We start from the raw sequence: 57,671 nt of genomic DNA on the forward strand, positions 1-57,671 counted from the left end.
GACGACGGCGACGCGATTGGCATTCGGGTAGCGTTGGATATGCGCCAATCGGGTCAATACGACAGCATGAACTACGAGCAGGTGTTGGCCCCTCTGAAACGGCATCGGGCTGAGGCTGACGCAGCCGACTAAGCCACATGGCCGATCGCAGGGGGTAGAGTGCGATTGCACCCTACCATTAGGGGCACCATAGGCCCAACAGCGGGCGCGATGCCATGTCTAGATGCAATAAACCCCCACAGACACCGCTGGTCTGTGGGGGTTTTGTTTTGGCGCGATTAGCTATTTAGCCCGCTCAAGTCGTAGGCCTGAATCAACTTGGAGCCATGGGCAGCGATCTACCTCTCTATTTCTCCTCCAAGCATCTCGGCTTTTTCTTCGTCTGTGGCTTGGAGTACCAGTGCCTCTAGTTTTTCCAGTTCACTGCAATCGCCCGTGCTGGTCTTGGAAACATCAACAGCCTGCTGGTGCAGCGGCCCTAGATATTTGCGTGGATCGTCAGGTTGTGTGGACCCTTTAGTAATCATGGTGATGATTTGTGACGGTACCACTTGCCCATTATTGCGAAGCTCGGGTTTGGACACCATAGGCTAACAACGAGCAGGATTCCTGAATCGTAGATGCACCCTAAAAACTAACCCCCATAGGTACCGCTAGCCCGTGGGGGTTTTGTTTGGGTACCTGTGACGCCATCCCTGTTAGGGTTAAATGCTCTCAAATTCAGCGGCTTTAAGCAAGTTAAGGGCAGGGTGGATTGAGTAGTTGTCTGCGCGCAATTAGCCGGTCTGACCTACCCCATATCTGTACCCAAATGTCTTGGACATAGCTGAGTTGGAATTGTCCAGCGCTGCGCTAGACAAACTTTGGTACGTTTCACGAAAGAGCCGCTGAGAGAGATTGTGATGCGGCTTTAAAGCGTGGGCCAATTCGCCGGTGCTTAATTTAACAGGTTTATAGCTCTTCTGGGTTAATTTTCAGCACGCCAGTCTCACCCCTTACGCGGGTCGAGGCAAGCTTAGTTCAGTGACGTAATAGCTCCCAAAATGCCTGAAGGCCATGACACAACACGATCCCTTTGCTCCCCCGGGCTGGTTCGGTAGACAAGCGATGTCGCGGTGGAGTGAATGGGTGCCGGGGCTGGCGGCGAGCCTGAGCGTGGGGCTGGGGCTGCTGGTACTGAGCGCTTGGCATACTCACACTACAGCGATTATTCAGTGGCCAGCGGGGTCACCGCCCACTCGCTACAATGCGGCGATTTTGATGGTCTTGCTAGGACTGGCGCTGCTGAGCTGGATACGGCGGTGGCGCAGCTGGGCGCTGGGCCTAAGTGGGGCGGTGGTGGTCCTTAGCGGGCTGACCCTGGTGCAGTACCTGGCGGGGATCAACCTGGGTATTGACCAACTGCTGATGCACGACTACATCACCACCGAACTTTACGCCCCCAGCCAGATCGATCCTCGGGCCATTCAGACACCCATCCATCAGCTGTTTATTCAAGTCGAGCAGCCCTTGCCAGGGCGCCCGTCCCCCAACGCGACTTTGAGCTTCTTATGCTTGGGTCTGGCGGTACTGGGGTTGGCGATTGCCGATCACAAGCCATCATCCCAATTTCCCCCGGCCCGTCTACCTTGGATTCCCGCCGTGGCTGCCACCCTGGCCACTGGGGTGGTTGGCTCCAACCTGATCGTGCTGCTGGGCTACCTGACCCAGCTGGGCACCGCCTACACCTGGCGCTTTTTGACCGGCGTGGCGCTTCCCACTGCCGTGGTGCTGCTAGGGCTGGGGCTAGGCATCGTGGTTGCAGTGCTGCACCGTCAGCCCCACCCCGGCCAGCCGCGCTGGCTGGCCGGGAGCGTAGGGTTTGGGGTGGCCACCGCTAGTCTGCTACTGTGGGAGGCACTGATCAGCTGGAGCTCCACTCTGCGAAGTGAGCTCTCAGCGCAATTGGCCCAGCAGGTGACTAACCTGCTGCTGCCAGCAGCCAATATCGTGCTGACGGCAGGTCTGATATCGGCGCTGCTGGTAGCAGGAGTACTCCATTTGTACCGACGCTCCCAGGCTCAGGCTCAGAAGCTCCACCGGCTGAACGATGCCTTGACCCAGACTCGATCGCTGCTCGACACCATCCTTGAATCTACCGGCGACGGCATTTTAGTCCTTGATGCCGACTGGCATATCCGCTACTTCAACAGCCGCTTTCTGCGGCAGTGGGCGATTCCTCTCGCTTTGGCGGATGAGGTCGTCCGCAGCGGTGCCACCACCAACTTCTATCCCTTTATTCTCAGCCAAACCAAAGACCCCCAAGCGTTTGATGCTGCCTTCCAACGCATGATGGCGGATTTGAACCAGAAGACCTTTGACCGGGTCGAGCTAATCGATGGCCGCGTTCTGGAGCGTCACGGACGCCCCCATCGAGTGGGCGATCGTACCGTGGGCAAAGTCCTCACCTACCACGACGTCACCGAGCGCCACCGGGCCGAAATGGCCCTGCGCGACAGCGAAGACCGCTATCGGTCGGTCGTAACCGCCCTGGCGGAGGGGGTAGTACTTCAAGATGCTAACGGGGTTATTCAGACCTGCAACAGCCGCGCCGAAGAAATTTTGGGCCTGACGCTGGATCAGATGCAAGGTCGCACCTCCATCGACCCGCGCTGGCGCAGCATCTATGAAGACGGTCGTCCCTTCCCCAACGACAAACACCCCGCCATGGTCACCCTGCGCACCGGGCAGCCCAACCGCAACGTCATCATAGGTATCCACAAGCCCAACGGTACCCTTACCTGGATCTCCGTTAATGCCGAGCCCATGGTGCGCTCCGGTGAAACCCAGCCCTATGCCGTAGTTTGCTCCTTTGCCGATATCACTCAACGGCGGCAGATGGAAGAGGCCCTGTTTCACGAAAAAGAGCTGGCTCAGGTCACTCTCCACTCTATTGGCGACGCCGTGATCACCACTGACGTGGCCGGTCGCGTCGAATACTGCAACCCCGTCGCCCAATCCCTCACTGGTTGGAGCCAGGCGGAGGCCCAAGGGCGCCCCCTGGACACTGTATTCACCATCATTCACGAAGAGACCCGCGAGCCTGCCCCCAACCCAGTGGAAATAGCCCTGCGGGAGAACCGCGTGGTCGCGCTGGCAAAAGATACCGTGCTGCTGTCCCGCGATGGACGCGAAATTGGTGTAGACGATTCTGCCGCCCCCATCTGCGATCGCCAGGGCCAAACCGTGGGTGCCGTAATGGTGTTCCACGATGTCACTCAGTCCCGGCAGCTTACCCGGCAGGTTACCTGGCAAGCTATCCATGACCCTCTAACTGGGCTGGTCAACCGTCGCGAGTTTGAACGCCGCCTGCACCAGGCGATCGCCCGAGCCCAGGCCCATGAGGGCAGCTATGTGTTGTGCTACCTCGATCTCGACCAGTTCAAAATTGTCAACGATACCTGTGGCCACAACGCTGGCGACGAACTGCTGCGCCAGATCACTAACCTGTTGCAGAGCCACATTCGCAAAACCGACACACTAGCCCGCCTAGGGGGTGACGAGTTTGGCGTGTTGCTGTATCAGTGCGCTCTTGAGCAGGCTCTGCGGGTGGCTCATAGCCTAAAAGATGCGGTACAAGATTTCCGTTTTGCTTGGGCAGGCAACACCTTCGCTATCGGCGTCAGCATTGGTGTGGTGCCTATCAACCACCACAGCGACACGTTGGAGAACGTGCTAATAGCCGCCGACACCGCCTGCTATACCGCCAAAAATAACGGACGTAACCGCGTCCATACTGTACACCTCGATGATCAGGCTCTGCTTCAACAGCAGGAAGAATTTCGCTGGGTGGCCCGCCTTACCCAAGCCTTAACCGACCATCGGTTTTGCCTCTTTGCCCAGCTCATCGTGCCGACTGCGCCGGGGCCAGCAAAAGAATATCACTACGAGGTGCTGCTACGCCTACGGGACGACACCAGGCAAATGATCCCGCCCCTGGCCTTTTTGCCAGCAGCGGAGCGCTACGGCCTGATGGCCAAGATCGATCGCTGGGTGGTCAGCACCCTGTTTCAGCACTGGCCCACCCTGCATAACCAGTTAGACTCAGACCCAACAGTGCCCACGGTCTATGCGATCAATCTTTCTGGAGCCAGCCTCAATGACGACGCCATGGTGGATTTTCTGCGCCAGCAGTTTGCCCTATACCCCGTGCCGCCCCAGCAAGTGTGCTTTGAAATTACCGAAACGGTGGCGATTGCTAACCTCTCCAAAGCCAGCGACTTTGTCCGCCAGTTAAGGGCGTTGGGTTGTCGCTTCGCCCTGGACGACTTTGGCAGCGGCGTGTCGTCCTTTGCCTACCTTAAAACCCTGCCTGTGGATTACCTCAAAATCGACGGTGGCTTCGTCAAAAACATTCTCGATGACCGTGTTGACTACGCTATGGTCGATGCTATTAGTACCATTGGCCGCGTTATGGGCCTCAAAACCATTGCCGAATACGTTGAAAACAGCGCCATTCTGGATTGCATCACAGCTATCGGCGTAGACTTTGCCCAGGGCTATGGCATTGGCCACCCCCAACCGCTGGTCTGCACCTACGACCTAGAGTGAAGCCTAATCTTCCACTCCCTAAAAAACTAGGGTTACCGCAACTGCAAGAAACTTAGCGTTGATCCGGAGCTGGGCATAGACTTTTGGTTGCTTTGAACAGTTGCCTGCGCGCGCAACTGGCGAATCTGGCTTCGCCGATGCAGCTGGAGGATAATTGTCCAGCACAGTGTTGGACAAATTTCGAAACGTTTGACGAAAGAGTTGTTGAAAAAGATTGTGATGTTGCTTTGAGGCGCGGGGCAGCTAAACCATGACTCAGATTTATTTCACTAGGCGTCTCCCTTTGCAACCGACTCATAGTTCTGCCACAGGCGTTTCACTGAACGTAGGACTGCTTCGTCCGGTAAGAATAATGTTTCAGCAAAATCGCATCGCGCACCCAGTCAAGAAGCGCCTTGGTGGAGTTGAACCATGCATAAATAACTCCGTACTAGCCATAAGGAAATCTTAAGTTGTATGTCTCCCATTCATCAAGAATTTATACTGAATCTGTCCATCTAAGATTCTATATTCGGCATTTAGTCTGAAGTTATTCCACTCAAGCTCCCCGTGGGGGTGTTTATGCAGACAGATTTCCATTTAAGATTCCGCATGGAGGTATTATGCAAAAATTTCCCCTCTAATTATGAGTTATCCCTTGTTTATTTTGATAAGCTATTTGACTACTAAAACTGCAGACAAATGTTTTGAGCTGTTTGGGGGGAACGTTCAACCTAAGAATTTGAATGGCAAAAAGCTGATCTTGATCCATGCAATACTTCAATTGTAATTATTTAGGCGTTATCAAAAAAACATGATCCAGCCTGACCAATCTATCTTGAATGCTCGGAATCGATTAATCGCTATGTTTCTAGTGCTTTGTATTTTGGATACTACCTTGGTAATCATTGCGCGGGATAAATGGGCTATTGGCCGCATCTTACTCACAATTGTAGTAATGTATTTTGTTCTACAAGGGCGACAATGGGCAAAATGGCTCCTGATATGTATCTGTAGTTTTTTGGTGATCATTTTGATGGCAATGGTTCTTTTACTGAGTTCAAAACTCTCTGTCATTCTCATAGTAGGAAGTTTGATGATGGCAATTCTCAGTTCCATTATTCCTATTTATATGATCGGTAGCAGGGATTTAGCTCATTACTTCTCCTGGAAAAGGCAAAATTATTCTCAATAACTTCATGTATAAATTTTATCTAACCAAAATCACTGCCTAACAACACCCATGCACACCGACCGCCGAGAGATTATTGGTTGAAGTTCAAGGTATCTACGGCAGGTGATGAGCATCGTTAGACCGCATACATTCAGCTAATTTCATGAAATATCGACTTTGAATGGGCAGAGTGACACTATGGGGAGGTCGCTGAAGTAATTAATAAGAAAACTGAGTGCTCAATGGTCTTAACTTGCTGAAAGCTTGTGGGTTGAGTAGTTGCCTGCGCACCCAATTGGCCAATCTGGCTTAACCCCGTACCTGTACCCAAATGCTTTGGGCATAGCTGAGTGGGAATTGTTTGGTACAGTGTTAGACAAATTTTGGAACGTTTCACGAAAGAGCTGCCAAAAGAGATTGTAATGCTGCTCTGGGGCGCGGGATAACTAGCCTGGGCTACTAATCAGCCTAATCAGGAGCTACTTCCATGTGCCAGAGCTTCAGCCTTCCCTGGAGAATGAACATTCCACCGTGCTCTTGAGATTCGCATCAGCCGAGCCCCTCGGAATATTGCAGGCCCTAGATTTCAACCAGCCCTCGACCGACTGCCCTTTACCCCGCTAGAACTGTTCCCAGAGGCAGCCCCAGCGCATGCCCTAGTAGAAACGGCTGGCTTACTTATCGGCACCGGCTGGCTGCTTTCTATAGAAGGCAGCCGCGATGAACCAGAGGATCGATACTGCTGCGAGTAATTAGGAGATGAGCAGCCACGCGTTGCTGACGTCGCTGCAGCGGTATTTGGAGGTGAGGCCAGAGCAAGTGTCGGAGACGATCGCCACATTAAACTACTAAACCTTATAGAAAGACGGTCACAACCTGTTGAAAGAGGTCAATTTATACCTCACAGCAAAGCCTCTATCCGTACTAAGAATACGATGTGTGTATTTTCTGATACATTTGAGCATAAGCTAGGCACCCTGTGATCCGGACGACGCTACGAGATGGTTGATTTACCAGAACGTTAACGGGGAGCAAGGATGCCAAATATCCAGGGTGATTATGAAGCGGCTCGATTAGCTGCGTTAGCTCGATATGAGCTCTTGGATACGGCCCCAGAAGCGGCTTTTGATGATTTAGTTCAACTTGCCACCCAGATCGGCCAAACCCCGATTGCTTTAATGAGTCTGATTGATGACCACCGCCAGTGGTTTAAGGCAAAGGTTGGCCTAACGGCAACGGAAACTCCCCGCCAGTGGGCCTTTTGCGCCCATGCGATTCTACAATCACAGCCTCTCATCATCGAAAATGCTCTGCTCGACGAGCGCTTCGCGCAGAATCCGCTCGTTGTCGGGGAACCCCACATTCGTTTCTACGCCGGCTTCCCCCTCATTACTGCCCAGGGTTATCGGCTAGGGACGCTGTGCGTCATTGACCAACAACCGCGGCAACTAGATTCAGCGCAACTTGAAGCGTTGGGCATCCTGAGCCGTCAGGTCGTGGCACAACTGGAACTAAGATACGGGCACCGGGTGCTGAAGCAAACCCTAAAAGACCGTACAGACATTGAGTTTACGTTGGATCAGTCGTCCATTGTGGCGATCGCAGATGCCCAAGGGTTGATTACTTACGCCAATGATAAGTTCTGCGAAATCTCTCATTATTCAGCGGTAGAACTGATTGGCAACAAGCATCGTTTGCTGGAGGAAGGCGACCATTCTCCGACTGATTTAGAAGCCATCTGGCAAATCCTCAATCGTGGGCAGGTATGGCGAGGAGAAATCCAAAAACGCGCTCAAGACGGTAGCTTGTATTGGGCTAATACGACTGTTGTCCCTTTTCTAGACGGTGATAACAGGCCCTATCAGTACGTCGCCATCTGTCACGATATTACGGCGCAAAAGCGGCTAGAGGCAAAACTGCGGCGACAATCCGCTCAGGAATGCCTAGTTAGGCAAATGGCTGAGCGCATTCATGTTCAAGGTTCGCTCGATCTGACCGCGATTTTGCAGACCACCGTCGCTGAGGTGCATCATCTATTGGCATCTGACCGAGTCCTGATTTACCAACTTAACACTGACCATAGTGGCTATGTCGTAGTGGAATCGACAGATGCTCAGTGGCGCAAAATTACAGGCACTCAGATTTACGACGCCCAGTTTGCTCGACATTACTTACAGCTCTATGCACAGGGGCGGGTGCAGGCGATCTCAGATATTGAGACCGCCGATTTGACCCCCTGCCATCGTGACTTACTAGCCGATTTTCAGGTACGGGCCAATCTAATCGTGCCCATTGTCGATGCAGGTAAGCTCTGGGGCTTGCTGGTGGTGCAACAATGTTCTGGCGCGAGGGTATGGCAAACGGATGAGATTGATTTGCTTAAGCAACTCACCACCCAAACGGCGATCGCGATTCATCAGTCAGAGCTGTATCAGCAGTCTCAAGCCGAACTGAAGCAACGCCAACAGGCTGAGAATTTGTTGCGGCAGCAATTTGAGCGAGAGCGTTTAATTACAGCAGTAGCGCACCGCATTCGGGAGTCGTTAGACCTCAGTCAGATTTTGAACACGACGGTGGCTGAGGTCAGGCAATTGTTGCAGGCTGATCGGGTACTGACCTATCGCATCAATCCTGACGGTACGGGTTGGGTGACGAATGAGGCTGTTGCTTCAGGATGTTTTTCGCTAATAGGTCAACCGCTATTAGAGGAGGTTTTTCCGGTTGAAAGTTATTGCTTTTACCAACAGGGCCGGGTCCGCGCCATTACTGATATTGAGCAAGACGGTCTCTCAGCCTGTTTAGTCGAAACCCTCCATCAACTGGGCGTGAAGTCCAAGCTAGTGGTCCCAATTCTCCACAATCAAGAGCTTTGGGGGCTGTTAATTGCTCACCAGTGCCATCGCTATCGTGAATGGCAAGCTTGGGAACTGGATTTTCTTAAAGAACTTTCGACCCATGTCGGCATTGCAATCGCTCAAGCAACCCTGTTAAAACAAGCGTCTCAGCAAGCCCAGGCGGAAGCCACCATCAATCGCCTCACCCGCCTGTTGCATACGCCTAGAGATGCCATCCGGGTGATGCAGCAAGTCATTGATGCTACCGTTACCACCTTTGGTTGTATTGGTGGACAGCTTTATATCTCCGCCGATACCGAAGAGCAGAGTGATCAGCTTTACCGTTCAGGCGTGCAACCAGCTTTAACCCTGGAGGGTGAAAGCTATCTTTGGCGTCATTTGGCCCAGAGCGCGAATGGTGGAAGGCATCGGACAAAGAGTAGTGGAGAAGCGCCAACTTACCATCTCTATACCCTGCAAGATTTTGGGCAAGATCCACACCTGCGGACGTTAGGAGCGGCCTTCGAAGCGGTCACCATTGATTCCGTACTGATTGTGCCCCTGCAATATCAGCAACAAGCCATTGGGTGGTTCAGCCTGTTTCGTCGCGAACTGGGTGCGAGTCTGTTGGCGACCGGTGGATTTTCAAACCCCCAACAGACTACTGCCGACACGAATCCATCCTCTCAAGACTTAGCGGATATGCCATTTGCTTCAGGTTGGAACGCAGAAGACATCAAACTGTCGCAAACCCTGGCCACCCATTTATACATCACCGTGATGCAGCGGCGGATTGAGGCAACGATTCGCCATCAAGCTTGTCATGACCGGCTCACTGGATTACCCAACCGGCTGCTGTTTGAAGAAGAACTGGTCAGGGCTTTAGAACAACTCAAACCCGCCAACAACAGACTAAATAGTAGGATGCTCGCGGTCTGCTTTGTGGATCTCGACCATTTCAAGGCGATTAATGACACCCTGGGCCATGCCATAGGGGATCAGCTCCTGCAGCAAGTGGCACAGCGAATTTCAGGCTGTTTAAAGAAGGGCGATATTGTGGCGCGTTGGGGTGGGGATGAATTTACCCTGATGCTTCAAAATATTCAGTCCACCAAAGATGTTACGAAAGTGGCTCAACGGGTTCTTCATAACCTGCGTGAGCCATTTGTGTTCAATCGCCAGACCTTTCGAGTGACGACGAGCATTGGTATTGCTCTTGCCCCCAGCCATGGTCAAGATGTTGAGACCCTGCTGAAAAATGCGGATGCCGCCATGTATGATGCCAAGCATCAAGGACGCAATAACTACAAACTCCACTCGTCTATCACGATAGGGAGATCCCTGGATCAACTGATTTTGACCCATGATCTGCATAGGGCTGTGGAGCAAACTGAGTTTGTGCTGCACTATCAGCCCCAGTTAGACTTGCAAACAGGCCAGGTGACTGCCGCTGAGGCCTTAATTCGTTGGCAGCATCCTCAAAAAGGGTTGCTGATGCCGGGAGAGTTTATAGTAACAGCCGAAGTGATGGGGCAAATTAGCGCAATCGATGAGTGGGTTATTCGTGCCGCCTGTGCTCAGATTCGCTCATGGCAAACCCTCGGAAACCCACCACTGCGTATTGCTGTTAATCTCTCTGCTCAAACGATTCAGCAAAAAAACTTGCCCAAAAAGATTGCTCAAATCTTGCTAGATCATCGACTTGAGCCCAGCCAGATAGAGGTCGAAATTACCGAAAGAGTAGTGATGCAGGATATTCCTGCTGCGATCTCTACCTTGCAAGAACTGAAAGATATGGGGATCTACATCTCAATGGATGACTTTGGCACAGGGCACTCGTCCCTAGCTGCTTTGAAACAATTTCCGCTCCATTCCCTCAAAATTGCCCGCGAGTTTATTCAAGATCTGTCTTTTGAATCGAGGGAAATTGCTGTAGTGCAGGCAGTGATCGCTCTGGGCCACGGCCTAAGCCTGGAAACGGTTGCTGAAGGGGTCGAAAAAGTAGAACAGTTGCAGATATTGCGAGCTCTAGGCTGCAGTAGTGTTCAAGGTTACTTATTGAGTAAACCGCTGGCGACCGAACAATTTCAGCAATTTATTCAGACTCACAATACCGAGAGGAGTGGTGTAAGGCGGTTACAGAATTTTAGTGAGCCACCGCAATCGTTAGAGAGCCGGTCAGTCATACCCAGAGAAACCTAAAGGCACGGCGTCAATTGGCAGAAAGGGACTGAAACCCTTGATACACCGTTCTATTTTTCTGTACCAATTAGGGCACTGTTCAACTGGTACAAGAGCGTCTGCCAAAGAACGTAAAAAACACGATTTGAAAAGCTCTTCCCGCAAGACTTTCAGCCTTAACGTAGGTTTCTGTTCCATTACTACTCAAACCCCGTAATGGTCTCTGCGCTTACTGACGGTCGCCTTCAACCGGGTGCGTCGCGGCAGGCGAACGGTGAACGTCGTGCCTGCCTGCGCCGTCGAGGCGACCTCTCCCGTTCCCCCGTGGGCGACGACGATCTCGCACACGATATACAGCCCCAGATCAATGCTGCCTTGCCTCGGCTAGCTGAATCGCGGTCGTGCAGGCGATCGAGGGTTTGCCAACGCCCTCTTTGCCAGAAAGGTGCAAGATTCCGTGCTAGAGCGAGAGCACAGTCAGCCACGGCAAGCCTTACGTTAAAGGCCTTTACACCTTTTGGTGGATGAGAATCGTCACATCACATAGCACGTTCGGGTAGAATGCTTGCCTAGGCGTCGGGTTCGCCTTCATGTTCGCAACTAGCGCTACACGCAGCTCTGAAAAAGTTGAACACTCCCAGTTATCAGATTCTGTGCAAAAAGTGCGACAGTGTTTTAATCTTTCACAGGCGAAGTTGGCAGCAAAAATAAGGGTGTCATTGCCAAGCATCAACCGATGGGAGCATGGGCGAGCAACGCTTCTACCCATGGCGGTCATGCCATTTGAGCACTTGCTTCATTCGACGGGCGAGGCCGATAAGAAGTTGCTCGTCAGATACTTTTTGGAGTGAAACGAAGATTTTATGGTCAAGCCTCTCCATCACTCTACGTCGCCAAGCCATTCTTTCTCTCAGAATTGTACTCAGGTAAGCAGCAGCGTCAATGGTCAGGTTGCAGCAGACGGAGCTGGCTCAGCCCAGCCGTCTAATTTGATATTGGATATCCAGACCCTGCAAATCTTAGATAGTAGCGATGACTGCATCCAACTCTTGGATTTAGGCGGGCGCATTCTGTTCGTAAATCGGGGAGGGCAGGCGCTACTGGGCATTGACGATGTCACGCCCTTTCTCAATACATACTGGGCTGAGCTGTGGCAGGAAGCCGAGCAGCAGGCCGCCAGCGATGCGATCGCCCGTGCAGCGGCAGGCGAGGTATGTTCCATGGAAGGCCACCGTCCAACGCTTCAGGGTGAACCCCAGTGGTGGGCCAATAAAATTAGCCCTATTCGAAGCGCAGATGGAAACGTTGAACAGCTTGTGTGCGTCTCGCGGGACATTACCGCACACAAGCAGATTCAAGACACCGGTAAACAAACCGAGGAAAGATTACGGGAGTCAGAAGGTCGGTATCAAGCCATTGTTAACCAAGCCGTAACCGGCGTCGCCTGTGTGGATTTGGAGGGCAGGCTGACGCTGGTTAATCAGAAGTATTGCGACATCACTGGCTACTCAGCCGATGAACTTTACCAGCGGCGCATGCAGGACATCACCCATCCTGAAGACCTGCCCCGCAATGTCGAACTGTTTAAGCGAATGCTGATCGAGGGCACGCCGTTTGAGATTGAGAAACGCTATATCCGCAAGGATGGCTCGATCGTCTGGGTCAACAACAGTGTGTATGCGGTCTGCGATCGCGGAGGGCAACCGCAATCGGTAGTCGCGATCGCCCTAGACATCACCGAGCGCAAACGCCGGGAAGCCCATGGGGTATTCCTTGCAGAAATTGGTGAAGCCTTCTCGCGGTTTTCGACGGCCGACGAAATTATGCAAGCGGTTGGGGCGAAGATGGGGGCCTATTTGCAGATTACGACCTGCGCTTTCGCCGATGTCGATGAAGCCCACGATCGAGTGACCGCCCATCACGGCTGGAGCAGTCCAGAGGTGCCCAGTATAGTGGGCACGTTTTGCATCTCTCAATACTTAAGCAACGAATTTGTGCGGGCCAGCCGAGCTGGAGAAACCGTTGTAGTCTGCAATACCCAAACAGACCCGCGCACCGATGCCGCTGGCTATGCGGCACTCGATATGTATTCCTTTGTCACCGTTCCATTTCATCGCCAGGGCCAATGGACCCATTACATTGCCATCTGTCACTCGCAACCCCGGCAGTGGCGTGAAGACGAGATTCAACTGATTGAAGAAATCTCAAACCGCATCTTCCCGCGTCTGGAACGAGCCCGTGCCGAGGCAGCTCTGCGCCAAAGCGAGGAGCGGTTTCGCACCGTCACCGCTACCGTTCCCCAACTGATTTGGACGGCAATGCCTGACGGTCGGGTGGACTACATGAGTGACCAATGGGCAGACTACGTAGGACTTACGCCACAGCAACTGCATGGTTGGAACTGGCAACAAGTTACGCACCCGGAGGATCTGCCCAATACTGAACGAGACTGGCAGCACTGTCTTCAATCGGGCGAGCCGCTCGAAATTCAGCATCGCTTTCGCCATCACACCGGGGAATGGCGCTGGCAGTTGGTACGGGGTGTGCCGATTAAAGATGCAGATGGAATCATTAGGCAATGGGTTGGCACCTGCACCGACATTCAGGGTGAGGTCGATATTAAAGAAGCATTGCGCGAGTCAGAAGCAAAATATCGATCGCTGTTTGATTCTATCGATGAAGGCTTTTGCATTATCGAAGTTTTGTTTGATGCCACCGGCAATGCCTTTGACTACCGCTTCTTAGAAGCTAACGCCGCCTTTGAAAAACAGACCGGACTGGTGGACGTGATTGGCAAAACCGTGCGAGAATTTGCCCCAAAAATGGAGTCGCACTGGTTTGAGCTTTACGGCAGAATCGCGCTAACGGGAGTGCCAGAGCGGTTTGAAAACACGGCCCAGGAACTGGGGCGGTTTTACGATGTTTACGCCTTTCGCATGGGCGAGCCCGAGGAGCGCAAGGTAGCCGTTCTCTTCAACGACATCAGCGATCGCAAGCGCATCGAAGACGAACGCAAACGGGCAGAACAGGACCTGAGGGAAAGCGAGGAGTGGGCACGCCTAGCCATCCAGGTGGCTAAACTGGGCGGTTGGCGGCTGCATCTAGACACCAACCTCGTGGAGATGGACGAGCGGATGCGGGAAATTTGGGGAGAGTCAGAGGATACGGTGATGGTGCCTCTCCCGCAGGTCTTGGAGCGGATGCACCCGGACGATCGCGAACGAGTGTCTACGGCGGTGAATGGGGCGCTCGAGCCTCAATCGGCTGGAACTTACGAAATTGAATATCGAATTGTGTGGAATGACGGCACCGAACGGTGGGTATTAGCCAAAGGGCAAGCCCAATTTGAAGGGGCAGGGGAGTTCCGCCGAACGGTTGATTTCTTTGGCATATTGCTGGATATTACCGATCGCAAACAGGCAGACGTCGAGCGAGAACTGCTGCTGCAACGGGAGCAATCGGCACGGGAAGAAGCCGAGCAGGCAAATCGTATTAAAGACGAGTTTTTGGCCGTGCTATCCCATGAACTCAGGTCGCCCCTCAACCCCATTCTCGGTTGGTCTACACTTTTGCTGAGCGGTAAGCTAGATACCGCTAAAACAACCCATGCGCTAACGACTATTCAACGCAACGCCAAGCTGCAATCAGAACTCATTGAAGATTTGCTCGATGTATCGCGAATTTTGCGCGGCAAGCTAAACCTCAACGTGGCTCCTGTCAATCTTGCCAACAAAATTCGAGGCGCAATGGAAACGGTGCGATTGGCCGCCGAAGCCAAGTCCATCGATTTACGATTTACGGTTTTAGATTTTCAATTAAAAAACGAGGACGAGCTAAAATCTTCCAGCGCAGCGGCGCAAAGCGCTATCCAAAATCCAAAATGTATGGTTTGGGGTGACTCCACGCGACTACAGCAAGTAGTCTGGAATCTGCTCTCCAATGCGGTGAAGTTTACTCCGGCTGGTGGGCGGGTTGACATTAGTTTGTCATCGCTCACGGGGAATTCGTCATGGGCTATGGGTGAGGCATCGCTAGTCGGTACCGATCAGCAAATAATTAATAACAGCGAAAAAACAACTGATTATGCTCAAATCACCGTCAGCGATACGGGGAAAGGCATTTCGCCTGAGTTTTTACCCTATGTGTTTGACTACTTCCGCCAAGCGGATGGTACAACTACCCGACAGTTTGGTGGCCTGGGATTAGGCCTGGCGATCGTGCGTCACTTGGTTGAACTGCATGGAGGAACTGTTAGAGCCGACAGCTTAGGGGAGGGCCAAGGCTCAACCTTCACCATTCGGCTCCCCCTCTTGCAGACTCCATTACAGGTGAACCGAAACGAGCGATCGCCCCAGCAGTCCCATGATTTGAACGGCATCAAAATCGTGGTGGTGGACGATGAACCCGACACCCGAGAATTGGTGGTGTTTGTATTAGAACAGCAGGGAGCACAGGTGATAACCGCTACTTCTGCCCACGAGGCATTGCTTGTTTTGCCTCAAGCCAAGCCAGATGTTCTGTTGAGTGATATTGGCATGCCAGAGATGGATGGCTATATGCTGATCCAGCAGGTGAGGGCCTTAGCTCCTGAACAAGGGGGGCAAGTTCCGGCGATCGCCCTCACGGCCTATGCAGGAGATACCAATCAACAACAGGTGATTGCCGCAGGTTTCCAAAGGCACATTTCGAAGCCCATTGATCCCCAAGCGTTAGTGCAGGCGATCGCTCAGTTAATTCATTCCCATTAATTTTCACCAGCTCTGGATCGAGGGAAGGCCGCGAAGCCACCTAAAATTAGGGTTCTCTATGGTGCTCAAGGTATTCAAACCCTGTTCGATCGAGAAACCTAAGTGCAGGTGCATCTATATCCTCAGCTATCCACCGCCGGCTTTCGCCAGGCCTGTTTAGACAGCTGGAAGGCTCAAGAACCCTTGGCTCTGAGCGCTCGGCTCGACCCTGGGCTAAACGGGCCTGTGGTGCGACAGCCGCGCCGCCGTGCTGTTGATGGCCCTGGTGGAGAGCAGTCCCTGCTCGCTAGTGGACTTGGTACGGCGATCGCTGAAGCTGTTCCCCCGCGACCCGGGGTTGAGTGAGTTTGATTAGTTGCCTGCTCGCACAGAGCCTATTGAGCTTACTCCGTGATTGTCCAGCGTTGCGCTAGACAAATTTTGGAACGTTTCATGAAAGAGCAGTTAAGAGAGATTGTGATGCTGCGCTGAGGCGGGGGCTTCAACAGGCTCAGGTTCTCCTTAGTTAACTCACCAACGCGACCTTAACGGAGAGCCGGGTCTCCCTAGCCCTGCGGCCAGCGATCGCGCCAGAGTTAGTGCAGGGAATCAGGCGCTCCAGGTTTAGGTCGTTCCGAGGCCCGCTAGGTCGCTCTCCGCTATTGGGAGCGCTGTCCCGGCAAACCCCAACGGCATAAAGCCCTGCCCAACGGTAGGCCACATAAGTGACATGTGTTATACACAGATATCAAGGTAAATGTTTTTAGGGAACAAATAAGGGTCCCTGCCCCTATTACCACCCCCTTATGGCTCTTCTTCAAGACAACGCTAGAGCAGCTCCATTGTCCTGTGCGCTTGAAACCGAAAGCACATCCACAGTTTTGCAATACATTCAGTCAATGGAACGATTGCTGATTGTGGTTCAGGAGCTGTCGTTGGCGAAAACTCTGGAGCGGATCATGGAAATTGTGCGCGTGGCAGCGCGCGAGCTGACCCGCTCCGACGGAGCTTGTTTTATCTTGAAAGAGGGCGACTGCTGCTACTACGCCGATGAAGACGCGATCGCTCCCCTCTGGAAAGGCAAGCGATTTCCCATGGATGTTTGTATTGGCGGTTGGACAATGCGCCATCGAGTTCCGGCGGTGATCGCTAGCGTCTCTCAAGATCAGCGCATTCCCTGGTTGGCCTACGAACCTACGTTTGTCCAAAGTCTAGTCATGGTGCCGATTCGCACCCTAAATCCAATTGGTGCCATTGGTACTTACTGGGCCGCTCAACAAGAACCCGCACCCCAAGACGTTAAAGTGCTGCAAGCCTTGGCTGATACCACTGCGGTGGCGATCGAAAAGGTTCAGGTTTACTCAGAGTTGGAGCATAGGGTTGAACAACGAACGATTCAGCTCCAGATAACCAATCAAAAGCTAGCGTCAGAGGTTCAGGAACGGCGATCGGCCGAGGAAGCCGTGCGTCTACTTTCCCTCACCGACGAATTGACCGGATTGCACAACCGTAGAGGCTTTTTTTTGCTAGCTGAACAGCAGCTAAAGCTGGCAACGAGACTCAAAACTGCCTTTAATGTGCTGTTTATTGACCTGGATGGACTCAAGCAGATCAACGATCTACAGGGACACGAAGCTGGCGATGTTGCCCTGTGGGCGGCAGCTAATGTGCTAAAACGCACGTTTCGAGAATCAGACCTGGTCGCTCGATTGGGGGGCGATGAGTTTGTGGTTTTAGCACCCGGCAACCCCGAGGAGTGGGACCAGCTACAGCATCGGCTGCAGGATGGCATTGACCAGTTCAATCAGCAGCGAGAGGCTCCTTTCCAGTTATCCATGAGTGTCGGGTCCTATACCTACGAGACAGGCGAGACCCGATCCTTAGAAGATATTTTGGCTCTGGCCGATCAACAAATGTACGAGCAAAAGCGCTTGAAGCGGCAGTCAACGGGTTGACCCTGGGTACTCAACTCACGATGTCGCTAACAGTGGCCTAGCTTAAGGTAATTGCCATTTAATCGAGTGCTCGTATTGATGGGCTCAGGGGTAAAACCAGCGGGTTACAGCGGGTCGACTCAAGCCTAGGGCTGAGCGAGAGTCTGAGGGATTGATGCAACAGCGAGAGCAGGATACCCCTGCTGCGTATTAGTTGCCTCACGACGCAAACCACCTAGCCCTCTGTTGGCTCAAATCTCAGTCTTGGCCATGAGATTGAGCAACCTCTTACAGAGCACATTGCTCATAATTCATCTGGGCCATCTTGAAAATGAACGAACCTAGCAGCCCCTCGTGCAAATAGGCGTCTTCTTTGTTCAGTTGTCCTGTGCGCTGGTTGATACCATACTCAGCCCAAGGCTCGCCACTGGCATCGAAATAGAAAATTCCTTGCCAATCATGATGAGGCTTTGCCATTATCCTTACTCGCATGTTTGGGAAGTCTAGGTCTACTTCGCAGAACGTATTACCTTCTAGGTCAAACGCAGAAAACGAAACCCGGTCAAGCTGTAAACCTTGCAGTTGGTTTGTTAGTTGCCCCTGACCCTGCGCCACCGTCTGAGGGGTAGACGGTTGAGGAGCAGAATTAGGACTATCGTTAACCTGTACTGCCTGGGCAAGCGGCGCTACCGTAGCTGCCTGGTCATTTAGTGAGCAAGCGCTTAACGGAAGTATGGCTACTCCAAGAGCTGAAATTAAAATCAGAGGGCGATAAATCATAAAGCCTGTAGCCCATTTATTAATTTATCGTGCCCGTCCTCTTGAGAGACTAACTGCCTCGCGCTCCAACCCCTGCCAGCGTTTCTGAGGCTCTGGTAAGGGTTTGTTGTATCTGCCCTCCCTTATCGCCGTGGGCTGGCGACGAGATTGTAGCCCTGCTCAAGCCAAGCCGAGCCTAGAAATTGCGCCTTCACAGGCAATACCACTGCTTTGCGGCAAGGAGTTAATCAAGTTGTGAAGGCGGCAATCACTGCTGGCCCCGACGGACATAAATCAGCGCCTTCTCGGGGCACCCGCCGTGATTGGCCATTAACTACTTGAGCTGGAGAGTAGCGCTGCTGCCCACACCCCCTTTCAAGCCTCGATTCAGCCCCGCAAGCGCTACACAACTTCACACTGCTCAACCTATTATCCTGTGGGAACTCTGAGGTGTACAGTATGCAGTAGGTCGCAATGGCGGACCAAATTAAGCCCACAACAAAGCGGGTGATGAAAAGTAGCTATTTGAAAGAGGGCCTATTGCTTGCGGTGGCCCGCAAGCAAGGCGTCTCGACCCGTAGAGCCCATTTGTGGAGCGCCGCTGGGAGTTGGGCAGCAGCGCAGGAAGACCGCACCAGCGGCGGTGGCCCGCCTATTGAGCTGATGAGCTTCACCGCAGAGCCTGGCGACCCTCAAGCCACTCAGCAGCCTGAGGTTTTGCAATCGACACCCCAGACGCTGGCCGATCTGATTCAAATTTTGGACGAGGCGATCGCACGGGTATCGGCGGCAATTCGCTCACCCCACGATGGGCGCAACCGGGCGAATTGCGCCGGCACTCTAGCGAAACTGACTGACCAGAGGGCTAAGCTTTCCAGCACCAACTGGCTGGTCAGTCAGCCGCTCGATCGCTACCCCAACTCTAAGACCTTGCTTCAAGCGCTGAAAGACGCTAGGTCCCTGGGCGCTGCCAAAAAGGAGCACCGTTAGATCATGGAAACCCACATCAAAAACGCAATCAGAACCCGGTACTGGGATGGTGAGTCGCTGATGGCGCTAGCCGATGAGCACCATCTAGCGCTGAAGTCTGTTGAGCAGATGGCAGCGATAGAAGGATGGGGGATTGCGAGGGCTATGCTCGATGACTTGCGAGCGCAGATGGCAACCCCCATGCAGGGCTAGTCTCCGAGAACCTTTCGCCCGCATCCCTACATGAGGCTTACTTGAGCTGGAGGCGGCATCTAGCGTTCAGATGGTAGCAAGAGGACTCCACTCTGGCAGTAAATGGTGACCGATCCGAGGGGAAAATCCGTAAACGGCATCTTATATGTATTGGCCACATTGTCTAAATGGCGCCCACAGACCAGCACTGCCGATCTGTCGGGGTTCACTGTTAGCTTCCAGAACTGAATCCTTTGAAGCATTGGATTCAATTTGATTCGAGGGTCGAACTGCCAGGATGCGATCGCATCCTGCAACAAGGCACCTCTTCTCTATCTAGGTAAAACACTCCATCCGTATACAGAAGCCCAGTGGATCGGGGTACCACTGAGATGTTCTAGTGAACTAGTAGAGATCGCTCTCAGTCGGTCGATACCCACTTTCACCTGAGGTTATAGGAAAACTTCCTCCGTAGATAACAACGTTCATAGAGGGCATGGAGAACCTTTGGTTAGAACCGTTGGCACTTTGCCCTGCATGGTTTCTGCCCTACACACAAGCACCGTCTACCCACGACTATTTGTTTCGAGGAAAAGCATACGAACCCACAAGAACCAGGCTCAAGAGGTTTTTTGTTGACGGCGCACTTAGTTGATCTACCCTTGAGGCCCCGAACGCTCCATGACCAGGACGAGCGCTATGAGCAGCAGTATCGAACCAGGAGTCTTTGCTGACCTGCTAATGGTCGCGATCACGTTTATCGCCACAGTCGCCAATATTTTGCTGTGGTTTACAACTCGGACCACTCTGAAAGTTTTGGTTGAGCAAGTACGACACCAGTTTCAAAATAGCTACAGCGTTGCCCAAGGAGACGTCATCAGTGCCCATCGGGAGCTTTTCTTCGGCATCCTTAACAACGCATCACTTTTGGAGAGCTTCACAAAAGCGAACGGCCTCGATACGAAAGTATGGGAAATTGAAAAGATCTCAGAGTTCCTCATCAATCAGGTGCTTATCGGCTACGTCAATTTTAAGAACGCGATTATCAGCGAAATCTACTTTGAGGGATTTAAGCAGGACGCTCGCTCGCTCTTTCGCTACCAGACCGTGCGCCAGCACTGGGCACGGGTTCGTGACGTTCATTCAGACGATTTCCGCCATTTTGTAGAAGCAGAGTTACTTCCGCCTAAGAGCACAGCCCAAGAAAAAGTGGCTCCTCCGTACTCGGGAGAGCCACTCAACAAGCAAGGGGTTTCAATCGTTAGCCACGAATAAACGCGATGAGCTCTGGAGTGAGTTCAACCACATCCTCATGGTCAGCGAGAGCAAGGCCGCCTCGGGCAGCACCACTTAGGCGATTCCCTTGAACGAACATCCGGCCATGCTCGTCGCTGTAGAGTGTTGGGCACATGCCACTGTTGCACGGAGTAAAAAGCGTTGAGAGTTGCTGAGAACTAGACATAGGAATTCCTCCTGGGGAAACGTGTGAATGACAAACGAACACAGGATCTAGAACTGGCCTATTTCTCCTCACCCAAGGGCCAGAGGTTAAGGCATCTCGCCTTGTGGGTCATAATAGCATAATGGCTTCTAATGGATGCCAAATGAATCTACAAGCATCAACTGCTTTCCTATCGTAGCCCAGGGATACCATAGGGTGTGAGCAGTACTATGGTTGATGTTTTGTGAGTCAGCGCGATCGCATCTCTGTTGATGTCAGCGATATTCGAGAACGAGTCGAGGCTTGCCGCGATGACGTGGCTTGGACAGAACTTCCCCTTGCAGCAAAACTTCGCGTTCTCATTCGAGAACGGCTAGAACAGCTTGAGTCCGGGAAGGATCCAGGCAATCAATGACCTGGATAATGAAGACATCGACGCAGTGTTACAGGCTGAGAGTATTCTGTTGCAAATTGTAAAGGCTAGCTTTGACTATCAATCCTTTTGGTTAGTGCTCAAAATAATTGCTGCTTTAGGGTTTCAGCGACTCTGCCCAGTCACTTCACACAGTAGGGTTGACCAAAATAGGGCAAACAATAAAAACAGGAGTTCCCAAAGCATAACTGTGAGGCGATATTGTTCAAAATTAGGCCGTAGGCTATTTCCCGCACTGAATAACCAAGGTTTTTCCGCTATCAAAACTAAGCTTCCATTAGTGCATGGGAACTAAATGGATTCAAATCGCAGCTTCGCTCCTTTAGGGCCTACTTGGTCGTTGGTTATGGCAAGGGTTCCCAAGCCCCCGCATACAGCACCTAGTCGAGGTACCCCGGGTTTTCCAGGACCCAATTAAGTGCCTCCTTCTTAAGCACATGGTCTTCCGAGGCTAGGTAACTCCTCATACGTTCGATCACCGCTTGCCTGGCCTTCTTCTGCTTGGCCTTTTGTCGATTGGATTGTTTCTCAGCCAAACGCTTTCGACGCTCTTCTTGGTCTGAAGCGAGTTGAAAGAGCGACAGTTGGGCAGCATGCGCGCCGCTGTTACACACCGAAGAGTGAGTTTGCTCTTGATTTAAGGAGTTCAAAGTCTTGTCAGGCAAAGTGTTACGCCCTTTTTGTTCCAATAAGTTTGGGCGACTTTCGGGCTCGTGCGCCTCAAAGCGCTCGGGCTCCGAGGGAGCCTCTTTTACGTTCGGGGGGTCTGGGGGGATTTCCACAGGTGCCCTGTCACGAAGGTGCTCGGGGTGCCAAAGGTCTTTGTTTTTGTAAAGGGTTGGGCCTCCAACGGAAAATTTTGTTGTAAGGACGTTGAACCGCTCTCGAACGGTGATGGGGAGCTGCCCCTCATTGAGAAGCGTTGCAATGGCTAGTCGTATTCTCTCTCTCGCTTCCTGTGCTTTGATTTCGTTGTGTGAGGGCGTATCTTCATCGTTGGCTGCTGTCCTTCGAGCTTTGTCTACTCCGTAGTGGTAGTAGTGGCTTTGTTCGATTGCCCTCGCCCACGCAGTCGCTTTCTCGGTGAGTTCATGCACGTGGTTACTCCACTTGTGGAACTCGGGTAGCTCACGTGCAATCTTGATGATGTCTTCTACCAGTGCGTCTCCCTCCAATGGGGTTGGCGCGTACAGGACGTGGCCAAAGATGTAGCTTCGCATGGTGATTTTGCCGAGGATCCGATTTGTCATGCCTGGGCCAGTCCAGCCGGGCTCAATTTCGGCATTCAGGTCATTGATAAACTTCTCGGCTTTGGTGGTAACTCGGTATTCGCGTCGTCGTGCTTTCTTTAACGTCTGCTTCAGTAGCACTGCATCAATCGTGTTGTGGCTACTTGCGTGGTGCCACATTTCGGCGAATCGCTCACGCGAATTGGAGACAGGTTCAAGGTCACTGTTTTTTAGAATGTATGAGCCTGTCTGGAGCGGAAGGCGGTGGGCGCTGTAGAGCGGCATCTCGCTATTTTCCAGCGGAACGTAGGCTCTTGGGTTAGGAAATACTTCAAGCTGGCCAGGTGAGCACTTCATCCCTGCATTCTGGAGCACAGTTGTTACGCACAGAGCTATCTCCCAGCTTCTCTGCGCCTCCTCGAAGGGAAAGTAGATGTGGAGGCCACCACTGTAGCTTGACGTGATGGTGATGCATGAGGGAAGCCCCAGAGGTTCAAGCGCATCTTGTATGCGTCGTAGGGCCAGGGGATCAGATGCTGGGTGATACCGACTTCCTCTGTCAATGTCGAGAAGGATGTACTTGGTAGTTGCGTTAAAGCGCACGCCGTAGAGATACCCGCCTTGTAGGATAAGCCTGTCGCTTAGTGGGTGTCGCGATTCAGTTTGCCAGGAGGGCTTTTCGTTCGGCTCTGTGTGCTCGGCACAAATGTAGTCATATCGGTGGGGCCAGAGTTTTAGATACGGGTCTTCTGCCTCCTCTACCGAGAAGAACGACAGTGCCCGAGGTGCTTCTTGTTTCACTGGTATTTCGTCCCAAGTTGGTGTGCAGGGGACGAGGAGCAGCAGCAGCAGCAGGTGGTGGTGGTGGGTGGGTACTTCTTGAGCTTAAATCGGTCAATACACGCCCGTGCTCGTGCTCCTCGCCTGTTAAAGGGCACTTGGGATCACGAGCGTGTCAGGGCTAAAAACCTTTATGGATCCGCCGAAAAAGTGTGCAAATCGGGGATCCTGGGTTAATATGTAGACACAGTTACTCTGTGATGAGTTCACATTGCCGGCCAAAGCATCGGTGAACGCATCTGTTAATCCCAAGTTCGATTGGTTTATCTTTAAAGGCCTGGCTGTTAGCGCAGCTGGGTCTTTAGTTTTTTGAGTTTGGGCTGTTTGTCAGCTAGGGTTCTCCTTTCTTTCACGCGTTATACAGCAACTGCATCATCGTTTCGTTCGTCTACCTGCACAGAGAGCATCTGTGGAGTTATAGCGATAGGTATTAGTCCCCGGCCAATACGCTCAACGAACTCGCTTCGCGAAAGGTTAAATGTCCTTGCGAGAATATCGAGCCCGTCAATACTTACCTCAGTAAGAGACAAGTTCACCCGAGACTTTTTAGCCTCATAGCTGGGACGACGACCGTCTGGATTCCGTGGCACGCTATGGCTCATGGCAGTTGGGAACAAAACGTTCAGCAGTTGCAATCAATCATACACATCTATATTGAAAACGGATCAACTGCACTAATCCAAGTTGTCTACACCAACACTCCGGTCAGGTTTTGACAGCCAGTGGTGGAATGAGGGTTTCAAACCTTTTCCGGTAGCTTAGCCAACCAGAAACCAGGGTTTCAGCGCTTGCCTAGAAAAATGTCCGGGCTATTGCTACACACTGATAAATGGATAAATGTGTCCGGTAAAAGTTCACTTTTTGAGCGTTATCGTTTCTTCTAAGAGCGAGGCTTAGAGGTCTTGGGTGTAGTCTCATCATTTATCTCGATTCTCCTGTCTCAAGTTTTCAAGATGAGTCATGGCATCGAGGCCCTGGGTAACTCGGCGCGTCTGGTCTGCTGCAACATTTAGGTTAGGACTTCCTCCAATACCAATCTCTCTACGGCTTTCAGTGAGCGCTGCTGTACGGGCGTTTATGATCTCCTCTGGAGTTGGGTCAGGGCTTGGTAGGTATTTGAAAAGTCGGTTCGCTGCATCGGGGGACTGGTTTTTCAAATCAAGGGCCATTAGAAGTGCCGCATCGGAGAGTTCGTCGCCTAATACCTCCTTTGCCTTTGCCTGCATGTGCGGGGTTACTCCTTTGAGCTTGGCGAGCTCAGCGCTATCTGCGGCTTCAGGGCTCGGATAGCCGTTTGTTGAGCTAAAGAAACCGTGATTATGTCGGTTTGAGTCCCTGTGTCCCCCGTAAGCATTGGTCTTCTCACAATCCTTGGTTGCAGCACCCTCGATGTACCCGATGACACAAGTAATCATCCTGTCTTCAATCGAAGGGCGGCCAGCATAGTCGTGATACTCCGGCATCAGCGTAGGATTTAAGACGGCCTGGAGCATGCCGCGCTTGGGGTGGACCTTAGTGCCGTGCACCTGCTGCTGCCAGTGGAGATGGGCACTACCGATACCTGAATCACCGGTGTGAGCAAGGACCTCGCCTTTGGCTTTTGTACCGGGGTAACACTCAGCGAGGTGGAGCGCCTGGTAGAGTTCAGGCCCTATCCAGATGTCGGCAACTTGCCCTCCCCCACCGCCACTATCCCACCAGCACTGCACTTTTACCCCATCAATCGGGGCGTAGAGCGGAGTGTTCATTGATGCTGCAAGGTCAACTCCCTTGTGGTCTTTACTCGCCCCAGCAATACCGATGTCGCCCCTCCAGCCGTACCCAGATGAGACCTCAATAACGGTGCCATCTAAGAGGGTGAACGTTTCACCCTTCTTTACGGGGGCCTGATCCAAACCGGAATAGACATGGGACTTACCTCCGCGAGGGCCAATAAATTGGAAGAGTGTATAGCTTGGGATAATGTCGTGGCCGAGTACCCGAAGGCCTGGCGTTGAGAAGGAGAGCCCTTCCCGAGCGAGCTTATGGGCAAAGGCGTTTACACCTGAATGAAAGAGCACGATTGCTGGCGGTGCACAGAGAATTGCTGCAAGCGACCAGAGAAACAGTTCACTCGATGCGGTACTGAGCGTGTTGCTAAGAAGAGAGCCCACCTTCATTTACTCCCCTCACCTCCTTCTTCTCCTACAAAGGTGATCTGTAAAAAGCGGTTGCCATCGTGCACAAGAAAAAATCGATGCTCTCCTGGGTGGAGAAGTTCAAGCACAAGGGCAATCCAGAACGCTGCGACGATGAGTCCCCGAGCGGTGTGCATAGTGCTACTACCTCTCTACTCCCCATCAAGTTGGGTGATCGGGCGCTCTTTGCCGTCTTTACCAGTAAGCAATGTCGTTGCATCTTCGACGGTATTTCGGGTCGCGGTACCGACTGCTGCTCCGAAATCAGACGGGTCAAGGAGCGTGCTTAAGGATGGTGTAACTTCACCGCCTTCTGCAAATAATGCAGCTTTTGCGGCGATAAAAAGTGAACTCATAGCCACCAAGGATGCGAAAAATCCAAGCAGAAGTAAGAGTGATCGCTTTGGCCTCGATACAACTTCCCAGGGCCATAAAAAACCCATGCCGATAACCCCGGCAGACCAGCTCTTTGTAAGCTCAGCCTTTTTGCGTTTCATGTCGGCTGAATCAGCTGCTTTTTTCGCAGCGTCTTCATTTTTTTTGGTGTTATCAGAATCAGACATAGTGAGCACCTCGTCTTGTTGTTCTAGAAACGACTATGAGTGTGTTGGGTAACGTGTTGGGTGCCTGGAAAAGGTGTGTTGGTAAGAGGTCTCCTGTTGCTACCTGGCTCGGGTGTATCCCTTACAGAATGGCTCTTCCAACAACCCAACACAGAGTCTGACCAACAAGCTACCCAACAGGAGGGGCAAATTTCAGAGCGAATCGTTTCCCCTCTTCGAGCCAGATGGCAAGGTGATGAGTAACTAATTGATTAACTATTTCACGAATTTCGTTTGAGGAAAGGCGATCATAATCTTTTCCCCAGTTCTGCTGCACTTTGCGAATTTCTATTGGGGTATGAATCCCGTATTTCTTGAGGCAATAGGTGAAGAGATCACCTGTCACTGGGTGGTCGTGAAGTACTTCATAATTGGGCGTTAGTTCTATCGCCTCATCGTTGGGGATGTCTTCTCCAATTGGCGCTACCCAAGCACGGTTAAGTGTGTCTATCCAATCATCTCGATTGAAAGTTCCTTCAATTTCTTTTTTGAGTCTGTCGATGTGATCACCCTGGTCGAGGCGAATTGTGTGATCGTCATTTAGGGTATAGCCCAAGGCGCGCATTAGTTCTTCAAGTTGGTCGCGCAGTGCACCAGGCCGTACGGTATCGGGCAGTGCAACAGGCTGAAAATTAGCCTCGGTGTACTCGGTACCTGCTTGTTTGAACGTGGCTTTTTCTCCCCAGGTAAGCTCACCATCATCATCGGTTGTGCCTTCCAAGCGAATCACTGCTGCTGTGGTTTTGAGCGCTGAGAAGACCCCAGTATTAAGTGATTTCCCACCGGCGTTTCCTGCGGCTTCGCCGTGGAGGATGAGAATAGGAGCCCAGCCTTGCTTGCGTGCTGTTTGGTTAGCCCAGCCGATAAGCGAGTTTGAAAGTCCGTTTAACTCGGGATAGTTGGCAGTTTCCCACTTCCCTACTTCGTCAATGATGACGGTGCGGCGGCGTTTGCCTCCTTTTGTCCTGAATGGTTCATAGATGCGCCCCATAGTGTCGAGCACTTTCTCGCGAACGGCATTCATCCCCTCCCCTTTGGAAGTAGAGCCATAGAGGTCACCAAAGATCCAGGTGCCTTGAATCATATTGGCGTCAGTATCGGGGTCGATAATGATGGGAGCTTCCTCACGTTTGTAAATGGCTCGCAGTACTGCAATTGCCATGGCGATGGTGCTTTTCCCTGAGCCTGAAGGCCCGATAACAAGCACGACAAATGCTCCCATCATTTTTTTGAGCCAGGGGGCAGCTGCTAGGAGCTGGGCTACGTTATCGGCGAGCTCGCTTAAGGTGTTCTCGCTTAAATCCTCGATCGCAATTGGATGAGTATTTTTTCTGCCTAAGACAGGAAGGCTCGATGGAGCAAGGGATGTGGGGTGGCGCTCAGCGAGTGCCATTCCCCCTACTATCCCGCCACAGCCAATCACCGAAACTATGAGACCGAAGGCGTGTGCGGCCTTACTGTGGGCTGTAACCACTGCCCCATCGTTTTCGACTCCGAGCCCGTAAATCTCCCTCACCGTGGCAGCATCCACCGTTTTAGGACTTTGGATCATAAGCGTCATCCCGAGGAGGGCTGCTAAGGAGCCGCCGCCAAACAAGCTGCTGCTTAAGATCTTTTGCGTGTTGGAAGTGATAATCTTCATTACTTCATCACCTCCTGAATGACCTCTGCGGGGGTGGTCTCAGGAATGGACGTTGTAGGGACTCGCACTGGTGATTGTGCGCCAGGCAGATAGTACTCAACGTTTAAGACACCCTCCCGGAGGTTAGCGAGTGCCTGGAGCACCTCTGTTGCATCCTCATGCTGAGCTGAGAGAGGAAACATGGCGCGAACAGCAGCGTAGTAACGCGTAAGTCCCATCTGAATTTGGTAGATGGCAGGAAGGGGACGCCAATTGCCGTAGACGCCGTTACCAAGGCCTTCTGCAATGGTCACGTCCTTTCCCCCCGCAAACCCGATTGCGGCCCATTGGAGCCCCTCTGCTGCGTAGCGGAGGAGCACACACTGGTGGGGCTCTAAAATATCGCGGCAGTACTCAAGGTCAATTTGGGCGAGAGGATCAACGTTGACTAGGCGTCCCTCCTGCACCTCAGCTTTTGCGGCTGCAAGCAGTCTGAGCGACTCTTGGTTTAAAGGGTATTCAAGGACTGAGGCAGTTTCCTTGGCGATCCACGCATCGTAGTGGCCAAGCACTTCGCTTAAAGCTACGGCGTAGTCTTCTTCTGAATACTCCCCATCAGTACGCATCGATGCGAGCCGTTCGGCGACAGCGAGCGGATCATCAGCGGCAAAGTCGTATGCTTCAAACGCTGGTGGGGTAATAAGTCTCTTTTCAGCGCGATAGCCTGTGACAGCGGTCACCGCGACTACCGCAAGAAGAAGCATCGCCGAAATGGGAGCGAGACGGGCAAATGGGCTTAAGTTTCTGTACCACCGCAGCAGGTGAAAGGTCCCCTGCCGATGGTGTGGCTGTGTGAGGAGGGAGGGAGGAGGAGGAGGCATGGTGGCAAAAGCATCCTGCGATGCATGACTTTCTTTAAGGGGTGCAGCGACAATTAACTAGCAGCAGTAGCATTTAAGGTGTGCGTGCGTGTCTGTCACACTCCAGCGATGGCTTTTGCGGTTGAAAAGCCTGTGATGAGGGCGGTGCAGTCGATGACATCATCAAGGTTGATGCCAAACCCGGGTGAGTTCATATCAAATGCTCCAGGAGGGGCAGGCTCTTTTGCCTTCTGCTCTTTCCGGCGTTTGAGTTCAGCTCCGATAAGGGCTAGGTCAAGTTGCCCCACTTCGGCCTTCTCCAGAAAATCGCAGAACCTGACTACTTGGCGTTTGCGATTTTCTACAACCGCTCCTGCAAAGCTATTTAATCGATCGTCACTTGAGCGCATCAGGGCCTGGGCAATGTGCTCAAAATCTTTGTGAGCAGAAAGGGCGGTCATAAGGGGATCGCTTTCTGAGTCATCTGTCACAGCAGCGTTAGGGGTACTAAACCCCTTCCCTCCTTTGGATTGAGTGGTCTTATTGTGCTGGGCGTTTAACAGTTCTTTTTCTTGTGTAGTTAGAGGCATGGGTAATTCTCCAGAAAGTTTATAAGGCGTTCTTGGGCGAGGGTAGCGTTACGTTCTTGTTCGATCGCACGAGCGATGAACCAGATTTTTAGAACATCGCGTTCTGAGTACTTCCGGGGTTTTCCGGTGGGGTTCGGTGGAATAAGCGCAAGCGCCATCCACCGACTGAGCGTACTTTTGGTGATGCGGCGGCGAAGCCGCTTTGAGAGGGTGCGGATAAGCTCCTTGTACGAATAGGTAGGGGCTGTGGTGAGGGAGGAGGCTGTCGTCGTCCTTGTCATCTCCTTCTCCTTAGGGCAGAAGAGACTCTGTCGATTGAAAAGAGCGTGCGCGTCTTATGGGAAGGCCGGTTCTGCGGTTCCGCGACGGTTCTATGGAACCGGCTGATACGTTCCACAATAGCACAAGTTGTTCTGAATAAATTTAACTGAATGAAAAATTCAGTATGTTGATTTTTTGTGTAGGGAAAGAACCAGTGGTGCTTCTATGGCACAATTTGTACCGATATTCCCGCTCGTACACCGAAATTCTGTCTGTTTCTCCTTCATTGATACATGCATGGCTCGTCAAGTTCGGCTTAACTACATCTACGCAAGCTCTACGACCTGGGAGCGGTTTGACCTTGCCTGCGCTCAGTTAGGGTGGGCAAGGAAGTCACTCGTGCAGCAGTGCCTCCATGCGTTCTTTCACAAGCACCACAGCTTTTATCAAGAGGCGGCCATCGCCGATGCTGCGGCGCGGGAGATGGATGAAGCAGAGTACTACCGTATTCTGCGGGATGGCTCTGAGGAGGAGCTTCAGCGGTATACCTTAGGACGGCCCGGGTTTGGGGTGACGCCGCTGGATCCGGTGCCGTTTAATCCATCCGGTACCGCTATTCAGCGAACCTACAACGTCATCACTATCAGTAACTACAACGCTGTGCTCTTAAAAGTGGCGCGTATTGTAGACACCGGCCCTATGGTGCAGCTAGTAAGCCGAATCATTGAGCAGCATTTTGAAGCGTACTGGGAGAAGAACTACCTTCCTCAAATTGAGCGAGACACGAACTGTTCTTTTCGTTGAATGTCTATTCCGTTGTTGTTTCTGTTAGAGGCTATCTCACATGCAATCATCTACAGCCCCATCTCCCGCTACCTTGACTTCCGAGCGTGTACAGCTTGCCGTTGACGCGATTCTTTCGACACTTGGTGAGCCAAAGACCGCGCTCCATCGCGAAGCCTTAGAGGCCTTCCAACGCGAAGACTATCAAACCAACAAACGATTGGCCGCTACCAACCTTGGTGATTTCTACTGTAAGTCGCTTGGATACTTGGGTTCAGCGTTTAAACTTACTCCAAATACAGACACCATTCTGGCTGAGTCAGCCCGGGCAGCGGCGGACTTTGCTCGGGAGCGCATACTTGCTGAGCTGGGCGGGGCTATTGCCCAGGCGCTGGGGTAATAATAGGCGCATGTAAACGGACTGTTGTCCTTTTTGTGGTTCACAAATGACCATAATCCACCTTTAAAGGCTTTTTTGCCGAACGTCTCGTTTCTGAAGCAAAGGTGAAACAACTGCGCCGTTGCTATTCCGGATCTTTCTCACCAGCGCATGACTACGCTGGGTGAGGAAGTGTCTCAACGCAGCTGCTTTAGCTATCCAGAACCAATCGCTTAAGGTTCTCCGCTGCGGTTGAAATGATCTGCAACTTGGCTGCGGCCTCTTCAGGATCCTCGATCTTTTGTATTGCTCTCTTCGCGTACCACATACTTACCCCAAGCGTCGCCGCAGAACATGTCAGGCCAAACCACCTCAGCGCAGCTCGTGCGGTCCGTATCTCGTCATCTGAAACGTCCATCGAACTCAGCTGCTTTGGGTGCATGAGCCGATTGCGGACCGTGACTGAACTCTTTAGGTCGCCCCATTCGTGGTCGCTAACACGTAGAACTGGCTCATAATCGAAAGCCCTCGCGTGGCATCCGAATGCAAAGAGGAGGTTTGGCACGAAGCGTAGGTTCGCGGGAAGTTCTTGGATAACACCCCGCCCATCTATGCTCGGAGCAACCTCTGCCAGGACGTTCAGCTCCGACGCGGTAAAAACAACGGAGGCATCATCCTTGTACTGCTGCTGCTCGATCGCCTCCTGCTTAAACAGCCACACAGCCCCTTCGATACACGCAAACATCGCGCGGATGTACTGACGCCTCTGCGTTGCAGATGTCACGATGCCAGACTGCGCGTTGCACGCATGCACGTCATTCCACAGAAGTGATAGGAATGACTCGCGTTCCGTCGGGACGAAGAGGTCGCTGTCCTGGTTTGAATGCATGTCTCGATTGGGAAAGAATGATCACTTGGTTAGGGAACGAGAAATGTCTTCCTATCTGTTGATCTTATGACATGGGATTGCAGGACAGATCTCTTTTTAGCCTACGCTATGGGAGCTGTTTTACAGCCTCCTCGGTCTCTAAAACAGCCTTGTGGCTCCTTGCCTTGCCTCGTTGCGCTTAGTCAAAAGCGGAGCAATCAGGGGTGGGAAACAAGCTATGCTAACAATTCCGATTTTAGGCACTGGGTTAGTGCCATTGTTGATTAGATGCAATCGAAATGGATTCTAGGGAATGGCTCGCTGATTGAGCAATGTATGTCGGCGATGACAACAACAACAATGGGTTTAAGAGGTCGTTTGAAAAGTCGGCTAAGTAGTAAAAAAGCTCACACGGTCTAGGCTGAGATTACTAAGACTACAGCCCCGTGAGAGCGATGAGTAAAGCCTACACCAGCAATTTAACCCGTGACCAGTTTGAGTTGGAGCCCTTGCTGCCAGGGGCAAAGCCGGGGGGACGCCCGCGAAGTATCTGTATGTGGGCTGTGCTGAACGCCATCTTCTATCTGGTGGCTCAGGGATGTAGTTGGCGGGATTTGCCCGGTGACTTTCCAGCTTGGCAAACGGTGTACACCTACTACCGCAGTTGGGTTAAAGACGGTAGCTGGGACATGCTTCATCAGCGCCTACGAGGGTGGACCCGTACCGCCGCTGACCGACCGGAAAGTCCATCAGAAGTGATCCTCGATAGCCAAAGCATCCCTACTGCACCGATGGTGCATCGCTCGGTTGGCTACGACGTCGCCAAAGCGACCAAAGGACGAAAGCGGCATCTCGTGGTCGATACCTTGGGCTTGATGATGGCGGTTGTAGTCACGGCAGCCAGTGTCCCCGAACGGGCTGGCGGTCAACAGGCGCTGCAAAAGCTCCATCAGTTGGGTGAACAGGTCGCGCGGGTCTATCTCGTCTGGGTTGATGGCGGCTACAGCGGTCCCCGTTTTCTCCAATGGGTCATGGACACCTTGGGCTGGATTGTCCAGGTCGTCTTGCGACCTGAGGAATCGAAGGGCTTCGTCTTGCTCAAAAAACGCTGGGTGGTTGAGCGCACCTTTGGCTGGTGGCGCTGGTCGCGTCGCCTCGTTCAGGACTATGAGCAGCTGCCTGAAAACGCCGAAGCAATGCTCCAAATTGCCATGATTCGCATCATGCTCAGGCGCTTGGCCTAATTCGCTACTCCCCTACACCTTTTCAAACGCCCTCTCAGAGGGGGTGCCGAAGTTGTGCAAATACGCAAGTTATGCTCCAACCTCATTTTTTATTTGCATAAATTGCCCCAAATTGCACGTTCGCTAATTTGAGGTCTATATGTAGAATTTGAAGTTGTGTCTGCGCTTCTCGACGGTTGGGTTTGAAATGAGTATTTCTCCTACTGCATCTGAAAACTTGACTGTCACTGGCTGTGATTCACCTAAACGACATGCATTGTAGTTCAGCTTAGTAAGTCCGAAGATGTCTTGCGCTACTCTCTCTATAATGGCATCGCCGTAGATGATGTCTATTTTCAGAGGAACGGGTGTTTCCCATCCATCGTATGTTGCTAGCCTTGTTTTGAAACCGCTAGCCCAAAGGAACCCAGAACGTTCGGAGTTTTTTAGGAAAGACCCTCTCAAGAGCGGAGTCTTTTGGTCACCATACAAACGTAAACCTCCCCTTCTTTCTCGCCTCACTCTAATTCCGCTGAGCTTAATCCCTGATGGACAGGCTTCCTTGTAGCCAGCGAACTCATCTGGACTGATATACGAACGTGAATGTAGAAAGATTTCTTTTAGCTCTTTCCCACCCAAGTCCTTATAGGTCTTTAATGTCCCTTCTAGTAACTTCTTAGCTGCTTGTCTAGATAGTTTAAACTGCTCCTTCTCTGATGAATACCATGGCCCAAAGTCGCCTAAAAAAACTATCCCATCACCGTTATTTAGAAACATCTGAGCCGCGCAACAAGCGGTTTTCTCATCCTCCGATCGTCTAAATGCAATTCCTATGTAGCAGACACCTTCTCTAGCGGTTACCAATCGCCAAGGCTTTCCACCACACTTGTAGTACAAGGCGGTAGAGATATTCCACATTCGATCTGATATAGGTGTTAGTTGTCTCTTTCCTTTCCTCGCCTTATCAGTTAGTTGTAGCGTTGATTCTCTAACAATTTGAATAGGAATTCCATATTCCATGGATCTCGCCTTTAGCTGTCTTCTGAAATCTGGTGAGAGATTGTAGACTTCTAGCGAAACATCAGAAAGTAGTTCCAGCTGACCTGTTTTTCTGGAGTTGATAGTCTTCCTCGATACCTTCTCTCCAGTTGCATCTTGTACTTTCGATTTGGGACGACAGTTCTTATAAACTTCGTCTGGAACGACACATATGGCAACATTTGGTGTTGGGTCAAGCTTACTACTAGCAAGCTTGATCTCGTTTAGATAGTAGTCAACAACAGCGTTTGCTCTTTGATATTGATCGTGTGTTCGAGAAGCCGACGATAGCTCAGAAGCGCTGATAGCTCTCGTCCAATTAGGTTTCTCTGGCCAAGGTTTCGCAAAGGCAGCTTCAAAGCCAGGATAGGGGGGCCAGAGCCTTAGATTTGCTTCCTTTCCTTCTTCGCGCAGGATAGCTGGCTGGTTAATTGCATCAAGCCATTGTTCTAGTAAGTCTAGTCCGTCGCCAGTCCCTATCGCTATGTACGACAGTCTAACAGAAGACGATTCATCAGCATCAAATGGCCCAAAAAGGGATAAGCCATCGTGAGGATCGCTTACTCTTTGACCATAGCGGAACTCGAGGCTAGGTTCGTCAAAAACGATTAGAGAGCCGATCATACTTCCTCCTCGCCGTCGTCGTCATACATAGTGTCAAGGACTTCCTTTCTTCCTTTTTTGAATTCATCAAAGAGGGATTGATTGACAGAAACTGATGTCTGAAATATCAGTGGTTCCGATTGCACTGCTATCGTATGTTGCGGTGATTTTCCAGTCGATATAAAACCATCTTCGTCAGCAAGGAACTGAAAGACAGCTAAAGTTCGATAGAGCCAATGATGGTTCCACCAGTTTTGGCATAGACGTTTTCGTCTAGAAGCTATTTCTCTTCCCGCCAAAGGGTTGCCTTCTGTATCAGTTAGTCGATATCGAATCGTCAGAACTAGCGAGAACTGATCAAAAAGGTCTTGTCGGATTTTGAAGCTAGGAGCTAGAAAGTAGCAAAATCGTTCTGATCCACTAGGTTTCCAGTACTTTTGCTCTCCACAGCACTGAACTCTAGATTTTGTGCCATCAAGCTTAATGAAGCGTAGGTTATTATTCTTGACTAAATTTTGTGGAAAGTATTGCAGGTCAGTCTCTGAGCAGTACTTCAATCCTTTCTGATAGCACTTGATGAAGATAGCTTTGCGGAGCAATTCAGAGATTACATATCCTGCTGGAGAACCGCTTATCTTAGAGTCTTTCGTCCATACGATAGGCTGGGTTCCTTCAATATTGAGTATGCTGCGAACATTCTCAGGGGGAGGCTGAAACGACAGTATTTCATTTCTGTTGAGTCGAAAAGCCCACTGCTCTTTGTAGTCGCTCAAATCCCTGTCTGCTATTTCGCTTGACAGCCGATACCGATAGATCGTTTGTGGAATTTTGACAATTTTTAAGCAGTTAGAAACTACTAGAGATGTTTTTTTAAAGTTCAGAAATGACTCGTCGGCGAAGTTAACTCTTGATGCACTTACTTTTCCGGTTGGCAGGTCACAAGCGCAACCAGTTTTTTCAACTTGTTGAATTAGTTCTTGCCAGCCTTGTGCCCAGTTTGCAAACAAAATGGGTTTAATTGGTGAAATCATGGTAGTGATAGCTTGAAAACTACTATCTTCTACACACAATGGTATAAAGAAATTTGTGTTTCTTTGTTTGCCAATGCTGATGGCTAAACTTCTTTGAATAATCAGTTCTGGTTCATTTTCAATAGATGCAGAATAGAGGCCGATAAGGCAACAACACCTTTCCCTAATAATCGTCTCAAAGTCCTCGAAGGGAGAAGCATCCTTCGGCAACCCAAGTTGAGGGCTCCAGATATCATAGCCTTCAACTATCAATTTCTGCGCAAGCCATTTAGCTAATACCTGATAAGCAGAGCTAAAGCTTATATAGATGTACTTGCTTCTTTCCTTATCTGCTAATCCTTTATCTACTTCTAGAAATTCTGGCGGAAAAATTGAGGGGTATTTTGTCTTAAGGTGAGAGTGTTTAGCATCCAGTATGGCACTGAACCATTCCATCTCTCTTATCTCAAGTTTCCAACCGTACTGCTCACCGATCTTCTCCACGGCTACATCTCTTTGAGTTGCTGATATCTTTGCCGTAGTTAAAAAGAATAGTACGTCGCATTTATGATTATGCTCATGGACTTTCTTCGCGTCTTGAGCAAGTTTTACCTGCCAATCGTCTCTGACACTATATGCGAAGACTGTCGAGATGCCGGTTGTTGTGCAGTTGTGAATAGCATCGCGGCCCTTGTCTTGGTAGCCCCCTAAAGGTTCTAGCAGTGGGTAACCTTCTAAAATCAGGAGACTATGACAGAGACGTTCGAATTCTTCATAATCTGAGAGCTCATCTAGACAATATCGCGTTAGGCTGGCTGCCATGCTTGAGATAAACTAAAGTAGTTATTATGCACTATAACTCCTAAGAACTTTAGCACCTTAAAAGCCCAACAGTATTTACAGCTATCTTCAGTCTTCTCCTTGGGATAGCTGTAAGCGTTGACGAGCCGTTGCGATCGCGGATTCGAGGTGATCATTTCCCTGCTGGGTCAGTACAACACCTCGATAACGTTTCGGCGATTGGCTCATAGATTGGGTTGGGTAGATGACGACGTCAGAAATCGGGAACTTAAAGGAAACTTTTCGGCAACTTCTCCAATAGTAGGCGATCTTCCCGCAGCCCGATTTTGACCTGTAACGCTTATTTGCAGTGAGCTGGGGAGAATCGTGCCAAAAATCCTCTCAACTTTCTCTTAAGCCGCCGAAGATCCCTTGAAGCAAACGTAATGTGCCTGAACAGTAAGCCTATCCACCGCATTCGCAGAGACATTCCATTAACTGCTCAACTCCTTTCCTTTTTCCAACAATGACTTCTGGCGTTGCTGATTCAGGGTATGAAGCGACGGCTCAAAGATTTGAAACTCATTCCGGATTTCGCAAATTCATACTGCCATTCAGCAACGCCGACTTCTCAACCTTCCAAGGTCGAGGCACCGTCAACCGCTTGGTGACAACCCAACATTCTGGACGAGTTCATTTTCAGGCTACCTACTAGCCAGCCTGCCTCTCCCCAACCACCACACTCAGCGAACTGCAACCCGGCGACCCGGTCGAAGTCGTCGGTCGAGAAGGACTGACACTCCTCGTTAAGCCCCTGCCCCAACGGAGGGAATCATCATGAGACACAACAGCCCCGTAACTGGCTGATACCGTTAGCCGCCTAAGCCTTGAAGTACTTTCTGCTGAGTCTGGCAGGCTGCACCATCGCCTACGTGGCCGCAGTGGTTCTGGAGATCAGCTTCGTCAGCATTGTCAGTTTGGAGCAGATTCTAGCCAGAGCATCCATTTTAGTTGTGTGCCTGATCGCGATCGCAGTGATCGCTAAATCCTTGCGGTACTGATTCTCCTTCCACGGCAAATCAAAGTTCTTGTACAGCCTGCTTTACAGGAGGTGTTTGAGGAATGGCTTCCAAAATTTGCCGCATTTCTTGGAAGCAGCGATGTCATTCGCTTGAATATGCTGAGCTTCAACCACTCTCACGGTATTCCCTTCAACCTGTCCCTGAATCCTCAAACCCCCATCCTCTAGAGATTCCAGCGAAAACTCCTGAGAAGTGGAATCGTTAGCTTGAGATATAGCGCTTACCCGAAAGCCGACAAACGCCAGCAGTTGTCTCTGTTCTCCCCGCCTGATGGTTGATAGCAAAGACCTGGAATGCGAGCGCCAACATATCCTGAGCCAACTCCAACTGAACTGTGAAATTTTCTTCCGCCCGAGGTATCAAAGCTGAATCTCGATCCTTAGCCTGCTTCACCAGATGCCGACACTGCTGAGCCGTCAGCAGATTCACCCATCGCAATAGCTCATCGTGCTCTGGGGCATGTTCAACACTCAGGTGTCGCTGCAAACCATTGAAGGAATAGGCTGCTCCCAACTTATACCCCGAAAACGCAACACCTTCCAGACCATAGCTGATGCCGTCGATTTGCTCCTTACGAGTATGAAGCTGCACTGAAATGTTCTCTGCTTTAAGCCGCGTCACCAGCATCAGCATCGAGGGTTGATCAGCAGTGTGTTGCTGGAGCGATCGCTACAGATTCTCCTTGGTCAATTCTTTGCCGGTACGTTCCTTCAGCCGATATTCCCCAGTGGTTAGGTTGTAGCGGTCTGGCTTAGCTCGCACCTGCATCTGTTTCAGCCCAAAGGTTGCTTCCAGTTCTCGCTCCAACTGCTTCAGCCGAATTTTGATGAAGGCATCATCGACCCACTTGGCGTACATATCGACGGCACTGGTGACAATGTGCCAATGCTGCACCTGATGGCGTCCCTGGCGATCGTGGTGCTCAACGATAAAGTATTGGCAATCCTGATGTCCCGTCTTCTCTAAAAGCGCTCTGGAAATGGCGCTGATTTCCCCTGGGCTCTTGTGCTCTTTCGGAGACAAGCTCACCGAGTAATGCACCATCGTCATCGACCGGCTTCAGAGGATTACCTTTGAGGAGCTGCTCCACATCCCTGGTGTAGGGCCAGCGAAGGCAGCTGGTATCGTAGCCGCAATTGAACTTGGAAAACGGGTGTTTTACCGAGCACCTTCTCACAAAACTGTGGTGGACGATCCAGCAATTGCAGTAGCAGCGCTTACCCCGTATCTCATGTGGGAGCCCAGAGAGCATTTTGCTGTGGTGTCTCAATGTGCGGCATCAGCTTCTCTCAACGAAAGTGCTCACTATAGGAACTGAGACAGAGACCCTTGCACAGCCGAGGGATATTTTTCAGGCTGCGCTTAAGGTTGGAGCAGCACGAATAATCGTTGCGCATAATCACCCTTCCGGGAGCCTTGAACCGAGCCCAGAGGACATGGCTCTCACTAGGCAACTTCTTCAAGGCGCAAACATTATTGGGGTGCCAGTGCTCGATCACCTTATTTTGGGTGGGGGCACGTATCGGAGCTTGAGGGAGACAACAAGATTGTGGCTTGAGGAAATGTAAGAGGGAGTGGGAGGAGCCGTAATCCATAATCTATTTTCTAGAAAATAGATTATGGAAAATTAAGTTCTATTTTCCTCTGCAAACTTCCTTAAGTTCATTGAGCTTAGCTCGTAGTTCGTCTATGTCGCCGATGTCAGTCCAATCGACTGGCATTGCTCGAAGTAGCTCGATGCCTGCTTGGATGATGACCTGTTTTTTGAGTTTTTTGCCGTGCTTGCGTCGGCCTTCTTTGACCACCTCATCAAGCCAGTCATTGATATCGCGTGTGACTTGAAGACCAATGGACTCCTTATCACTTCCTTCGACCCCCACCAAAAACTCAGGCATCGTTTCCTGCAAGGCAGGGGACTGTAGTGGTTTTTGGAGTTCACTTGGTTTAGCAATGGAGACGACCTTCTCCACTGGCTGCTCTGATTCCGGTTTTGGTTCGGGCTCAACCTGGACAGGTACCCTTTCCTCTGGATCCGTTGTTGGTGAGAACAGGCTAAGAGGGCTATCTCCTAACCCGGACCTTTTCTTGGCTGATTGTTTATCTGACACGCTTCATAACCTCCTCTGTTAGCTGCTGGTAGGCCATGGCTCCAGAGGAACCTGGAGCGTGGTCAAAGATCGAGGCCTGAAAGCTAGGAGCCTCTCGAATCTTGACCGTTTCAGGGATCACCGTTTCGAATAGGCGATCACCAAAATGTTTTTCGAGGGAATCGAGCACGTCTTTGGCGATATTGAGGCGGCTATCATAGCGAGTCGCTAACACTCCCAAAATCTCAATTGGATGTTCGAGGCGGTTTTGGATCAAGCCCAGGATTCTCTCAATGACAGGGATCCCTAAGAGGCCTAGGTAGCTCATATCGACTGGAACGAGCACCTGTTTAGCGGCCATGAGGGCGTTGACTGACAGAATGCCTACGTTTGGAGGGCAATCGGTCAAGATTACGTCATATTCATTGATGACTGAGGAAACAGCTCTTCTTAAGAGCACTTCGCGGCCATGAAGACCAGAGATGGGAATCTCCGCTTCAGCAAGGAGAATATTTGAGGGCACCACGTCAACCCCTGCTTCGGTCTTAACGATTGTGTTTTTGATAGAGGCTTTCTCTTGCAGTACCTCGTCAATACGGTGCTGTAGCTCGGCAATGTTAACGCCGAGAGCGACACCAGCGTGGCCTTGCGGGTCGATATCAACCAGGAGTACGCGCAGGTTGTGGAACCGGTGGATGCCAACGGCGAGGTTGTATGAAGTAGAAGTTTTTCCTACCCCACCTTTGGCATTAAAAACGGCAATGGTATGTGCTGGCACGGCCCTGCTCCTTAAGGAAGTGCGGTGGATAGAAGGCCAAACATAGGAATTATAAACTATAAAATAAACTCTACAACACAGAATATATTTTCTAGAAAATAGAAGTTGCGTAGACAGGGTATGGGCCGTACCTCATAGTGAGTGGCTGCAAGAGGTGTTTCCACTGACAGGTTCTTTCTGCAACGGGATCGCACTATGGCCCATAGAAGTCTCCTTCCTGACAGGCATCGCCAGCTTGACTTTTTTGTGTGTGACATCATCGATACTGCGCCAAAGGACGATCTCGGCAGTATGGAGCATCCGCTTTTTACGCTGGCGAAAAACCCTGATACGCGCATTCGGCTGTACGAGCACAATGGGAATACGGTCAAGATTGTGCCGAGCGTGCTTGGGCTTGCGACAATCTTCGACAAAGACATCCTGATTTATTGCGTGAGTCAGCTTACGGAGGCTATCAACCGAAAGCGTGACGTGAGTAGAACGGTCCGCCTCACTGCCTATGATTTTTTGGTTGCTACTAACCGCGATACCGGGGGAAGAAGCTATCAGCTTCTGGAGCAGGCCTTCCAGCGGCTTACGGGGACGAAGATTTTCACCAATATTGTGGTGGGTGGCCGCCGGTTCCGTGAGGGGTTTGGGTTAATCGAGAGTTACCGGATTATTGAGAAGAGTCCCAATCATGCTCGTATGGTGGCAGTTGAGGTGACTCTTTCAGAGTGGCTTTTTCAGGCAGTGTGCTCGCAAGAGGTGCTTACCCTGCACCGCGATTACTTCCGCCTGGGAAAAGGCTTAGAGAGGCGGTTGTATGAGCTTGCCCGCAAGCACTGCGGCAGCCAGCCACAGTGGAAGGTAGGACTCGCTCTTCTACACAAGAAATCTGGTTCTAGCTCCTCTCTCAAAGAGTTTCGGCGCATGGCGAGGAATATCTGTGAGGCCGACCATCTACCCGGTTATCTTCTTAGCTTTGATGAGCCATCCGATTCGGTGCTGTTTCAATGTAGAAGTGAGCGAGCGCAGGCAAGAGCTGCTATCAGACAGTTCCTCGACCTATAAGTAGGAAGGTAATAAGGGCAGTAAGGCATAGTTTCTATTTTCTAGAAAATTTATTCTATAAACTAGAAAATAATCAAAAGCCTCTGGTGTTGGGGCTCCCAGTTTACTGTGAGGTGCGGCAATCCTCGTACAGCAATGAACTAAACAAACTATTTTCTAGAAAATAGTTTGTATTATCTAGGTGAAAAGTTGGTTTTGGGCTTTATGTAGATGTGCTGCTCCCCTCGTTGTGGTGCAAGGAGCTGGCCCATCGGCAGGATCCTTTGGGCTGTGAATATCCTGTTGGTATCATGTGAACAACCTGTGGATTGTATCGGTATTTCACCCACCAATAAGCGCTCAAGCTTCGGTACTTCACCCACCGAAGGCGGTGGCTACTTCGGTATTTCACCCACCGGGAGTAATTTTTCTCAAAGTGATTATAGGTAGTTAGAGGTGATTTTGGATCCCTTAACTTCGCGCGCGCGTTTCTTTTAACTTATAAAACCTTTTAACTTCTTAGCTGGCTCCCCCTGAAGGCAAGGGATGCTCTCTTAGGCATGAAGGTGTGTCTGAATCACAGAAAGGCAGGCTTTTAAGGCGCTTAGTCTGTCTGTAGGGTTCAGCCAGGTCTGCAAGATAATATATTTTCTAGAAAATAGACTTTGGGAGAAACCCGATTGGGAGTGGCGGGGGCAAAAGCAACGCTTTAGATTTTGAACCTGGATTTCAGGAGAACCCCAACTGTACCCAATTGGACCAATTCGGGCTTTCTCAGAGGCGGGATTCTTCGGATCGGTATGGCTAACAGAATTCTTAGCCTCTATAAGGCTCTGTGGTCGTCGGTTTCCCCTGGGCCTAGGGGGAGAATAGGGGCAAAGGCTGGAAGCGATTCTAATGGCATTTGCGGACTCAGCACCCACTAGACCTTTTTGGACGCAAGACGAAGTTCTAATTGGTTAGAAAGGAAACAGGTATCCTAACTAGCTATTTTCTAGAAAATAGTTTCTATGAACTAAAAGAGGCTTAAGCTTTGACTCAATAGCCGCTCGCTTAAAGCCCATGGCGAAAATTAAATATTTTCTAGAAAATAGGAAATATTTAAAATTATGTTTTATCAGGGTGATCGATGCATTACTCAAAGCGAGACTTCCTTCGGCACGGTCTATTACCCGTAGGAGGAGGTGGTGGGAAGACTTTACTTGCTTCTATCGTTATCAGGGGAAGGCCTGCGGCCTTTCGTCTCTGGTTAATGGCACGAAGGAGTTCAAGTTTCTGGCGCACGACACCGGGGAATCGATAGAAGGGGAGAGATGCAAGTGCCTTTTCAAGAGGCTCTTTGCCGATAAGTGCCATGTTATGTAGCCGCTCTCTAGCTGCCTGCCAGACCCTACGCTCGACTTCTACAACGACTGTGCCCCGGGCGAGCCCAACTGAATACCCGCCGAAGTGAAGCGGAGATTCCCTAATATCTCTGGTTGTTATGCGGTCAAGTGAGTCTTGATAACCCTCGGTTGCGAGGAGCACGAATGTGTGGCCGAAACGCAGGTACTGGACAGAGGCGATACCCTTTTTTCGGCAGCGCATCCGAGTCGTGCGGCATGAGGTGACCCCGTAAGTGGCTTTCATTTTGGCGTCGATCGCCAACGTGTCTTTCTCCGGGGGAATGGTTCTTACCGCGTACCTAAACCACCCATGACGGACGTAGTCGATAGCGATGCGCCGGAGAAAATCGCCGAGGGTACGTGCTTCCATACAGCAGAGAGAGAGAGCCCCGTCAAATAAAGCATCACCAAAAGAGGGTTGGTTGATAGGCTCAACCAACCAAAAAGCCGTTATAGAACCTGTGGATGCCTACCCTTCAACGAACGAACTAACGAACAAACGATAGCCACACGCAGACCAGACTCAAGGCCTGCGGGCACACGTCCGTCCGGTCCGCATGTACGTTGTCGAGTGGACAAAGACTCGAACCTTTGCGTGCGTCGAGCCATCCGAATCCGCCATCCGGATCCACTTTCCTATAAGCAGTAACAAACCGCGTCTTTTCAATTAGTTAAAAAAACTAAAAGACAAGGTTTGTTTCCGTTTTGCTTTGCAAAACAACAGTTGTTTGAACTGTCTTGGTTGCTAGCTAATGAGCTGTCTTTTCGAGTTTCCGTTTTGCCATATGCTTTCCTTTGCAATAAGCATTGTTGTTAATGGCCGTGCTGGTTTACCAGGCACCCGTGTTTCAGAGCGCCTGGTAAGCCCAGAAGCGGCGAGATGAACTACCGATCGTGTGAGACCCCTCAGCGCTTTCGTAGTCTGTTTAAAAAGATGCGGCTACCACCCCGCATCCAGAATGCCGTTGGGAGCAGCCTACTCCCCCTCCGGCACGCCCCACGAGTTACGTGGGGCCATCTACTTGCGCCACGCTCCCAGACTTTGAGGTTTGACCGTTGGCCTGGCCTGGCCAACCTTTGCGGGAACCACCCGCCAGCCTCGAAGTCCTTCCCCAGTTCGTGTCAGTCTAAAATTCCACGTGAAGATCCTGTCGCTAGCGGATTACTATCCGCAGCAGTGTCGTGCTGGTGGCTTACCCACTCACCTTGCAGTTTTCGGGGGCAGAAAGCGGAAAGCTCCCCCTTACAAGCACGCACCGTTTTTGCAGTTCGGCATCAGCTTCTCACGCAGTTACCAGGAAGGGCATGGTTCATTTGTGTGAACTTGGTGCCCCTTTCACCGTTGAGCTTTTTAGCGGCTCTGATTTCCAGAGTCCCCGAAGTTACCATCCTCCGGTGGGCCACATCACTGTGCCCAGCCTCCCGGCCCTGGGATACGTTACGCGCCATTACAGCTCGTCCCGTATCACGGATTAGTCGGGTTAAAACCCGACGCACACCGGCGGCCCGATGTGGATTTCACCGCTTCGACTGCTATTCCCTACGACTCTTACCCCCCGAGAGGAGTGAAGCCTTCAGGTTGCCACGACCTTACGCACAAGCGACTACTACGACGTCGCTCTGACGCAAGGCATTCCCTGGTCGCCAACCTTCAAGAAACAACCGAAGGGAGGATCCCTTCCGCGAAAAAATCACCGAGTCGAATGGAAGGGTTACTTCTTACCGAAACATGAGCACTCGTTGCTCATATTCTCTCGCAAGAGATTAGTCTCCCAAGCCCTCGTTACGCACAGGCAAGCCCCTCTCGAGGCACCTGGCGCGAAGGTGCAGTGGGTTGTGGGTGGGTTAGTCCCACGCCCTTAGCCTTGGCTTGGTAATATTGTTGCCAAGGTTTACCGGGCTCCACCGTCACACGATCTGGTAGCTGAACTCGTTGCTCTGTTTAAGCGAACTGGTAGACACAGCCCCTAGCGAGGAACGGTACTCCATGGGGTTGAGGATTTACAGGAAAAAGTGACGAGATAATAGATAGTTGCAGACCGGGGGAGTGTGGGCTCAGAAGGCCTGTGTCGCTCAACAGTAGCGACGAGAGGGAGAGAGAAAGGCGGGGACACACCCGCGAAGAAAAAAAAGACAGCTCACGGGTATGTCCCCATGAACCGTAAAAAAAGCCAACCGGGGGAGACCTTAGCACGGAAGCTTAGGCGAGAGGAAGAAAAATAGTGAGCGCGATCAGTGGGATAAGGTTTGATTTAGATGGTAAAGGTGCGTTCTTTGATGAACGTACTGGGCGGGGGCCAAGGCGGCTTCGGGTTTAGAGTGTTCCACGCACTTTTGAAGGACGCGATCGCACGACGATTTTTGGAGTCGCGTTGGGGCTGCTAAGTCTTTGAAATAAAAGCTTTCCTGCATACTTCTGGGTCTTCTTAAGGAGGCTTTTCGGGGTGACATACCTGTGGAACACCCGTAGACTTTGCCGCAATAAATATTAGCTGGCTACCGATTCTTTGGTGAAGGTATGGATCCTGGCTTACGCGAAACGGCGCGTGCACTTCATTCGGCAGGAGTAACAACCCCGGAAATCTGCCAGCGTCTGGGGCTTGGCCTTGAGGCGGTGATGGTGATGCTCCTCCCGGCACCACCACCACCGACGGAGAGACGAAGGAACGTGCCTCAGGTCAAGCGTCCCGTCGGTCGCCCTCCCTGGAGCATAGAGAAAGAGGATGGGGTGCGGCTGCTTGGTCGGCTCGTGGGCCATGGTAGTAGTGGTAGCAGCACTCCTTCCATCTGGACTCTTCCCCAGTTGGTTACCGAACTTAGAGAGGTGCTGCCGGCTTATTCCCCTTCGGTAGATACGGTGCGGCGGGTGTTTCATCGGTTGGGGCTTACTTTTGAGGCGCAGGTGGAGGAACTCTGTTCCACAGGGCGATTGTTTCCTCGGTGTCGGAAGGGTCGGGGTCGGGAGCTCTTGTACCTGGTGACCCACCAAACGACCCGTCAGCTTGGGCTTGTCTCGCTGCTGCCCCCAGCGACAGTGGTGGTTGGCCTAACGCCTGGCAATCGGGTAGCGCTTGCAGTACGGATGCAGAGTCGGGTATCGCCCAAGTTTATCCGAGAATTTTTAGCTAGTCTCTCGGCCCTTCATCCGAACCGGCGGGTGGTTGGGATTATGGTTTGAGGGGTGGTGTTTGCAATTCGCGATTCGCGAATTGCAAATCGTCGGTAGTTAGGGTATTCCTACATCGATGGCTTCTAAGTCGGTACCCTTAAAACCCCAAGACGTTTTGCTGCTTCTAAAGCTCTTGGCTTGTCCGGAAGAGCAGTGTCGCATTATTGACCTTGCCCACGGAATTCAGGTGAGTGCCTCTGAAGTTTCTCATGGGTTGTCGCGGTTGCAGTCCTCCCGGCTTATCGCGGCTGAGACGCGAAAGCCTCTCGTGCTCAACGCCATTGAGTTTTTGGTTCATGGGCTCAAGTATGCTTTTCCCCCTCAGGTAGAAGCTGCGACTCGTGGGATCCCGACCGCCCACTCAGCTCCACCTCTTGTTGCATTGCTCACTATTCCTACAGCGGGTGATCACTATGTGTGGGCTCACGAGAGTGGGTCTATTAGGGGACATGCCTTACGGCCTCTTTACCCTAGCGTTCCTTCAGCAGCGCTTAGATGCTCGAAGCTCTATGAGCTACTGGCCCTTTGTGACGCGATTCGGATTGGGAGGGTGCGGGAGCGAAAGCTAGCAGAGCAGGAACTTAGATCGAGAATCCTTCAGGAACTGGCGGTGTGATGGATGATAGCGGCGCAATTGCAATGTTAGAAGAAGCATCCAGTGCGTTGGAGCCTCTCCTCAATCAGATCGCTTTTGTCGGTGGTGCAGTTGCAGCCCTTTACGTTGATGCAGCTGCTGCCATCCCCCTACGGCCCACTGAGGATGTTGATTGTGTTGTTGAGATCACTTCACTAGATCAGTATGCCGAGCTAGAGGAGGAGCTTCGGGGGTTGGGTCTGAGGCAGGATCACACGTCACCTTGCATCTGTCGTTGGCAAATTGGTGACTTGAAGATAGATGTGATGCCCACAAGTGGTCTGATACTTGGATTTGTTCATCAGTGGTATGTGCAAGGACTTCGTCTTAAAGAAGAGCGAGTTCTTCCGAGCGGTCGGAGTATTTTTGTTTTCCCTATCGCATGTTTTCTCGCGACCAAGTTTGCAGCCCTCAAGGATCGCGGAGGAAGCGATTGGCGTACCGCTCACGATCTTGAAGACATTCTCTTGGTGATTGAAGGATGTGTTGACCTAATCTCTAAGGTTGCCGTAGCTCCTGCCACGGTAAGGTCGTTCCTGGGGGAGCAGGCGAGAAGACTTATTGCAGATTCGGATTTTGAAGAGTTACTTATTTCTCATCTTGGTTGGGAAGGTAGTTCAGCTATCGGCAGGGTGAAAAGACTCCTTCTTGAGGTAGCGCAGCTTCGCTGACAACCAAAGATAACCCTCGTTCGACTGACCGACCGACCGAGGGGTGATCTAGACGGCCTCTCCACTCTTATCCAAATCGGCGGGTAGTGACGTTTCTTGCACACAGGGTTAGACAACTCACCTTTTTTCTTGAACCACCACTACACATTTCGTTATTTTCACTGCGCACCATATCGACACGGGTAGAAGTCGGCTTGTAGCTCCTTGGGCCAGGAGACCATGCAGGGTAGATAGCCCCACGGTTTTTTCCTGTCGAGGGTTTTTTACCTTCCGCATGGCGACCTCCTGCGGCGTTAGCAGGAATGTCCTTTGCGTGTAGAGAGGTTTATAGCCGATGGCGAATTCACCATATTCGCTGACTGAAGACGAGCTTTCGCAGTTCACTGGTACATCACAGTACTACCAGCACCCGTTAGGCGTGCTGTACACCGATGGTGTGCAGTACATGGCGGAGCGAGGCGGTGGGTACTGGATTATCGATGTGATTGCTGCCTGGCAGTTGCATCCGCAAGTGGCTCTCGATCCTATGCTCCAGCAGATTCAATTCTGGAAGCTCATCGTTCACGATGATGGTTCAGCTACCATGCTCTGTGAGCGAGATACCGATGACGTTGCGGTCTCTCAACGGATCCCACTTACGGATTTTCCGCTTAAGCGGCTTCGGCTCTACTTTCAGAATGGAGTAGTGCTACTCCCTTCGGAGTATTGAGCCAGTCAGTTAGAGAGAGTTATCTTCGTCATGCAGGTGGGAGGAGAGAAGGTTTTTCGCTGTTGCTACCCTGCATGATCTCCTGGTCTAAGGCTCGTTGTATCTGTCATCGATTGCAACCTGCTCGCCGGTAGTCGGGACTTCAAGCGCATCTTACTCAACACCGGCAAAATTACATTCCGCGCGAAGTAGAGCCCGAGTGCTTTTAGACCCTGGCAGGTAACCTCAATGGCTGCTACATCTTCTGCCTTAATAGCGGCGATAAACTTGCCGTTACTAGGGGATAGGAAGTTGCCTGTTTGCCGGCGTTCTAGGCGTGAGGCGCGCTAAGTTGCCCACTCGGTTGGTCACCACCAGCAATATCAGTCAGCGTTGTCAGCGTCAGCGTATCGGTAGCCTTTGAGGTCGGCCTTGTGTGCCTCAGCGGTGGGGTCATTCTTAATGAATCGCTTAAGCGTCGTTGAATTTTTCCACTCCTCATGAAGGCCGCCGAAATATTTCTCGAGCATTCCTTTGGATGTCTTCCTACACTCAAGCGCGGGGAGATGTCGGGTAACGAGCCGGTTCATTGAAGGGATAAAGAATCCCAATGCGGAATCTAGCTTTGGATCCGATATGTAGCAACGCATGCGAGGAAAATTGTCGGTTAAACGAACCCGAATAAGAGAATGTTGGGTATCGTCTTTAGCAATTTTTTTCCATTCCTGCATAATCTTGACGATAGAGGCGAGGGTACTTTCACATTCTTGCTCTACATCGCGAACGTTTATACCTAGCTCTTCAGCAAGTGTTTGACGGCGCTTTGAACTTGGATTGAAAAAAAGGATGCGCAGCGTGACTCCTCTCTCAAGGGTACTGATAAAAAGATCTGGGTTAGCCTTAAGAGATGTCTCAAGCGATGTGCCAAAAAACCACGATTCGTTCGTAGCACTATTGAGAATTTTTTTCACTAACTCGATAGGGTTCGGCTCATTGTGAACTTTTATAAGTCCGGCAGATGAGGTGTTTGGCGTGTTAGTTTGCTTTGTTGCAGATGCAGGAATAGGTTTCTCGTCTTCTTCAAGGTCCGTTGTCCATACATCGAAAGATGTTTCCATAATGAGGAGACAAAGAATTTCTAGGGTCTTTTTGGAAAATGTGAGAGATTTTGAGCTGAGGAAGTTTTTAAAGTTTTGCTTCTCTGGAAGCTCAAATCCTTGTCGAAGCAAAGCAGGAATCTCCTCCCATGTCGATTCAACTTTGTCTTTGTACTGTAGATTACCGTCTTCGTAGAATTTGGCTTCAAAAATATCTCTTAAAGAAATGTACGTTTTTTCCGGAAGACGGTATCGGTTAGTCATGTATGGGATTTTTAAGAAGAAGTAATTTTGAAGGGCTAAATAGGGGTAAAACAGGGGGCAATTAGCCCAACGTAACATTGGAAAAAATTTGCTATTGCTCTGGTTTAAGCGCCTTTACCGAAAATTTACCTATAGGTATTGCGAGGCAGGGGTAATTTTTCCTTGAGCAACAGCGGTTAGTTCCTCCGTACTAAATGTGTCTGGTAAGCTAAATCACAACGCGAGATGGTGTGAGGCGTATCGCCAATCTCGACGTGTTGAATCAGGGTCATAGATAGACAAGCACACCAACGTTTGGAGAGCTGTTTATGCTTCAATTCCTAGACCATTTTGAATTGATGGTGGTAGTTGTACCAATTGGATTAGTTACGCTGCGCCAGGAACTGCGGATTTCAAAGCTGTTAAAACTTATAGCTGCCCTTCCTAGGCCTGTGTCTCCACAAAATGAGATGACGCAGCAGCTAGAACCTGAGGACCGAGTTGCGGTTTTTATTGATGGCCCAAACATGCTTGGAGCAAGTTATGAGTTTGATGTTTGCATCCACTATGGTGCACTTCTCGGGCTTATAAATTGTCGGTCGGAATATATCGTGAGGTCAGCCTTCTATACCCCGTCAATAGTTGGAAATGCTGGGCACGATACCTTTGTCCGCAGCCTTATAACAAAAGGATTTGAGGTTGGTCAGCCTTTGGCTGGACCCTCAAAGCATGGCAAGAAGCACCCCGACGTGGATTGTCAGCTTTTGTCTGACCTCCTTATCCATGCCGACATGTTTGATACTTGCATTCTTTTGAGTGGCGACATCGATTACCTCCCTGCGTTACGCCATTTGCGATCTAAAGGTAAGCGCATTGAAGTGTGGGGATTTCACGAGCGTACTGCCTGTGAAATGAGACAGGTCGCACATACATTTATCGATCTACAGACCCTTGAGGATGTTTGTAGGCCACGGCAGCAACATCACTAGAGCAAGGAATAGTTATCTAGAGATTTCGAGTTGTCATCAGGTAGTGGTGGTCCTGCTGTTCACAGGGCTTTCGAGGGGGGATCGATCGTTTGTAGAAACTTTAAGCCCCCTTTCTCTCACCTGGTGTAGTCAGAAGTTTGTTGTAAACGTCCGAGTTCGATTGTGTAGCCAAAAGGTGAGCATCTATGGCGAAGAAGAAGGATTCAAATAGTGGCAATAATGGCAGGGTGAGTAAGCCTGCAACAGAAAGCTTTTGGATTGAGAGTGAGCCCAGAGCGGATCGTCACGAACAAACTGGTGGAGCGCACGCCCGACAACGTGGCACCGCCCACGTTGATAAGCCTGAGACTGCACCGTGGTGGAAGGTATGCCTCATTCTTGACGGGGCCGATCTCCACGGACCTGCTGCAAGTAGCATGACCAAGCGTATGGCATCACTGACGGCATTCGCCGGGATGTTTGCTCAGATTATTAACCTCGTTACCGGCTGGCCCTTTGCGGTTGTGGTCGTAGACGGCGCTTTCCAAGGGGCGGTGCTGTCGCTCCTGATTTACGGGGTGTCGAATATCTTTCAGAAGCAGGCGGCAATGAAGCCGTTTGAAAGAAACGCTTGGGCAAACATAGCAGGAGTCTCCTATGCCGTAGTGAGCCTTGGGTGGAGTATCCCAGGTCCCATTGGGGTGGGCCTTGTACAGTATGACGAGGATATTCAGAATCAGTATGCCGAGCGAATCACGTTCGAGCAGGCGCTGTCTCCTTACCAGGTAGAGCTTAATGAGGCAGCACTTAAAGGTTCGTATGCTGAAGAGATTCAGGGCCAGTGCGATGAGAAGGTGAAAAGCTTTGAGGAAAAAAAGCGGACTGGGGATCCGTCTTACCACAACGCTCACTTAGAAGCTTATGGGCCGTACGACACCGTCATCACCCCAGAGTACTGGAATCGTTTTCCGGTGGAGGCACTACCCTTGTGCCCGAAAGCGGGTCGGCTCCGGAGTGAGGCTCAAACAATGAAGGAAGGCGCCGAAACTGCTCTCGGAGAGGCGAAGGCGGCGATTCAGACGAAGTATGGGGAGAGCTTTGTTGCATACCTCAAGGCTGAGCAGCCAACCTTGTATGAAGCGTACTTTTATCCAAAAAGTGGGCGCATGCGGTTTCGGCGGGAGGAGTTAAATGAGCTTGCTGCGTTAATAGAGAATGGTGAACCGGGAGTGCAGGCCACGCTGTGGAGCGCCGGGATGTTGAGTGGTGTGACAAGCCTTGCTTCAGTGTTAATGACCTGCGCACTCGCTGTGCTCCCTGCAGTTAAGGTGAGCTGGCGCTCGAAAACAGCCCTCAAGTACCAAGAGCGTTTAGCTGAACAACAACAACTTCGCCGTCGTGATGAACAGCAGCATGGAGGAGGTAACTTCCATGACTAATAATGGATTCGCGCAGAGGCATGATACCGACGAAGACGGCGCTCCAAAATGGCTTCGCGAAGACGCGTTCCTGGAGGAGATGGTTGATGGTGAGATTGAGGCCGATGCTCGCGCCAGTAGTGACTTTAATGTCGCTCAGTGGATGGGTGAATCATCGCACCCGGCATTTGATGCCTTGGTTGAGCAGTCAGCCCACGAGGGGCCTCTGGTGTATCTGGAGGCGGTTCGGGGCGGCATTGCCTATCAGGTTGCTACGGCCTGTGAGGTGCTCCTTGCGCTTCGGGTGACTGAGGACAAGGGAAAGCAATTGAATGACTATGCCCGGTTTGCATATGCGCGTGATGCTCTCTTGTGGGTGTTCCATAGTCATTTCCCAAAACCGCCGTTTATGGCTCTCCGGCGGATAGTTCCCATTCGTCGTAGCCTTTTTTGGGTTGTATGGACTCGGACTGGGTTTACGTGGAGCTCTGTCGAACAGGCAGTGTACGTACTTATCGCCGACACTGCCTCGGTGAAAAAATATCTGGTTGAAATTGAACTCCTGCCGCCGCTTCAAAGGCGGCAATACTTAGCTCGGTTCTATCGATGGCTCATTGTTGATCGGTGTCGGCGCGTGAAGCGTGCTCGCTATCTTCAAGCGCTTAACCGCCTTCATTTTGCAACCGATGACGTGGGTGCGTTTCTCACAAGCTATCTCGATCACCACCTTTTGAATTTGGCTGTCCGAAGAGACTTCGATGAGCCGCCTACCTTCGATTGATTTCCATTCTTTGTGAACGCTGGTTTTTGCTTTTTATTTCTTAAGGAATGTGTGTCATGCCACGGAAAAAAACTCAAAAGATTACCGTTTTTGTTGAAGAGAATCGGAGTGAAGAGGTACGCCTCTCATCAAGACGGCAGTTTGCAATTACAGTCTCTGTCGATGACTCTCTCCTTAATGTTCCCGATCGGATGGCGGAACTTGGCGCAGTTGAGGCTCTCGTCGAGCTGCTGCGGGAGGGGGTGATAGACATTATTGAGGCCTATGTACAGAGTGCTGAGGATCTCGTGCGACAGGCAGCGCGGTTACGGACTGAAGGAGTCAGTGAACATCGCTTTGATGAGCATGACGGTAGTGCCGAAAGAGGGCATGAGGAGGAAGAAGAAGAAGGGGTGCCCCACCAGTATCAGCCTGAGCAGCAGCACCCCCAACAGAAGGAGTTGTTCTACTAGACGAACACGATAGTTTCTATTGGGTTCTCCATTGACTTTCGTCACAGACGCCTTAAACAGAGTCTGTGGCGATTTTTTTGACTATCTCTTGCAAGCTTCAACTTGATTTGGCCCAGCACCAGAAGGTCGAGAATACCCTTGCTGCTTTTAGCACTGTCTGTACCTACATCAATGAGCAGGTGGACCCAGCAGTACGCAACAAGCTCAAGCTCCAATCGCTTATCTATCATGATGTGCGTAAACACGTCCCTGAGCTTCCCGCTGACTTGGTGGTTGCAGCTATGGGGCGGGTGGCAGAGAACAGGAAATCTGCCTATGAGCGGAAGTGTCGAGTGGGGCAGTTCCGCCCAACAAGTGCTTCGATTAACACCAAGGCGTTTCGGATTCGGGAAGACAATTGGACAGTAAGTATCAACCTGGTCGGGGGCAGGGAGAAGATGATTTCTCTTGTTCTTGGTGAGTACCAGCGAAGTCAGTTTCGGGGACGAAAGCCGGTAAGTGCCGTGCTCGTTCGTCGCGCCGACGGAGGGGTGTATCTTCAGGTGCAAGTGGAGCATCCAGTGCCTGAAGTCGTCCCGCGTAAGCAGGTACTTGGTGTGGCTCTTGGGATGGATACCATTGTGGTGATGAGCACCGGTGAGGAAATAGTACGGGAGGAAGTAGGGAGTGTTCGGAGTCGGTATCGTCGAGTGCGATCGTCTCTCCAGAAGAAGGCCTCGAAAGGCACGCGGACCACACGACGGAACTGCCGTCGGGTCTTGAAACGGTTGTCGGGGCAGGAGCGACGGTTTGCTACTTGGGTAAACCACACGGTTAGTAGACAGGTTGTTACGAAGGCCAAAGACATCGGTGCAGCGATCGCACTCGAAGACCTAACTGGGATGCGGGAGCGGAAGAATAAGCGGGCTAAGGTACAGGCGGAGCGTGCTCGGATAAACACCTGGGCGTTCCATCAGCTGCGCTCGTTTATTGAGTACAAGGCCGCTGTGTGTGGCGTTGGCGTTGTGGTGGTGCCAGGCGATAAAAAGACAGAAGGGACTGCTGATAGTAGAAAGGCAGTGAAGATTGAATTTCGTGGGGCGGCCCTGTAAACCCGCCTAAACGTTCGCTTACAGGAGGTACATTGTATCTGCTGGTGGCAGGACGAAAGCTGGTATTTGGAAACGGATACGGTCTGTTTACACCTGACGCATTGTTCAATGGCTTGCTTAGCAAGCCGGTATAAAAAACTCAAGCCGTTTTTGTGATTCGTTGCCGTTTTTCTCCCTCAAACTCCTGATAGCCATACTTTGCTGCGATGGTTCCAAAGTCGGCATGACTGCTGCCCCGCCGGTACTCGCCAGCGTGCCAGAACCATTTTGCTCGGGTTGTGTGCCAGCGAAGACCTAGGGCTTTTAGCCGGTCCTTTACGGGCCTTGTTTCACCATCTACCCATACCCAGGTACCCACAAGCATGATGCGCACACCGGGCAGCCCAAGCGCGATAAGCTCGCCGAGCTTATCGATCACCGCTTGCTCTAAATCGTGGTTGTAGCGGTAGGTGTGATCCTCGCCATCGCTCCCCCTGGATGTAGCACCGTGGCAACCTTTGAGCGCTTGGTGGTACTGCTGATTTAGTTTCTGCATCGCCGCCGTGGTTCCACCGCGATCAGGATGGAGACTAAAGGCGAGTCTCCGGTACCGCTGCTTGATTTCTTCAACGTTTGAAATGCCGATAAAGTAGTTGTTCATGCTGAGTTCTCCCCATCTGCCGATTAATACTCGGACGGAAGCATGACCACGCCGCGCTGGAGGTATAGCGTCACTTTCTTTAAGGTGAACCCCGCGCAGCTTACCCGGTGGGAAAGGATAGGCTCGTTTGCGTCGCGCAACCATTGCACTAACCCACTTGCATCGTCGTCGAGAGAAACTCGCCAGAACTGCATGTGCTGGAGGTCGGGATTCCCCGCAATAAGCGGGTGAAGTTGACACGCGACAATGTGAGCGATAAGCCACAAGCCGCCCCCTTCTTTCACTAGAAAGGCCACCCCATCAGTGAGGAAATAATGCGGTGAAAAGGGGAGCGGGTGGTACTGCTCCGTACCGGTAAATCCCCGCAAATCTGATTCCTTGATGGTTGTTGTTGCTGTTCCATTTTCCATGTGTGTACTCTCTTTCAATCGTTTTTATTGCTTGTTGGGGAACGGGTTTCCCACACCGATGGATAACCCGCTTTGGCCCGTTCGAGGGCCGCGGGTTATCCACAGCGATGGAAAACCCTTCATGCAGGGTGCGAGCCTTTCCTAGTGCGCAACGCCTCCGCCGCCGTTTACCTGCTGCCTTTGTTGTGGGTGTGCGCGGGTTGGTGGCGAGGCTTCAACGTGCGGCGCAGTTTCTGCCCAGTCAGTGCGTCGTGATGCCTTGCCAAGCTCGCGCACTTCGCCCGCAAGTCGATTTACTGCATCAGTAAGCGCAAGCGTCTCCCGCTTGCTGCCCCAGCACCGCCCAGCAAAGCTCCGTACAGCCTGAATCAACGGCGACCCCACAACGACAATCCCTAGCCCTGCAACTGCCCCTAGCCATCCGCCGAAGCGCATTCCATCGATGTAATCCATACCCCTCCAAATTTCGGAGGCGGGCTCTCGAAGAGAGCCCACCACACCTGACGCACCCAGTAGGTGCCTTTGGGAGAAGGCTAAAACCCTTGCAAAATAAGGAATTGAAGGCTGTCTACACTGTGTTTACAGCGTAGTGCCTACAAATCTGGAGACCTCCGGAGCGTGCGGGTTTACGCATGTAAACAGGTACAAATGCTCTTTTTGAAGGTGCTACATTCAATGGCAAGTGAGGATAAAACCCCCGCTATTAGCTTTCGCGTCTCCCGCGAACAGTATGAGCGCCTCAGAGAACTCGCCGAAGCGCGGGCGCGAGGCCGAAGAAACTACAGCGTTAACCTTTATGCAAAAGACCTGGTACTAGACACGCTTGAGAGTGTTTCATCGGGCGCAAGCAACACTCCTGAATTAACAGCCCTGCGCGAAGAAGTGCACGAGCTTGAAAGTCTTCTCCTTCAGATCGGCCGAAATCTTAACCGAGCAACTGAAGGGGTGCTTGCGTCAGTAGCAGGTATACCGAAACGGATCGACAGTGAGACTGACCCTGAGGTGACCACACGCCTTAAGCGGGAATATGTCGAATTGGCACGGGAGTGGGTCGCGCGAAATATGCCTATTACCTAGTGGCTTTAAGGGTTTCTCCTCACTGATTGTGCATCTCAGCAGTCGGTGAATTTTATGCTTACAGTCAGTTCCATGACGGCAGGTCAGGAGAACTACTATTGCCTACTGGCCCAGGAAGACTACTACCTTGCAGGGGGAGAGCCACCGGGTATCTGGCATGGCCGAGGTCTGGCTCACTTTGGCATATCGGGGGTTGTTGATAAGGAGCAGTTTAGGAATCTGTTTCGAGGATTCTCTCCTGATGGAGAGAGAAAACTTGTCAGTAACGCAGGAAAGAAGAACCACCGGTCAGGTGTTGATCTCGTCTTTAGCCTCCCAAAGAGTGCCAGCATTCTGTGGGGTCTTGGATCCCAATGGCACCGGCAAGAGATTCGCGATGGAGGACTATGCGCAACGAAGCGGGCGCTTGAATACCTAGAGGACTCTGCCTTTATTCGTCGTGGTAAGGGCGGTGTTATCAAAGAGAAGGCAAGCATTGTTGCTGCCATCTGGGAACATGGGACAAGCCGTGCCCAAGACCCTAATCTTCACTTCCACGCCACGGTGCTCAATGTTGGAGTGCGTGACGATGGGAAGACCTGGGCGCTTGAAACAAAGCCATTCTTTGAACGAAAGATGGCAGGAGGCGCACTCTTTCGTGCTGAGCTTGCGCACCAATTACGCTCACGATTAGGACTCAAGCTCGTTCGGAAGCGGAGCTGGTTTGAGGTGGATGGGGTTCCATCAGATCTAATTGAGCGGTTCTCGACACGCCGTAAAGAGATACTTCAGGCACTCGGTATCAGCGACTTTTCACGGGAACACGGGACGGTCGTTGATGCCAAGCTTGCAGCGGTAGAGGCGGTACGAACGAGGAAGAAGAAAACCCTTGTTGCACGTGATGCTCTTCACAGAGCTTGGCACGAGGTGTGCCGCGAACTTGGATATGACCCGGCCCAACTAGCACCTCACTACGAGCGATATCAACGAACAGTTGAGGAGGATAAGCAAACGCTTTCCACTGTCATTGGGGACCTGACCCGTTGGGATAACAGTGAAGGTGAGCGGAAAAGTCTGCTTGCCCATGAAAGTTATTTCTCTGAACCACAGCTTGTGCGGCGAGTTGCAGAAGAGGTGCAGGTGCTGGGCATTGGTGCAGATGCAATCCTTACGGCCGTGGGAGAGTTTCTTCGATCAACAGGAGTAGTCGCACTTACTCGGGGGAGTCAAGAACTCTACACGACTGAGGATGTACTTAAAGTTGAACGAGAGCTGCTTGATAAAGCGGAAGCGTTACAAGCGAATCACACTCACAGTACGAATCCGCGAGTAGTCGATCGTGTGGTTGCGTCTATTGCTCGAGAAGTTAGTGGCCGCAATCGGGCAAGTGCAGAGCCTCGGGGCCTCAGTGATGAGCAGGAGCGAGCGCTGCGCCACATTACCGAGACTCCCCAGGGCCTAGCGCTTGTTGTTGGCGCTGCTGGGGCGGGAAAGACGTTTATGCTCAACGCTGCGCGAATGGTGTGGGAGAAAGAAGGGTACCGCGTTATCGGAGCAGCAGTTGCAGCAAAGGCTGCGGGAGGGCTTAAGGAAGGTGCTCGTATTGAGCGCTCCATGTCGATTGCAAAACTTTTGAAAGAGATACAACGGGGGAACCAGACTGTCTCTCCTAATTCAAAGGGAGAAAAGGGAATTTCGCTTGATAGTCGCACCATTCTCCTCATCGATGAGGCAGGAATGGTGGGCACTCGGCAAATGGCACAGCTTGTTTCCCACGTGCATCGTGCAGGGGCAAAGCTTGTGCTTGTTGGTGACCCTAAGCAGCTCCAACCTATCGATGCAGGGGGGCCATTCCCAGCGTTTCAGGATCGGTTCGGTGCAGCAGAATTACGGGAAAACCGTCGGCAAGTAG

General features: G+C 51.5%; 44 protein-coding genes and 1 pseudogene (1 of these 45 running past the window's edge). 24 read left to right on the forward strand and 21 right to left on the reverse strand.

Annotated features, from left to right (window positions below):
• Window positions 1–338: 338 nt before the first annotated feature.
• On the reverse strand, window positions 339–587 hold the full coding sequence (locus H6F75_RS26800; protein WP_190756311.1) for a hypothetical protein: 249 nt from the start codon (window positions 585–587) through the stop codon (window positions 339–341).
• A gap of 469 nt (window positions 588–1,056) precedes the next feature.
• Here H6F75_RS26800 and H6F75_RS26805 point away from each other — a divergent pair, with 469 nt between their 5' ends.
• Both H6F75_RS26805 and H6F75_RS26810 read left to right on the forward strand, forming a co-directional pair.
• A complete protein-coding gene (locus H6F75_RS26805; protein ID WP_190756313.1) occupies window positions 1,057–4,590 on the forward strand; it encodes a bifunctional diguanylate cyclase/phosphodiesterase in 3,534 nt (1,177 codons plus the stop codon).
• Window positions 4,591–6,780: 2,190 nt separating this feature from the next.
• Entirely contained in the window at window positions 6,781–10,779 is a 3,999-nt protein-coding gene (locus H6F75_RS26810; protein WP_190756315.1) for an EAL domain-containing protein, read from the forward strand.
• Window positions 10,780–10,962: 183 nt separating this feature from the next.
• Here the strand turns inward: H6F75_RS26810 and H6F75_RS29110 are convergent, their stop codons facing one another.
• The gene (locus H6F75_RS29110) at window positions 10,963–11,106 is read right to left on the reverse strand and encodes a hypothetical protein (RefSeq protein ID WP_347710717.1); all 144 of its coding nucleotides are present in this window, start codon (window positions 11,104–11,106) and stop codon (window positions 10,963–10,965) included.
• 647 nt (window positions 11,107–11,753) lie between these two features.
• Between H6F75_RS29110 and H6F75_RS26825 the strand changes: the two genes are divergently transcribed.
• From H6F75_RS26825 to H6F75_RS26835, 3 genes are all read left to right on the forward strand, one after another.
• Window positions 11,754–15,506, forward strand: coding sequence for a PAS domain S-box protein (locus tag H6F75_RS26825; RefSeq protein ID WP_190756319.1), 3,753 nt, complete (start codon window positions 11,754–11,756; stop codon window positions 15,504–15,506).
• 102 nt (window positions 15,507–15,608) lie between these two features.
• Window positions 15,609–15,851 carry a hypothetical protein gene (locus tag H6F75_RS26830; RefSeq protein WP_190756321.1) on the forward strand — a complete coding sequence of 81 codons (243 nt, stop codon included), beginning with the start codon at window positions 15,609–15,611 and terminating at the stop codon, window positions 15,849–15,851.
• A 440-nt stretch (window positions 15,852–16,291) separates the two neighbouring features.
• Window positions 16,292–17,440 carry a sensor domain-containing diguanylate cyclase gene (locus H6F75_RS26835; RefSeq protein WP_190756324.1) on the forward strand — a complete coding sequence of 383 codons (1,149 nt, stop codon included), beginning with the start codon at window positions 16,292–16,294 and terminating at the stop codon, window positions 17,438–17,440.
• 267 nt (window positions 17,441–17,707) lie between these two features.
• Here the strand turns inward: H6F75_RS26835 and H6F75_RS26840 are convergent, their stop codons facing one another.
• Window positions 17,708–18,199 (reverse strand): hypothetical protein, encoded by a 492-nt coding sequence (locus H6F75_RS26840; protein ID WP_190756326.1) that lies wholly within the window; start codon window positions 18,197–18,199, stop codon window positions 17,708–17,710.
• Window positions 18,200–18,652: 453 nt separating this feature from the next.
• On the opposite strand from H6F75_RS26840, the gene H6F75_RS26845 reads away from it, so the two are divergent.
• The 3 genes from H6F75_RS26845 to H6F75_RS26860 all read left to right on the forward strand — a co-directional run bounded on the left by H6F75_RS26845 (window position 18,653) and on the right by H6F75_RS26860 (window position 20,614).
• Complete coding sequence (locus tag H6F75_RS26845) at window positions 18,653–19,168, forward strand: hypothetical protein (RefSeq protein WP_190756328.1); 516 nt, start codon at window positions 18,653–18,655, stop codon at window positions 19,166–19,168.
• Between the two features lie 3 nt (window positions 19,169–19,171).
• On the forward strand, window positions 19,172–19,360 hold the full coding sequence (locus tag H6F75_RS26850) for a hypothetical protein (protein ID WP_190756330.1): 189 nt from the start codon (window positions 19,172–19,174) through the stop codon (window positions 19,358–19,360).
• 678 nt (window positions 19,361–20,038) lie between these two features.
• Complete coding sequence (locus H6F75_RS26860) at window positions 20,039–20,614, forward strand: hypothetical protein (RefSeq protein ID WP_190756332.1); 576 nt, start codon at window positions 20,039–20,041, stop codon at window positions 20,612–20,614.
• Here the strand turns inward: H6F75_RS26860 and H6F75_RS26865 are convergent.
• The 8 genes from H6F75_RS26865 to H6F75_RS26900 form a co-directional block, all read right to left on the reverse strand.
• On the reverse strand, window positions 20,601–20,801 hold the full coding sequence (locus tag H6F75_RS26865) for a hypothetical protein (RefSeq protein ID WP_190756333.1): 201 nt from the start codon (window positions 20,799–20,801) through the stop codon (window positions 20,601–20,603). The two genes, H6F75_RS26860 and H6F75_RS26865, sit on opposite strands and share 14 nt — an antisense overlap.
• A gap of 792 nt (window positions 20,802–21,593) precedes the next feature.
• The gene (locus H6F75_RS26870; protein ID WP_347710718.1) at window positions 21,594–23,243 is read right to left on the reverse strand and encodes a hypothetical protein; all 1,650 of its coding nucleotides are present in this window, start codon (window positions 23,241–23,243) and stop codon (window positions 21,594–21,596) included.
• A gap of 956 nt (window positions 23,244–24,199) precedes the next feature.
• Window positions 24,200–25,441 carry a M23 family metallopeptidase gene (locus H6F75_RS26875; protein WP_190756335.1) on the reverse strand — a complete coding sequence of 414 codons (1,242 nt, stop codon included), beginning with the start codon at window positions 25,439–25,441 and terminating at the stop codon, window positions 24,200–24,202.
• Complete coding sequence (locus H6F75_RS26880) at window positions 25,438–25,596, reverse strand: hypothetical protein (RefSeq protein WP_190756340.1); 159 nt, start codon at window positions 25,594–25,596, stop codon at window positions 25,438–25,440. The genes H6F75_RS26875 and H6F75_RS26880 overlap by 4 nt, the downstream gene beginning before the upstream one ends.
• A 15-nt stretch (window positions 25,597–25,611) precedes the next feature.
• Window positions 25,612–26,022: a hypothetical protein gene (locus H6F75_RS26885; RefSeq protein WP_190756342.1), complete on the reverse strand. Its 411-nt coding sequence runs from the start codon at window positions 26,020–26,022 to the stop codon at window positions 25,612–25,614.
• A 169-nt stretch (window positions 26,023–26,191) separates the two neighbouring features.
• On the reverse strand, window positions 26,192–27,703 hold the full coding sequence (locus H6F75_RS26890) for an AAA family ATPase (protein ID WP_190756345.1): 1,512 nt from the start codon (window positions 27,701–27,703) through the stop codon (window positions 26,192–26,194).
• Window positions 27,703–28,446, reverse strand: coding sequence for a hypothetical protein (locus H6F75_RS26895; protein ID WP_190756347.1), 744 nt, complete (start codon window positions 28,444–28,446; stop codon window positions 27,703–27,705). Before H6F75_RS26895 ends, H6F75_RS26890 begins: the two co-directional genes overlap by 1 nt.
• Before the next feature lie 212 nt (window positions 28,447–28,658).
• Window positions 28,659–29,132 carry a hypothetical protein gene (locus tag H6F75_RS26900; RefSeq protein ID WP_190756349.1) on the reverse strand — a complete coding sequence of 158 codons (474 nt, stop codon included), beginning with the start codon at window positions 29,130–29,132 and terminating at the stop codon, window positions 28,659–28,661.
• Window positions 29,133–29,690: 558 nt separating this feature from the next.
• Between H6F75_RS26900 and H6F75_RS26905 the strand changes: the two genes are divergently transcribed.
• Window positions 29,691–30,197 carry a hypothetical protein gene (locus tag H6F75_RS26905; protein WP_190756351.1) on the forward strand — a complete coding sequence of 169 codons (507 nt, stop codon included), beginning with the start codon at window positions 29,691–29,693 and terminating at the stop codon, window positions 30,195–30,197.
• Window positions 30,198–30,270: 73 nt separating this feature from the next.
• Window positions 30,271–30,576, forward strand: a complete 306-nt coding sequence (locus tag H6F75_RS26910; RefSeq protein WP_242020383.1) for a hypothetical protein — start codon at window positions 30,271–30,273, stop codon at window positions 30,574–30,576.
• 190 nt (window positions 30,577–30,766) lie between these two features.
• Here the strand turns inward: H6F75_RS26910 and H6F75_RS26915 are convergent, their stop codons facing one another.
• Window positions 30,767–31,339 (reverse strand): hypothetical protein, encoded by a 573-nt coding sequence (locus tag H6F75_RS26915; protein ID WP_206754707.1) that lies wholly within the window; start codon window positions 31,337–31,339, stop codon window positions 30,767–30,769.
• 539 nt (window positions 31,340–31,878) lie between these two features.
• Between H6F75_RS26915 and H6F75_RS26920 the strand changes: the two genes are divergently transcribed.
• Window positions 31,879–32,667 carry an IS5 family transposase gene (locus H6F75_RS26920; protein ID WP_190756357.1) on the forward strand — a complete coding sequence of 263 codons (789 nt, stop codon included), beginning with the start codon at window positions 31,879–31,881 and terminating at the stop codon, window positions 32,665–32,667.
• A 135-nt stretch (window positions 32,668–32,802) separates the two neighbouring features.
• On the opposite strand, the gene H6F75_RS26925 is transcribed toward H6F75_RS26920, so the two are convergent.
• The gene (locus tag H6F75_RS26925) at window positions 32,803–34,308 is read right to left on the reverse strand and encodes a hypothetical protein (protein ID WP_190756359.1); all 1,506 of its coding nucleotides are present in this window, start codon (window positions 34,306–34,308) and stop codon (window positions 32,803–32,805) included.
• Window positions 34,305–36,119 carry a TIR domain-containing protein gene (locus tag H6F75_RS26930; protein WP_190756361.1) on the reverse strand — a complete coding sequence of 605 codons (1,815 nt, stop codon included), beginning with the start codon at window positions 36,117–36,119 and terminating at the stop codon, window positions 34,305–34,307. The genes H6F75_RS26925 and H6F75_RS26930 overlap by 4 nt, the downstream gene beginning before the upstream one ends.
• 845 nt (window positions 36,120–36,964) lie before the next feature.
• On the opposite strand from H6F75_RS26930, the gene H6F75_RS26935 reads away from it, so the two are divergent.
• On the forward strand, window positions 36,965–37,138 hold the full coding sequence (locus tag H6F75_RS26935) for a hypothetical protein (protein ID WP_190756363.1): 174 nt from the start codon (window positions 36,965–36,967) through the stop codon (window positions 37,136–37,138).
• Window positions 37,139–37,360: 222 nt separating this feature from the next.
• Here H6F75_RS26935 and H6F75_RS28345 read toward each other — a convergent pair whose 3' ends face one another.
• Window positions 37,361–37,792, reverse strand: coding sequence for a hypothetical protein (locus H6F75_RS28345; RefSeq protein ID WP_242020384.1), 432 nt, complete (start codon window positions 37,790–37,792; stop codon window positions 37,361–37,363).
• Between the two features lie 36 nt (window positions 37,793–37,828).
• Window positions 37,829–38,209, reverse strand: a complete 381-nt coding sequence (locus H6F75_RS28350; protein WP_242020385.1) for a relaxase/mobilization nuclease domain-containing protein — start codon at window positions 38,207–38,209, stop codon at window positions 37,829–37,831.
• 7 nt (window positions 38,210–38,216) lie between these two features.
• Between H6F75_RS28350 and radC the strand changes: the two are divergent.
• Window positions 38,217–38,727, forward strand: a pseudogene (radC, locus tag H6F75_RS28935) (DNA repair protein RadC); the annotation flags it as partial.
• Between the two features lie 66 nt (window positions 38,728–38,793).
• Here radC and H6F75_RS26950 read toward each other — a convergent pair.
• Together H6F75_RS26950 and H6F75_RS26955 are read right to left on the reverse strand one after the other, a co-directional pair.
• A complete protein-coding gene (locus H6F75_RS26950; RefSeq protein WP_190756365.1) occupies window positions 38,794–39,267 on the reverse strand; it encodes a hypothetical protein in 474 nt (157 codons plus the stop codon).
• The gene (locus tag H6F75_RS26955; RefSeq protein WP_190756367.1) at window positions 39,257–40,024 is read right to left on the reverse strand and encodes a ParA family protein; all 768 of its coding nucleotides are present in this window, start codon (window positions 40,022–40,024) and stop codon (window positions 39,257–39,259) included. The genes H6F75_RS26950 and H6F75_RS26955 overlap by 11 nt, the downstream gene beginning before the upstream one ends.
• A gap of 195 nt (window positions 40,025–40,219) precedes the next feature.
• Between H6F75_RS26955 and H6F75_RS26960 the strand changes: the two genes are divergently transcribed.
• The 4 genes from H6F75_RS26960 to H6F75_RS26975 all read left to right on the forward strand — a co-directional run bounded on the left by H6F75_RS26960 (window position 40,220) and on the right by H6F75_RS26975 (window position 47,624).
• Window positions 40,220–41,077, forward strand: coding sequence for a replication initiator protein A (locus tag H6F75_RS26960; RefSeq protein WP_190632214.1), 858 nt, complete (start codon window positions 40,220–40,222; stop codon window positions 41,075–41,077).
• A 4,032-nt stretch (window positions 41,078–45,109) separates the two neighbouring features.
• Entirely contained in the window at window positions 45,110–45,619 is a 510-nt protein-coding gene (locus H6F75_RS26965; protein WP_190756369.1) for a hypothetical protein, read from the forward strand.
• 606 nt (window positions 45,620–46,225) lie between these two features.
• Window positions 46,226–46,915: a hypothetical protein gene (locus H6F75_RS26970; RefSeq protein ID WP_190756371.1), complete on the forward strand. Its 690-nt coding sequence runs from the start codon at window positions 46,226–46,228 to the stop codon at window positions 46,913–46,915.
• Window positions 46,916–47,249: 334 nt separating this feature from the next.
• The gene (locus H6F75_RS26975) at window positions 47,250–47,624 is read left to right on the forward strand and encodes a DUF6876 family protein (protein WP_190756373.1); all 375 of its coding nucleotides are present in this window, start codon (window positions 47,250–47,252) and stop codon (window positions 47,622–47,624) included.
• A 362-nt stretch (window positions 47,625–47,986) separates the two neighbouring features.
• Here H6F75_RS26975 and H6F75_RS26980 read toward each other — a convergent pair whose 3' ends face one another.
• On the reverse strand, window positions 47,987–48,964 hold the full coding sequence (locus H6F75_RS26980) for a hypothetical protein (protein ID WP_190756375.1): 978 nt from the start codon (window positions 48,962–48,964) through the stop codon (window positions 47,987–47,989).
• Between the two features lie 308 nt (window positions 48,965–49,272).
• Here H6F75_RS26980 and H6F75_RS26985 point away from each other — a divergent pair, with 308 nt between their 5' ends.
• From H6F75_RS26985 to H6F75_RS27005, 5 genes are all read left to right on the forward strand, one after another.
• A complete protein-coding gene (locus H6F75_RS26985; RefSeq protein WP_190756377.1) occupies window positions 49,273–49,932 on the forward strand; it encodes an NYN domain-containing protein in 660 nt (219 codons plus the stop codon).
• 185 nt (window positions 49,933–50,117) lie between these two features.
• Window positions 50,118–51,350, forward strand: coding sequence for a hypothetical protein (locus H6F75_RS26990; protein ID WP_190756379.1), 1,233 nt, complete (start codon window positions 50,118–50,120; stop codon window positions 51,348–51,350).
• The gene (locus tag H6F75_RS26995; protein ID WP_190756381.1) at window positions 51,343–52,110 is read left to right on the forward strand and encodes a hypothetical protein; all 768 of its coding nucleotides are present in this window, start codon (window positions 51,343–51,345) and stop codon (window positions 52,108–52,110) included. Before H6F75_RS26990 ends, H6F75_RS26995 begins: the two co-directional genes overlap by 8 nt.
• 56 nt (window positions 52,111–52,166) lie before the next feature.
• Entirely contained in the window at window positions 52,167–52,562 is a 396-nt protein-coding gene (locus H6F75_RS27000) for a hypothetical protein (RefSeq protein ID WP_190756383.1), read from the forward strand.
• Between the two features lie 65 nt (window positions 52,563–52,627).
• Window positions 52,628–53,653: an RNA-guided endonuclease TnpB family protein gene (locus H6F75_RS27005; RefSeq protein ID WP_190756385.1), complete on the forward strand. Its 1,026-nt coding sequence runs from the start codon at window positions 52,628–52,630 to the stop codon at window positions 53,651–53,653.
• A 139-nt stretch (window positions 53,654–53,792) separates the two neighbouring features.
• Here H6F75_RS27005 and H6F75_RS27010 read toward each other — a convergent pair whose 3' ends face one another.
• A complete protein-coding gene (locus tag H6F75_RS27010; RefSeq protein WP_190756386.1) occupies window positions 53,793–54,293 on the reverse strand; it encodes a J domain-containing protein in 501 nt (166 codons plus the stop codon).
• A gap of 23 nt (window positions 54,294–54,316) precedes the next feature.
• Window positions 54,317–54,703, reverse strand: a complete 387-nt coding sequence (locus H6F75_RS27015; protein ID WP_190756388.1) for a DUF6876 family protein — start codon at window positions 54,701–54,703, stop codon at window positions 54,317–54,319.
• Between the two features lie 648 nt (window positions 54,704–55,351).
• Here H6F75_RS27015 and H6F75_RS27020 point away from each other — a divergent pair.
• Both H6F75_RS27020 and mobF read left to right on the forward strand, forming a co-directional pair.
• The gene (locus tag H6F75_RS27020; RefSeq protein ID WP_190632181.1) at window positions 55,352–55,780 is read left to right on the forward strand and encodes a hypothetical protein; all 429 of its coding nucleotides are present in this window, start codon (window positions 55,352–55,354) and stop codon (window positions 55,778–55,780) included.
• A gap of 54 nt (window positions 55,781–55,834) precedes the next feature.
• Window positions 55,835–57,671, forward strand: partial view of a MobF family relaxase gene (gene mobF / locus H6F75_RS27025; protein ID WP_277874294.1) — the 5' portion only. The gene runs 722 nt beyond the window's last position; 1,837 of the gene's 2,559 nt are visible here — the first part of the coding sequence; the start codon lies at window positions 55,835–55,837; its stop codon lies beyond the right edge, outside the window.

The sequence above is a fragment of the Nodosilinea sp. FACHB-131 genome, assembly GCF_014695395.1.
In the GTDB taxonomy this organism is placed as follows: Bacteria; Cyanobacteriota; Cyanobacteriia; order Phormidesmidales; family Phormidesmidaceae; genus Nodosilinea.

Coding starts and splice junctions, on each gene's coding strand:
- H6F75_RS26800 (WP_190756311.1), bottom strand. CDS start 587: ATGGTGTCCAAACCCGAGCTTCGCAATAATGGGCAAGTGGTACCGTCA.
- H6F75_RS26805 (WP_190756313.1), top strand. CDS start 1,057: ATGACACAACACGATCCCTTTGCTCCCCCGGGCTGGTTCGGTAGACAA.
- H6F75_RS26810 (WP_190756315.1), top strand. CDS start 6,781: ATGCCAAATATCCAGGGTGATTATGAAGCGGCTCGATTAGCTGCGTTA.
- H6F75_RS26835 (WP_190756324.1), top strand. CDS start 16,292: ATGGCTCTTCTTCAAGACAACGCTAGAGCAGCTCCATTGTCCTGTGCG.
- H6F75_RS26840 (WP_190756326.1), bottom strand. CDS start 18,199: ATGATTTATCGCCCTCTGATTTTAATTTCAGCTCTTGGAGTAGCCATA.
- H6F75_RS26845 (WP_190756328.1), top strand. CDS start 18,653: ATGGCGGACCAAATTAAGCCCACAACAAAGCGGGTGATGAAAAGTAGC.
- H6F75_RS26850 (WP_190756330.1), top strand. CDS start 19,172: ATGGAAACCCACATCAAAAACGCAATCAGAACCCGGTACTGGGATGGT.
- H6F75_RS26860 (WP_190756332.1), top strand. CDS start 20,039: ATGAGCAGCAGTATCGAACCAGGAGTCTTTGCTGACCTGCTAATGGTC.
- H6F75_RS26865 (WP_190756333.1), bottom strand. CDS start 20,801: ATGTCTAGTTCTCAGCAACTCTCAACGCTTTTTACTCCGTGCAACAGT.
- H6F75_RS26875 (WP_190756335.1), bottom strand. CDS start 25,441: ATGAAGGTGGGCTCTCTTCTTAGCAACACGCTCAGTACCGCATCGAGT.
- H6F75_RS26880 (WP_190756340.1), bottom strand. CDS start 25,596: ATGCACACCGCTCGGGGACTCATCGTCGCAGCGTTCTGGATTGCCCTT.
- H6F75_RS26885 (WP_190756342.1), bottom strand. CDS start 26,022: ATGTCTGATTCTGATAACACCAAAAAAAATGAAGACGCTGCGAAAAAA.
- H6F75_RS26890 (WP_190756345.1), bottom strand. CDS start 27,703: ATGAAGATTATCACTTCCAACACGCAAAAGATCTTAAGCAGCAGCTTG.
- H6F75_RS26895 (WP_190756347.1), bottom strand. CDS start 28,446: ATGCTTCTTCTTGCGGTAGTCGCGGTGACCGCTGTCACAGGCTATCGC.
- H6F75_RS26900 (WP_190756349.1), bottom strand. CDS start 29,132: ATGCCTCTAACTACACAAGAAAAAGAACTGTTAAACGCCCAGCACAAT.
- H6F75_RS26905 (WP_190756351.1), top strand. CDS start 29,691: ATGGCTCGTCAAGTTCGGCTTAACTACATCTACGCAAGCTCTACGACC.
- H6F75_RS26920 (WP_190756357.1), top strand. CDS start 31,879: ATGAGTAAAGCCTACACCAGCAATTTAACCCGTGACCAGTTTGAGTTG.
- H6F75_RS26925 (WP_190756359.1), bottom strand. CDS start 34,308: ATGATCGGCTCTCTAATCGTTTTTGACGAACCTAGCCTCGAGTTCCGC.
- H6F75_RS26930 (WP_190756361.1), bottom strand. CDS start 36,119: ATGGCAGCCAGCCTAACGCGATATTGTCTAGATGAGCTCTCAGATTAT.
- H6F75_RS28345 (WP_242020384.1), bottom strand. CDS start 37,792: ATGCTGATGCTGGTGACGCGGCTTAAAGCAGAGAACATTTCAGTGCAG.
- H6F75_RS28350 (WP_242020385.1), bottom strand. CDS start 38,209: ATGACGATGGTGCATTACTCGGTGAGCTTGTCTCCGAAAGAGCACAAG.
- H6F75_RS26960 (WP_190632214.1), top strand. CDS start 40,220: ATGGCCCATAGAAGTCTCCTTCCTGACAGGCATCGCCAGCTTGACTTT.
- H6F75_RS26970 (WP_190756371.1), top strand. CDS start 46,226: ATGGATGATAGCGGCGCAATTGCAATGTTAGAAGAAGCATCCAGTGCG.
- H6F75_RS26975 (WP_190756373.1), top strand. CDS start 47,250: ATGGCGAATTCACCATATTCGCTGACTGAAGACGAGCTTTCGCAGTTC.
- H6F75_RS26980 (WP_190756375.1), bottom strand. CDS start 48,964: ATGACTAACCGATACCGTCTTCCGGAAAAAACGTACATTTCTTTAAGA.
- H6F75_RS26985 (WP_190756377.1), top strand. CDS start 49,273: ATGCTTCAATTCCTAGACCATTTTGAATTGATGGTGGTAGTTGTACCA.
- H6F75_RS26990 (WP_190756379.1), top strand. CDS start 50,118: ATGGCGAAGAAGAAGGATTCAAATAGTGGCAATAATGGCAGGGTGAGT.
- H6F75_RS26995 (WP_190756381.1), top strand. CDS start 51,343: ATGACTAATAATGGATTCGCGCAGAGGCATGATACCGACGAAGACGGC.
- H6F75_RS27000 (WP_190756383.1), top strand. CDS start 52,167: ATGCCACGGAAAAAAACTCAAAAGATTACCGTTTTTGTTGAAGAGAAT.
- H6F75_RS27010 (WP_190756386.1), bottom strand. CDS start 54,293: ATGAACAACTACTTTATCGGCATTTCAAACGTTGAAGAAATCAAGCAG.
- H6F75_RS27015 (WP_190756388.1), bottom strand. CDS start 54,703: ATGGAAAATGGAACAGCAACAACAACCATCAAGGAATCAGATTTGCGG.
- H6F75_RS27020 (WP_190632181.1), top strand. CDS start 55,352: ATGCTCTTTTTGAAGGTGCTACATTCAATGGCAAGTGAGGATAAAACC.